General features: G+C 71.2%; 58 protein-coding genes and 5 pseudogenes (2 of these 63 only partly in view). 36 read left to right on the top strand and 27 right to left on the bottom strand.

Annotated elements, in window-relative coordinates; all coding sequences use genetic code 11:
* From F9C41_RS06235 to F9C41_RS06225, 3 genes are all read right to left on the bottom strand, one after another.
* Nucleotides 1-243, bottom strand: the start of a protein-coding gene (locus F9C41_RS06235) for a S8 family serine peptidase (protein WP_155385700.1). Its footprint begins 3114 nt before the window's first position; the window shows 243 of its 3357 coding nt (coding positions 1-243); the start codon lies at nt 241-243; its stop codon lies off the left edge, out of view.
* 126 nt (nt 244-369) lie between these two features.
* Nucleotides 370-1443 carry a CU044_5270 family protein gene (locus F9C41_RS06230; protein ID WP_155385699.1) on the bottom strand — a complete coding sequence of 358 codons (1074 nt, stop codon included), beginning with the start codon at nt 1441-1443 and terminating at the stop codon, nt 370-372.
* Nucleotides 1406-1969: an RNA polymerase sigma factor gene (locus F9C41_RS06225; protein WP_155385698.1), complete on the bottom strand. Its 564-nt coding sequence runs from the start codon at nt 1967-1969 to the stop codon at nt 1406-1408. The genes F9C41_RS06230 and F9C41_RS06225 overlap by 38 nt, the downstream gene beginning before the upstream one ends.
* Before the next feature lie 158 nt (nt 1970-2127).
* Between F9C41_RS06225 and F9C41_RS06220 the strand changes: the two genes are divergently transcribed.
* Nucleotides 2128-2643, top strand: coding sequence for a SigE family RNA polymerase sigma factor (locus F9C41_RS06220; protein ID WP_155385697.1), 516 nt, complete (start codon nt 2128-2130; stop codon nt 2641-2643).
* Nucleotides 2640-3479 carry a hypothetical protein gene (locus F9C41_RS06215; RefSeq protein WP_155385696.1) on the top strand — a complete coding sequence of 280 codons (840 nt, stop codon included), beginning with the start codon at nt 2640-2642 and terminating at the stop codon, nt 3477-3479. Before F9C41_RS06220 ends, F9C41_RS06215 begins: the two co-directional genes overlap by 4 nt.
* A gap of 107 nt (nt 3480-3586) precedes the next feature.
* On the opposite strand, the gene F9C41_RS06210 is transcribed toward F9C41_RS06215, so the two are convergent.
* Together F9C41_RS06210 and F9C41_RS06205 are read right to left on the bottom strand one after the other, a co-directional pair.
* The gene (locus tag F9C41_RS06210; protein WP_155385695.1) at nt 3587-4966 is read right to left on the bottom strand and encodes a WD40 repeat domain-containing protein; all 1380 of its coding nucleotides are present in this window, start codon (nt 4964-4966) and stop codon (nt 3587-3589) included.
* The gene (locus tag F9C41_RS06205; RefSeq protein WP_230689352.1) at nt 4963-5469 is read right to left on the bottom strand and encodes a SigE family RNA polymerase sigma factor; all 507 of its coding nucleotides are present in this window, start codon (nt 5467-5469) and stop codon (nt 4963-4965) included. The genes F9C41_RS06210 and F9C41_RS06205 overlap by 4 nt, the downstream gene beginning before the upstream one ends.
* Before the next feature lie 216 nt (nt 5470-5685).
* Between F9C41_RS06205 and F9C41_RS06200 the strand changes: the two genes are divergently transcribed.
* Complete coding sequence (locus tag F9C41_RS06200) at nt 5686-6057, top strand: TraR/DksA family transcriptional regulator (RefSeq protein WP_196279640.1); 372 nt, start codon at nt 5686-5688, stop codon at nt 6055-6057.
* A gap of 19 nt (nt 6058-6076) precedes the next feature.
* Here the strand turns inward: F9C41_RS06200 and F9C41_RS06195 are convergent, their stop codons facing one another.
* A complete protein-coding gene (locus tag F9C41_RS06195) occupies nt 6077-6265 on the bottom strand; it encodes a hypothetical protein (protein ID WP_155385693.1) in 189 nt (62 codons plus the stop codon).
* Between the two features lie 176 nt (nt 6266-6441).
* Here F9C41_RS06195 and F9C41_RS06190 point away from each other — a divergent pair, with 176 nt between their 5' ends.
* Together F9C41_RS06190 and F9C41_RS06185 are read left to right on the top strand one after the other, a co-directional pair.
* Complete coding sequence (locus F9C41_RS06190) at nt 6442-7104, top strand: tetratricopeptide repeat protein (protein WP_155385692.1); 663 nt, start codon at nt 6442-6444, stop codon at nt 7102-7104.
* Nucleotides 7105-7173: 69 nt separating this feature from the next.
* Nucleotides 7174-8172, top strand: a complete 999-nt coding sequence (locus F9C41_RS06185; RefSeq protein WP_155385691.1) for a phosphotransferase — start codon at nt 7174-7176, stop codon at nt 8170-8172.
* A gap of 14 nt (nt 8173-8186) precedes the next feature.
* Here the strand turns inward: F9C41_RS06185 and F9C41_RS06180 are convergent, their stop codons facing one another.
* Nucleotides 8187-8789: a hypothetical protein gene (locus F9C41_RS06180; protein ID WP_155385690.1), complete on the bottom strand. Its 603-nt coding sequence runs from the start codon at nt 8787-8789 to the stop codon at nt 8187-8189.
* Nucleotides 8790-9163: 374 nt separating this feature from the next.
* On the opposite strand from F9C41_RS06180, the gene F9C41_RS06175 reads away from it, so the two are divergent.
* Both F9C41_RS06175 and F9C41_RS06170 read left to right on the top strand, forming a co-directional pair.
* Complete coding sequence (locus F9C41_RS06175) at nt 9164-10534, top strand: FAD-binding oxidoreductase (protein ID WP_155385689.1); 1371 nt, start codon at nt 9164-9166, stop codon at nt 10532-10534.
* A gap of 158 nt (nt 10535-10692) precedes the next feature.
* Entirely contained in the window at nt 10693-11538 is an 846-nt protein-coding gene (locus F9C41_RS06170; protein ID WP_155385688.1) for a hypothetical protein, read from the top strand.
* Between the two features lie 59 nt (nt 11539-11597).
* Here the strand turns inward: F9C41_RS06170 and F9C41_RS06165 are convergent, their stop codons facing one another.
* Nucleotides 11598-12836, bottom strand: coding sequence for an MFS transporter (locus tag F9C41_RS06165; protein ID WP_230689351.1), 1239 nt, complete (start codon nt 12834-12836; stop codon nt 11598-11600).
* 65 nt (nt 12837-12901) lie between these two features.
* Between F9C41_RS06165 and F9C41_RS06160 the strand changes: the two genes are divergently transcribed.
* The 7 genes and pseudogenes from F9C41_RS06160 to dhaK all read left to right on the top strand — a co-directional run bounded on the left by F9C41_RS06160 (nt 12902) and on the right by dhaK (nt 19575).
* Nucleotides 12902-13882 (top strand): ArsR/SmtB family transcription factor, encoded by a 981-nt coding sequence (locus F9C41_RS06160; protein WP_155385687.1) that lies wholly within the window; start codon nt 12902-12904, stop codon nt 13880-13882.
* A gap of 71 nt (nt 13883-13953) precedes the next feature.
* Nucleotides 13954-14787, top strand: a pseudogene (locus F9C41_RS41120) (MerR family transcriptional regulator); the annotation flags it as partial.
* A gap of 75 nt (nt 14788-14862) precedes the next feature.
* The gene (eno, locus tag F9C41_RS41115; RefSeq protein WP_230689451.1) at nt 14863-16146 is read left to right on the top strand and encodes a phosphopyruvate hydratase; all 1284 of its coding nucleotides are present in this window, start codon (nt 14863-14865) and stop codon (nt 16144-16146) included.
* A 141-nt stretch (nt 16147-16287) separates the two neighbouring features.
* Entirely contained in the window at nt 16288-17148 is an 861-nt protein-coding gene (locus F9C41_RS06150) for a class II fructose-bisphosphate aldolase (RefSeq protein ID WP_155385685.1), read from the top strand.
* Nucleotides 17142-17927: an HAD-IA family hydrolase gene (locus tag F9C41_RS06145; RefSeq protein WP_230689349.1), complete on the top strand. Its 786-nt coding sequence runs from the start codon at nt 17142-17144 to the stop codon at nt 17925-17927. The genes F9C41_RS06150 and F9C41_RS06145 overlap by 7 nt, the downstream gene beginning before the upstream one ends.
* On the top strand, nt 17924-18565 hold the full coding sequence (gene dhaL, locus F9C41_RS06140) for a dihydroxyacetone kinase subunit DhaL (RefSeq protein WP_155385684.1): 642 nt from the start codon (nt 17924-17926) through the stop codon (nt 18563-18565). Before F9C41_RS06145 ends, dhaL begins: the two co-directional genes overlap by 4 nt.
* 14 nt (nt 18566-18579) lie before the next feature.
* Nucleotides 18580-19575, top strand: coding sequence for a dihydroxyacetone kinase subunit DhaK (dhaK, locus tag F9C41_RS06135; RefSeq protein WP_155385683.1), 996 nt, complete (start codon nt 18580-18582; stop codon nt 19573-19575).
* Here dhaK and F9C41_RS42135 read toward each other — a convergent pair.
* The 4 genes from F9C41_RS42135 to F9C41_RS06115 are packed head-to-tail and all read right to left on the bottom strand — an operon-like array spanning nt 19529 to nt 23277.
* Complete coding sequence (locus F9C41_RS42135; protein WP_407924670.1) at nt 19529-20047, bottom strand: ATP-binding cassette domain-containing protein; 519 nt, start codon at nt 20045-20047, stop codon at nt 19529-19531. The genes dhaK and F9C41_RS42135 overlap by 47 nt on opposite strands.
* Nucleotides 20040-20828, bottom strand: coding sequence for an ABC transporter permease (locus F9C41_RS06125; RefSeq protein WP_155385682.1), 789 nt, complete (start codon nt 20826-20828; stop codon nt 20040-20042). The genes F9C41_RS42135 and F9C41_RS06125 overlap by 8 nt, the downstream gene beginning before the upstream one ends.
* A complete protein-coding gene (locus tag F9C41_RS06120; RefSeq protein WP_155385681.1) occupies nt 20825-22354 on the bottom strand; it encodes an ABC transporter permease subunit in 1530 nt (509 codons plus the stop codon). Before F9C41_RS06120 ends, F9C41_RS06125 begins: the two co-directional genes overlap by 4 nt.
* Nucleotides 22351-23277 carry an ABC transporter ATP-binding protein gene (locus F9C41_RS06115; RefSeq protein ID WP_155385680.1) on the bottom strand — a complete coding sequence of 309 codons (927 nt, stop codon included), beginning with the start codon at nt 23275-23277 and terminating at the stop codon, nt 22351-22353. Before F9C41_RS06115 ends, F9C41_RS06120 begins: the two co-directional genes overlap by 4 nt.
* A gap of 157 nt (nt 23278-23434) precedes the next feature.
* On the opposite strand from F9C41_RS06115, the gene F9C41_RS06110 reads away from it, so the two are divergent.
* On the top strand, nt 23435-24610 hold the full coding sequence (locus tag F9C41_RS06110; RefSeq protein WP_230689348.1) for a sensor histidine kinase: 1176 nt from the start codon (nt 23435-23437) through the stop codon (nt 24608-24610).
* A complete protein-coding gene (locus tag F9C41_RS06105; protein WP_155385679.1) occupies nt 24607-25308 on the top strand; it encodes a response regulator in 702 nt (233 codons plus the stop codon). The genes F9C41_RS06110 and F9C41_RS06105 overlap by 4 nt, the downstream gene beginning before the upstream one ends.
* 10 nt (nt 25309-25318) lie before the next feature.
* Here the strand turns inward: F9C41_RS06105 and F9C41_RS06100 are convergent, their stop codons facing one another.
* Together F9C41_RS06100 and F9C41_RS06095 are read right to left on the bottom strand one after the other, a co-directional pair.
* Nucleotides 25319-26665, bottom strand: a complete 1347-nt coding sequence (locus tag F9C41_RS06100) for a sensor histidine kinase (RefSeq protein WP_155385678.1) — start codon at nt 26663-26665, stop codon at nt 25319-25321.
* Nucleotides 26662-27306 (bottom strand): response regulator transcription factor, encoded by a 645-nt coding sequence (locus F9C41_RS06095; RefSeq protein WP_155385677.1) that lies wholly within the window; start codon nt 27304-27306, stop codon nt 26662-26664. The genes F9C41_RS06100 and F9C41_RS06095 overlap by 4 nt, the downstream gene beginning before the upstream one ends.
* 87 nt (nt 27307-27393) lie before the next feature.
* Here F9C41_RS06095 and F9C41_RS06090 point away from each other — a divergent pair, with 87 nt between their 5' ends.
* From F9C41_RS06090 to F9C41_RS06065, 6 genes are all read left to right on the top strand, one after another.
* Nucleotides 27394-27918 carry a hypothetical protein gene (locus tag F9C41_RS06090; protein WP_155385676.1) on the top strand — a complete coding sequence of 175 codons (525 nt, stop codon included), beginning with the start codon at nt 27394-27396 and terminating at the stop codon, nt 27916-27918.
* Complete coding sequence (locus F9C41_RS06085) at nt 27915-28964, top strand: peptidoglycan-binding protein (protein ID WP_196279639.1); 1050 nt, start codon at nt 27915-27917, stop codon at nt 28962-28964. The genes F9C41_RS06090 and F9C41_RS06085 overlap by 4 nt, the downstream gene beginning before the upstream one ends.
* On the top strand, nt 28961-29614 hold the full coding sequence (locus tag F9C41_RS06080; RefSeq protein WP_155385674.1) for an ABC transporter ATP-binding protein: 654 nt from the start codon (nt 28961-28963) through the stop codon (nt 29612-29614). Before F9C41_RS06085 ends, F9C41_RS06080 begins: the two co-directional genes overlap by 4 nt.
* Nucleotides 29611-30855 carry an ABC transporter permease gene (locus tag F9C41_RS06075; RefSeq protein WP_155385673.1) on the top strand — a complete coding sequence of 415 codons (1245 nt, stop codon included), beginning with the start codon at nt 29611-29613 and terminating at the stop codon, nt 30853-30855. The genes F9C41_RS06080 and F9C41_RS06075 overlap by 4 nt, the downstream gene beginning before the upstream one ends.
* A 149-nt stretch (nt 30856-31004) precedes the next feature.
* Entirely contained in the window at nt 31005-32336 is a 1332-nt protein-coding gene (locus F9C41_RS06070) for an MFS transporter (protein WP_196279638.1), read from the top strand.
* Nucleotides 32333-33277: a metallophosphoesterase family protein gene (locus F9C41_RS06065; RefSeq protein ID WP_155385671.1), complete on the top strand. Its 945-nt coding sequence runs from the start codon at nt 32333-32335 to the stop codon at nt 33275-33277. The genes F9C41_RS06070 and F9C41_RS06065 overlap by 4 nt, the downstream gene beginning before the upstream one ends.
* A gap of 13 nt (nt 33278-33290) precedes the next feature.
* Here F9C41_RS06065 and F9C41_RS06060 read toward each other — a convergent pair whose 3' ends face one another.
* On the bottom strand, nt 33291-34184 hold the full coding sequence (locus F9C41_RS06060) for a M56 family metallopeptidase (protein ID WP_155385670.1): 894 nt from the start codon (nt 34182-34184) through the stop codon (nt 33291-33293).
* A complete protein-coding gene (locus F9C41_RS06055; protein ID WP_155385669.1) occupies nt 34181-34561 on the bottom strand; it encodes a BlaI/MecI/CopY family transcriptional regulator in 381 nt (126 codons plus the stop codon). Before F9C41_RS06055 ends, F9C41_RS06060 begins: the two co-directional genes overlap by 4 nt.
* A gap of 250 nt (nt 34562-34811) precedes the next feature.
* Here F9C41_RS06055 and F9C41_RS06050 point away from each other — a divergent pair, with 250 nt between their 5' ends.
* The 3 genes from F9C41_RS06050 to F9C41_RS06040 all read left to right on the top strand — a co-directional run bounded on the left by F9C41_RS06050 (nt 34812) and on the right by F9C41_RS06040 (nt 36765).
* Nucleotides 34812-35690: a M56 family metallopeptidase gene (locus F9C41_RS06050; RefSeq protein WP_230689346.1), complete on the top strand. Its 879-nt coding sequence runs from the start codon at nt 34812-34814 to the stop codon at nt 35688-35690.
* A 57-nt stretch (nt 35691-35747) separates the two neighbouring features.
* Nucleotides 35748-36152 carry a BlaI/MecI/CopY family transcriptional regulator gene (locus F9C41_RS06045; protein ID WP_155385667.1) on the top strand — a complete coding sequence of 135 codons (405 nt, stop codon included), beginning with the start codon at nt 35748-35750 and terminating at the stop codon, nt 36150-36152.
* A gap of 85 nt (nt 36153-36237) precedes the next feature.
* Nucleotides 36238-36765, top strand: a complete 528-nt coding sequence (locus F9C41_RS06040) for a hypothetical protein (RefSeq protein ID WP_155385666.1) — start codon at nt 36238-36240, stop codon at nt 36763-36765.
* Between the two features lie 103 nt (nt 36766-36868).
* Here F9C41_RS06040 and F9C41_RS06035 read toward each other — a convergent pair whose 3' ends face one another.
* From F9C41_RS06035 to F9C41_RS06015, 5 genes are all read right to left on the bottom strand, one after another.
* Nucleotides 36869-37327, bottom strand: coding sequence for a hypothetical protein (locus tag F9C41_RS06035; protein ID WP_155385665.1), 459 nt, complete (start codon nt 37325-37327; stop codon nt 36869-36871).
* Nucleotides 37328-37383: 56 nt separating this feature from the next.
* Entirely contained in the window at nt 37384-38754 is a 1371-nt protein-coding gene (locus F9C41_RS06030) for a HAMP domain-containing sensor histidine kinase (RefSeq protein ID WP_155385664.1), read from the bottom strand.
* Nucleotides 38751-39440, bottom strand: a complete 690-nt coding sequence (locus F9C41_RS06025) for a response regulator transcription factor (RefSeq protein WP_155385663.1) — start codon at nt 39438-39440, stop codon at nt 38751-38753. The genes F9C41_RS06030 and F9C41_RS06025 overlap by 4 nt, the downstream gene beginning before the upstream one ends.
* Nucleotides 39441-39505: 65 nt before the next feature.
* Entirely contained in the window at nt 39506-40768 is a 1263-nt protein-coding gene (locus F9C41_RS06020) for an RNA polymerase sigma factor (protein ID WP_155386198.1), read from the bottom strand.
* Between the two features lie 59 nt (nt 40769-40827).
* A complete protein-coding gene (locus F9C41_RS06015; protein ID WP_155385662.1) occupies nt 40828-41184 on the bottom strand; it encodes a YciI family protein in 357 nt (118 codons plus the stop codon).
* A gap of 519 nt (nt 41185-41703) precedes the next feature.
* Between F9C41_RS06015 and F9C41_RS41110 the strand changes: the two are divergent.
* The 3 genes and pseudogenes from F9C41_RS41110 to F9C41_RS06005 all read left to right on the top strand — a co-directional run.
* Nucleotides 41704-42696 (top strand): annotated as a pseudogene (locus F9C41_RS41110) (glycoside hydrolase family 11 protein); the annotation flags it as partial.
* A gap of 78 nt (nt 42697-42774) precedes the next feature.
* Nucleotides 42775-43629, top strand: a pseudogene (locus F9C41_RS41105) (polysaccharide deacetylase family protein); the annotation flags it as partial.
* A gap of 266 nt (nt 43630-43895) precedes the next feature.
* Nucleotides 43896-45092 carry an epoxide hydrolase family protein gene (locus F9C41_RS06005; RefSeq protein ID WP_155385660.1) on the top strand — a complete coding sequence of 399 codons (1197 nt, stop codon included), beginning with the start codon at nt 43896-43898 and terminating at the stop codon, nt 45090-45092.
* Between the two features lie 127 nt (nt 45093-45219).
* Here F9C41_RS06005 and F9C41_RS06000 read toward each other — a convergent pair whose 3' ends face one another.
* Nucleotides 45220-45984, bottom strand: a complete 765-nt coding sequence (locus tag F9C41_RS06000) for an SDR family NAD(P)-dependent oxidoreductase (RefSeq protein WP_155385659.1) — start codon at nt 45982-45984, stop codon at nt 45220-45222.
* 25 nt (nt 45985-46009) lie between these two features.
* Nucleotides 46010-46569, bottom strand: a pseudogene (locus F9C41_RS05995) (NADPH-dependent FMN reductase).
* Between the two features lie 105 nt (nt 46570-46674).
* Here F9C41_RS05995 and F9C41_RS05990 point away from each other — a divergent pair.
* Complete coding sequence (locus tag F9C41_RS05990; protein WP_155385658.1) at nt 46675-47151, top strand: MarR family winged helix-turn-helix transcriptional regulator; 477 nt, start codon at nt 46675-46677, stop codon at nt 47149-47151.
* Between the two features lie 30 nt (nt 47152-47181).
* Here F9C41_RS05990 and F9C41_RS05985 read toward each other — a convergent pair whose 3' ends face one another.
* On the bottom strand, nt 47182-47679 hold the full coding sequence (locus F9C41_RS05985) for a hypothetical protein (protein WP_155385657.1): 498 nt from the start codon (nt 47677-47679) through the stop codon (nt 47182-47184).
* 192 nt (nt 47680-47871) lie between these two features.
* On the opposite strand from F9C41_RS05985, the gene F9C41_RS05980 reads away from it, so the two are divergent.
* Nucleotides 47872-48378 carry a DinB family protein gene (locus F9C41_RS05980; protein ID WP_155385656.1) on the top strand — a complete coding sequence of 169 codons (507 nt, stop codon included), beginning with the start codon at nt 47872-47874 and terminating at the stop codon, nt 48376-48378.
* A 23-nt stretch (nt 48379-48401) separates the two neighbouring features.
* On the opposite strand, the gene F9C41_RS05975 is transcribed toward F9C41_RS05980, so the two are convergent.
* Entirely contained in the window at nt 48402-48785 is a 384-nt protein-coding gene (locus tag F9C41_RS05975) for an antibiotic biosynthesis monooxygenase family protein (protein ID WP_407924669.1), read from the bottom strand.
* 66 nt (nt 48786-48851) lie between these two features.
* On the opposite strand from F9C41_RS05975, the gene F9C41_RS05970 reads away from it, so the two are divergent.
* From F9C41_RS05970 to F9C41_RS05955, 4 genes are all read left to right on the top strand, one after another.
* Nucleotides 48852-49472, top strand: coding sequence for a hypothetical protein (locus tag F9C41_RS05970; protein WP_155385655.1), 621 nt, complete (start codon nt 48852-48854; stop codon nt 49470-49472).
* Nucleotides 49473-49604: 132 nt separating this feature from the next.
* Nucleotides 49605-50459: a hypothetical protein gene (locus F9C41_RS05965; protein ID WP_155385654.1), complete on the top strand. Its 855-nt coding sequence runs from the start codon at nt 49605-49607 to the stop codon at nt 50457-50459.
* A gap of 29 nt (nt 50460-50488) precedes the next feature.
* On the top strand, nt 50489-50764 hold the full coding sequence (locus F9C41_RS05960; protein WP_196279692.1) for a hypothetical protein: 276 nt from the start codon (nt 50489-50491) through the stop codon (nt 50762-50764).
* A 288-nt stretch (nt 50765-51052) separates the two neighbouring features.
* Complete coding sequence (locus F9C41_RS05955; RefSeq protein WP_155385652.1) at nt 51053-52588, top strand: ankyrin repeat domain-containing protein; 1536 nt, start codon at nt 51053-51055, stop codon at nt 52586-52588.
* Between the two features lie 500 nt (nt 52589-53088).
* Here the strand turns inward: F9C41_RS05955 and F9C41_RS42130 are convergent.
* A pseudogene (locus F9C41_RS42130) lies at nt 53089-53178 on the bottom strand (TetR/AcrR family transcriptional regulator C-terminal domain-containing protein); the annotation flags it as partial.
* 186 nt (nt 53179-53364) lie between these two features.
* Between F9C41_RS42130 and F9C41_RS05945 the strand changes: the two are divergent.
* A complete protein-coding gene (locus F9C41_RS05945) occupies nt 53365-54033 on the top strand; it encodes an HAD family hydrolase (RefSeq protein WP_230689345.1) in 669 nt (222 codons plus the stop codon).
* Between the two features lie 358 nt (nt 54034-54391).
* Here F9C41_RS05945 and F9C41_RS05940 read toward each other — a convergent pair whose 3' ends face one another.
* A complete protein-coding gene (locus F9C41_RS05940; protein WP_155385651.1) occupies nt 54392-55090 on the bottom strand; it encodes a copper homeostasis protein CutC in 699 nt (232 codons plus the stop codon).
* A gap of 126 nt (nt 55091-55216) precedes the next feature.
* Here F9C41_RS05940 and F9C41_RS05935 point away from each other — a divergent pair, with 126 nt between their 5' ends.
* A protein-coding gene (locus F9C41_RS05935) for a M81 family metallopeptidase (RefSeq protein WP_155385650.1) crosses the window boundary here: on the top strand, nt 55217-55485 show its start. 1195 nt of this gene lie beyond the right edge of the window; 269 of the gene's 1464 nt are visible here — the first part of the coding sequence; the start codon lies at nt 55217-55219; the stop codon falls past the right edge of the window.

Here is a 55485-nt window from a genome sequence, read left to right as displayed (position 1 = left end):
GCTGGTCGCGAAGGTGACGTGGGCGCGGCCCTTCGCCGGCTGGATCGACACCGCTGTGCCGTCGCCGACGGTGACCTGGTCGCCTGTCACCAGGGTGACCGTCTGTCCGGCTCGGGCACGCGGCGTCGCCGCGCCGGCCGTCGCCTGTGTCGCCGCCGCGGGCTGCGCGGTGCCGGGCAGGGGCCCGGCCAGCAGGCCGGCCGGTAGCAGGAGCGCCGCGGTGAGTGTTCGCTTCCATCGCATGGGAGATGTTCCGTCCTATGAGGGGGATGTTTTCGGGCACGCTGAAGCCGGGTGCGGGCCGGATCAGGTCCGGCCCGCACCGGGGAGATGGGGATGTGCGCTGTCCGGCCGCGGGCGGCCGTGCGGTCAGGACCGCGGCGGCGACGTGTCCGTGAACCGGTCGTCGAGCAGCACGACGCTCGACGACGGTTCCTTCAGCGCCAGCAGGGCACCCGACTGCGGGTCGATGACCAGCGTCGACTCGTACGTGCTGCCGTCTTCGTTGCGGTACGCGTAGCCGATCCCCGCGCCCGTACGCCCGCGCTCGTCGCGCACGTTCTCGGTGAGCTTCAGGCCGGGCAGGCCGGCCAGCATCCGGTAGGTCGCCGCGCGCACCCGCGGACCCACCGGCAGCTCTGTGAGCAGGTTGCGGGCGCTGGAGAAGAGCATCTCCACCCGCCACCGCTCCAATTCGTCGGGCCGCAGGTCGCCGCGCGTCTCATCGTCGGCCTTGATGAGGTATGCCTTGAGCGCGTCCGGATCGGTCGGCAGCGCCTGGACCTGCGCGTAGGTGAGCTTCCGGCCGCCCAGTTCGAAGCCGGGGCTGGTCGTGGCGCCGACTTTGCGTGTGCCGGGTCCGGCCGGGATCTGCCTGCCCACCTTGCCGTCGGGCCCGGCGGACGTCCACTGCTTCGGCGATCCCGCCGCCGCCCACGCGGCCCGGTCGGCGTCGGTCGCCGGGGCCGCACCCAGCCACCGGGTCACGATGACGAGCTGTCCCCCGGCACGCATCGCATGCCAGGTCTCGACCTCGTTGCGGCCGAGGACGTGGTATCCGCCGACGTCGTACAGGTGGTACATCTCCTGTTCGGTCACCCAGTACCCGCCGGTCTCCGGGGCCAGTGCGGCGGTTTTGTCGGCCGCCGCGAGCAGGACGGCGCGCGCGGTCACCGGTTCGGCTGGCGGGGCGGACTGCTCCGGCCGGGCTTCGGGCACCTCGACGGGCGTGTGCGAGGTGGACACGACGAGCGCGACGGCGATCAGGCCTGCGGCCGCGGCGGGCAGCAGAGCGGCCAGGACCAGGCGGGGGCGCGAGCGCGGCACGGACCGTACGCCTGCCGGCAGTTCGGGAAAGTGCGGCGCAGGCCCGTCCGGGGCGTCGTCGAGCACCGCGGGACGCGCGTCAGCGATCAGCTGCAACGCGCGGCGATGGCGATTCATCTGCGGATCTCCTGTGTGCTGAAGGGATGCGGGCGGCCATGGCCGACTGTGCGGCGAGGGCGTTGTCGAACCGGTTCCGGGCGCGGTGCAGCCGTACGAAGAAGGTGGCTGTCGCGCAGCCGACCACCTTCGCGGCGTCGCGCGCCGACAGGCCGTGCCAGGCGACGAGGGTGAGCAGCTCGCGGTCGGCGGCGCCGAGGGCGTCGAGGGCCGCGAGGGTCGCCGACCGCTCGGCCACCACGTCGGCCACGTCGCCCTCGACCGCGGCTTCGGCCTGCGACAACAGGCTGAGCTGGCGGGCCTCGGCGCGGTGCTGCTCGTGCACGACGTTGCGGGCCACGCCGAGCAGCCACGGCAGGGGGTCGGCGGGGACGGCGTCGAGCCGCCGCCACGCCACGAGGAAGGTGTCGTTGACGATGTCGTCGGCGGCACCACGCCCGGCCCGGGTCACCGCGTACGCGTAGACCTGCCGGCGATGTCGGTCGAACAGCGCGGTGAACCGCGCCCGCTGTGCGGAATGTGTCACTGGCCCTGCTCCTTGGGGAAGGTTAGCCGTCGACCAGTAGTGGCGCTGCGCGACCGATTCTTACCGGCGATATCGGATTCCCCGGAAAACCTGTCCGCAAGTGACATAGCGACGCCCCTCCGATCGCGTGTGGACAGGTGACACGAGGGGAGAACCTGATGGACGAACTCGCCGAGCGGGAGTTCCGGGAGTATGTGGCGCTGCGACAAGGGGCCCTGTATCGCCTCGCCTACCTGCTCACCGGGCATCACCAGGACGCCGAGGACCTGATTCAGGTCGCGCTGACGAAACTGGCGTTGCACTGGCCGAGAGTGCACCGATCGGGATCGCCGGACGCGTACGTCCGCAAGATCCTGTATCGCCAGCACATCAGCATCTGGCGGGGCAGCCGGAACCGCCGCGAGCACGTGATGGGCCTGCTGCCCGAGATGACCGCGGTCGAGGATCCGTCCAGCGAGACGGTCCTCAAACTGGCGCTGTCACGGGTGCTCGGCGAGCTGACCCGCCGGCAGCGGGCGGTGGTGGTGCTGCGCTACTACGAGGACCTGCCAGAGGCAGAGGTGGCCGCGCTGATGGGCACCTCGGTCGGGACAGTTCGCAGTCAGGTCCATCGCACGCTGACCCGCCTTCGTGTGCTGTGTCCGGAGCTGAGATACATCGAGGAGCCAGTATGAACGCGCCACACGAACCTGATCTGAAAGCGGCCATGCAGCGGCTGTCGGACGTCGCCGGTCCGCCTGACCTCGCCGATGCCGCGCTGCGGGGGGCCAAGGGCATGCGGCGCATGCGTGGTGTCCTGGCGGCGCTGGCCGCGCTCGCCACCGTGGCCGGTCTGTCCGTCCCCTTCCTGGTCACAGGCGGTCCGCGTGCCGATTCACCCGGATTCACCCTGCCGGTCGGCGCTGCCGCGTCCGCGGCGGGTCTGGGCGGCTGCCAGGACGCGCCCATGGTCAACCCGACGACCAAGGAGGTCGCGGAGCAGCACTGGCCGAAGTATGTGCAGACGGTGCTGGGTCTGCTGCCCGACCGCGACGACTACGTCGTGCAGAACACTCATGACATCTGCAACTGGGGCGAGCCGGGGGCGTCGAACGCCTACACCGTGATCAACCTGGGTCACCTTCGTGAGCACGGCCACCTCACCGTGAACCTGTATGTGTACGACACCGTCCGGTGGGTGCCGGACTCCTGTGCCGACCTGGACGCCCTCGCCGCCGAGGGGCACCTGGACGTCCTGTTCTGCCAGGCGGGCGTGAACGCCGAGCCCCTGCTGTACGCGACGGCGTACGCCAGCACCAGCGTCACCGTCGGCGCCGTCTACGCCGATCACCGCGCGGTGGTCATGGAGCGCAACGATGCGGAGGCAGTCCCGGTGATCAGTGTCGACGAGCTCAAGGTCGTCGTCGCCGACCGGGCACTGCTGGACCTGATCCCGACAGCGGACGGTCCACTGCCGACTCCGTCGGCGGGTCGGCCGGTACCCGAAGCGAGCACATCTCCGACGCGGTGACGGGGTGGGCGCGGTGCGTCGTACCCGCCCACCCGCCGTGGTCAGGTAGGCAACCGAGTCGCCCCGGGCAGCAGTGCTGCCCGGGGCGACTCGCGTTGCAGCAGCCGCTAGACCGCCGCTCGCAGCCGACGTGCCGACCGGCGTATCCGCCGCCAGATCAGCAGCCCGGCACCTATGGCGACGACGGCGACGACGGCGCTCAGGGCCAGCGGCCACGGGCCGCGCTGCGGGCTGCCGGCCGTCCGGACGGTCAGCTCGGGCAGCATGCCGGTGGCCAGGTGCAGGTCGAACGTGCGGCAGGTCTGCATGCCCAGCTCGCAGGTGCTGCCGGTGTCGAAGCTCGACAGCGTCCGGCGGGTGCCGGTGCCCAGCTGCACCTCCGCGAGCGAAAGCCGGCCGGCGTCGTCGACGGTCGCGACGACCACCGTGCTCGCCGAGCGCCAGCCGAGCAGCTGCACGACATCGCCGACCGGCGGCGGAGCCGTCACCGGCGGGTCGGCCGCGATGGGCCAGAACGCGACGTCGCCGGCTTTCCACAGGAACGTGGCGTGGCCGGTGTCGCCGCCGGTGGTGCCGTTGAACGGCCCGTCCGACAGCCACGGCACGGTGGCCAGGAACTCGCCGTCCGGCGACCAGCCGACGTCGGCGGCCAGCTCGCGTCCGGCCGGCAGCTCGACGGTGCCGTACTCGCGGCCGTCGACGTCGAGCAGGTGCGCGTGCTGGCCGACCTGGACGGCGAGCCGGCGGCTGTCGGGCGCGAACGCCGCCGTCCACGCCGGTGCGATCGACGGCACCGCGGTGCTGCGCCCGGTGGACAGGTCGAGCAGTCTCAGCGTGCCGGTGCGGGCCACCTCGGCCGCGACGAAGTTCACGCTGCCGAAGTCACCGGACCCGGTCAGCGGCGCGGCGCTGTACGCGACGTGGCGGCCGTCGGCAGACCAGGCCAGCAGCCGTACGCCGACCGGGTCGCCGATCGGGATCGACCTGCGCGCACCGGTGGCCAGGTCGACCAGGACCAGGTCCGCGGTCGCGCCGCGGTCGTCGCCGAGCAGCACGCCGGTGCCGTCCGGCGCGAGCAGCGCGGAGGGACGCCCCCGTTCCTGCATGGCGTCGACCTGCCGGTAGGTGTCCCGGTCGGCCCCGACGACCAGCGGCTGGAACATGTTGAACAGCTCTCCGTTGCCGTAGCCGTAGAGGGCGATCGCGCGGCCGGGGGGAGCCTGGCCGACGGTGCTGGTGAGCATCGAGTATCCGGCGAGCCGGTCCGGCAGGCTCGGGCTGCTCGGCGGTGCGGCCGTCGGCGCGGGCAGCGGGAACCCGGGCACGACGAGGACGGCGAGCAGGAGCACGACGACCGCGCTTAGGCCTGCGGCGCCGATCCGCCGGTGCCGGACCTCGCGGCGGGCCCGGGCGAGCACGACGTCCAGGTGGCCGGGCGGCAGCGCGGGTGGCGGATCGTCCGGTACGGCGGCGAACAATTCTCTCATGGTGTGTCCGACCTTCCCGGCTCGTATTCGGGCAGCAGGCGGCGCAGCGCCGCGATGGCGTACGACGTCTGGCTCTTGACCGTCCCGGTCGAGCAGCCCAGCGCCGTCGCGGTCTGCGCCACATCGAGGTCCTCCCAGTAGCGCAGGACCAGGACCGCACGCTGCCCGGCGGACAGCTTCGCGAGCGCGGCCAGCAGGTCGACGCGGTGTTCGGCGCTCGCCATCGGCACCGTCGCGGGCCCGGTCACCTCGGCCACCGGCCAGACCCGGCGGGTCCACGACCGCTGCCGCTCGGCCAGGTAGGAGTGGACCAGGATCGCCCGCACGTAGGCGTCGACCGACTCCGCCGCCGACGCCTTGCGCCAGTGCCGGTACAGCGCCACTAGGCAGTCCTGCACCAGGTCGTCCGCGGCCGGCCACTGCCCGCACAGCCGGTACGCCAGCCGTCGCAACCACGGCATCCGTGCCTGCACGTACTCGACGTACTCTCGTTCGTTTCGCAACCCGGCCTCCCAACCACACAAGGAGTGATCCGGGACCCGTTTCGGTTGTGGCGGATCCTGATCGAATTTCACCTGCGCCGGGGAGTCGGCTCGGTCGTACGGTGTTTCATCGTCGACTACATCAATGCAGCCGGTATGGTCTCAGATCTCACATCGCCGCGGCGGGTGAGCCGGTCGGCAGAGGGCACGGCCGCCTGTGGCATGAGGAGGACCCGCATGACGTCTGTCGACGACGGAGTGGACCTGGAACAGGTCGCGGCGTTGCTGCGCCAGCGGCACGAACAGACCGTCGAACAGATCCGCGTGCAGACCGCCGAGTCGCACCACCTGCGGCAGGCCGCCCGGCACGAGCCCGGCGACGTGGCCGACGCGGGTTCGCTGATCAGCGACACCGCGCAGCGGGACATCGTCACGGCGGCGCTGACCGAGCAGGCCGAGCGCTTGTCGGCGGCGCTGGACCGGCTGCGCGACGGCTCGTTCGGCCGGTGCCGCACCTGCGGGCAGCAGATCCCGCTCGCCCGGATGGAGGTCATGCCGTGGGCCATCCACTGCATCTCCTGTCAGCAGCGCGCCGAACGGGGCCGCTGACCGGCTGGCTCCGTCGCGGTCACTGCTCGCCGAACCCGGCGGCAAGGTTCGCGGCGGACCGGATCTGCGTGGCGTTCGTGGCGACCGCGCACGGAGCCGGCTCACCGCAGCCGCCGCAGGACGGATCATCCGCCGAAGCGGGCTGATGCACCCGGAGGAGTTCGACAGCGGTGCTCACGACCACGCTGTCGGCATCGAACAGATACATGAGACTCCCTTTCGGCACGGGCAGGTAAAACGAACGTCTGATGACCGTGGATATCCGCACGGATGATCGCCCAAACATGTCCGGCGAGCCGATGATGATCGCCTTGACCTGGCAGGGGACCTGCCCGGCTAAACTGCTGGATTCAGCAGGTGGTGGCGATGGCAGCGGGGGCGGCGATGAGCATCGACGATCGGATCGAACGGGCCAGAGAGGTCTACGAACGGGCGGTGTTCGGCGGCGACACCAGCGCGTTGATGGACGCGGAACAGGGCTTGGACGCGGTCGAGGCCGATGCGGCGTTGGCTCGGGGGCTGATTCTGCATGCACGGTTTCAGAGCGCGTCCGCCGACACTGGTTCGCTGCCCGCGGAGGATCCCGCCGAACTGCCGTTGTTCGAGCGCGCGCTTGAGTTGTACCAGGCACTGGGCGACCCACGCGGTGAAGGCGAGGCGCTGTTCTGGATCGGTTGCCTTCACCAGTTCATCCGGCGTGACAACGAGACCGCGATTCCGTACTTGGAGCGGTCATGCCTGCTGGCGGCGCAGACCGGCGACAAGCCGACCCACTCCGAGGCGTTGCGGCACCTGGGGATCGCAGCGCACGCGGCCGGCCGGCTGGACGAGGCGCGCGAGCGACTGGAGGAGTCATCCCGGTTGCGTCGGGAGGTCGGCGCCCTGCCGGGCGTGGCCTCCAACATGATCGGGCTGGCGTACATCGCCGCCGCCCAGGACCGGCAGGCCGAGGCGCACGCAACGCTCGCCGAGGCGCACGCCATCGCGAGTGCGCACGGTGCTCACGCCATCGTGGGCCACATCGAGCAGGCGCGAACGCAGATCTGAACGTGCGGCCACGGCAGACGTTCCGCCGGCCTGGTGCGGGTGCGCTGCCGACCCGGTTATGGTGCCGCCGTGACAAGTGATCCGCCGCTGGCCGAGGTCTGCCGAGCGTTCGGCCTGCCCGCTCCGCGCTCCTCGATCCGGCTGGCGCACGGGATGATGAACCGCAACTGGCGGATCGCCACCGACGACGGCCGGGAGTACGCCGTCAAGGAGCTGCGCGACGCGCCGCCCGAGCAAGCCCGGACGCAGCATGCGCTGCTGCGGCGGCTGGCGGAGCACGGCATCCCGGTGGCGGTCCCGGTTGCCGACGCCGCCGGCGAGACGGTGGCACAGCTGGCCGGCGTCGGGTTCACGGTGACGCCCTGGGTCGACGGCGAGCACCTGCCCGGAGCGCGGCTGGACGTCGCCGCGTGCCATCGGCTGGGACGGCTGCTCGGGCGGGTGCACGCGGCGCTGGCCGCGGTCTGCCCGGACATCTCTGGCCCGGCGCCGACGGACCCGCCGAGCCACGCGGCGGCCGCGGGACGCATCGAGCACTACCTGGCCGCGATCGCCTCCCGGCCGGCTCCGGACCCGGTCGACCGGGTCGCCGCCGACCATCTGCGCTGGCGGCGGACGCTGCTGGCGACCGCCGTCCGGCCGGCCGGGCAGCAGCCGGAGCAGGGTTGGACCCACGGCGACTTCCACCACTTCAACCTCGTCTGGCGGGGCGGTGCGATCGTCGCCGTGCTCGACTGGGACCGCCTACGCCGCCAGCCGCCAGGCGCCGAGCTGATCCGCGCCTGCCTGCTGCACCTCGCCGGCGAGGACGGCGCGCTCGATCTGGATCGGATCGCGGCCGTCGTGCGGGGCTACCGTGCGGTCCGGCCGGTCGACGACGAGGTGCTGGCCGATCTCGTCCATCGGGCGTGGTGGCAGTGGTTCACCGACTTCTGGCCGCTGGACTGGCGTTACGACCGCGGCGACACCTCCTGCGATCACCAGTTCGCCGCCAACGAGCGGACGCTGCGCTGGTGGACCGCGCACCGTCGGCAAGTGTGCGCCGCCCTGGCAGCCCGGCCGGAGTGATGCCCGCGGCTATGTCAGCGCTGGTAACACCGCCAGGCGTAAGCGTCGTCCGGATCCGCGGTCTGCGCGTACGCATCCTTGCCGTAGGTGTCGGCGCAGGCGACGTTCAGGTCGACGATGCTCACGAACAGCAGCAGCCGGACGCAGTGCCAGCGGCCGTCCGCGCGTGGCCCCGCCATGGCGCCGCTCTCGTGACGATCGCAGTACTCCTCCGCCAGGTCCTGCACACCGGCTTTTCCGGACGGACCGAGCAGCACCGGACCGGAAGCCGGCGAGGCGCTCGCCGGACCCGTGGGCGCGGGCCGCGACGGGGCGGCGGAGGTCGGCGCGGGTGCCCCCGTGGTGGTGGCGGGGGCGGACGGCAGGATCGGGTCGACGGTCGGCTCCGCCACGCCGATCGTCCAGCTGCCGTCCGGCACCGCGTCGGGTTGCCAGGACGACGGCGAGCCGGCGTCGTCACCACCGGAGAACAGCGGCTGGACGCAGAGCAGCAGACCCAACGCCGTGGCGGTGAACAACCACCACCGTCGACGGCGCGTACGCCGCCGCCCGCGATCCGGTTCCAGCGCGTGCTCGGCCAGGTGCCCTCCGTCGGCTGCGGCCACCTGATCTGCCACGTGCTCCGTCCTCCTCGCAACGCTGCGACACCCGGCTCCACGACCCCATGACGCCCACCGAGGTCCATGTGAAGTCTCGGATCAGCAGCGCGGAGGAGTCATTTTCCTTCATCCCGTTCGTGATCAACGCATATAATGGCCAACGGCCGAAGACTGCGCAACCCGGGTAACACACCGATTCCCAGCCGTATCGACCAAACCCGGTGCAGCCATCGTCAGCGTGGCCTCGGATAGGTGGCGTCGGGACTGTCCCAGCGACGGAATCAGACCGTGAACTGTTCGCCGCGCCCGTATAAGATCATAGATATTGGTCGTGGTCCGGCCGCAGCTGCACCACCGACGGCCGTGACGATCAGGGAGGTGCCGACACCGCCATGACCGGCTCCGTCGACCTGACGCCCCTGGTGGCCGCGCTACCCGCCACCTGCGTCATCGTCGACCCGGACCAGATGGACGCCTACCGGTGGGACCGCGCCAACGATCCGCACGCGGGCATGCCCCTCGCGGTCGTCCGCGCTTCCTGCACGCAGGACGTGCAGGAAGCGGTCCGGTTCGCGGCCGCGCACCGCATCGCCGTGGTGCCACGCGGTGCCGGATCGGGCCTGTCCGGCGGATCCTCGGCCGTGGACGGATGCCTGGTCGTCTCGACCGAGCGCATGCGTGCGATCACCGTCGACCCGACGTCGCGGACCGCCGTCGTGGAGCCGGGCCTGTTCAACGCCGAGGTCAAGGCCGCGGCCGCCGAGCACGGGCTGTGGTATCCACCCGACCCGTCCTCGTACGAGTTCTGCTCGATCGGCGGCAACGTCGCCACCAACGCCGGTGGCCTGTGCTGCGTCAAGTACGGCGTGACCAGCGACTACGTCCTGGGACTCACCGTCGTGCTCGCCGACGGCACCGCCGTCGAACTGGGCGGCCCCCGGCTCAAGGACGTCGCCGGGCTGTCGCTGACCAAGCTGTTCGTCGGCAGCGAGGGGACTCTCGGCATCATCACCCGCATCGTGCTGCGGCTCATCCCGGCGCAGCGGCCGCGGGCCACCCTGGTCGCCACGTTCGCCTCCCTCGACGACGCGACCCGCACCGTGCTGGACGTCACCCGCCGAATGCGCCCGTCCATGCTCGAGTTCATGGACCGGACGTCGATCAACGCCGTGGAAGACCTCACCAGGATGGGCCTGGATCGCAGCGCCCAGGCCATGCTCGTCATCCAGTCCGACGAGCCCGCACCCCACGCAGCCGCGGAGATCGGCCAGATCAGCGCCATCTGTCAGGCCAACCACGCCGTCGAGGTGTTCTCCACCGACGACCAGGAGACCGGCGAGTCGTTCACCGTCGCCCGGCGCATGGCGATTCCGGCGGTCGAGAAGAAGGGCACGCTGCTGCTGGAGGACGTCGGCGTGCCGGTGCCCGCACTCGGCGCGCTGGTGCGCGGCATAGCAGCGATCTCCCGCACCCGCGATGTCACGATCGCCGTCATCGCCCACGCCGGTGACGGCAACACGCATCCGCTGATCGTGTTCGACCCCATGGACGCGGACCAGTCGGCGCGCGCCCACCGCGCCTACGCGGAGGTGATGGAGCTCGCCATCGCCCTGGGCGGCACGATCACCGGCGAACACGGCGTCGGCCGCCTCAAGAAGGCCTGGCTGCCCGACTACCTCGGGCAGGACGCGCTCGAACTCAACCAACGGATCAAGAACGCACTCGATCCCCTGGGCATCCTCAACCCCGGTGCGATCTTCTGACCACCAGGCCGCCGGCCGAGCAGGCGACCGGCGACCGGGGCCTCATCGTCCGTCGCGTCCATTGCCGACACACCGCTTGCGGTAGTCGGGTGAACGCGCTCATTGACATGCCCCAGGCTCACCTCGATACTACGTCCAACGTAGTAAAGGGGTGGCTCGTGACCGGATCCGGAACACGACGCGTGCTCGCTCGCGCCATGCTGCGCCTCTACCCCGCACCGATGCGCGCAAGGTACGGCGACGAGATGACCGACCTGCTGGCGCGCTCGGTCACACCACTACGCGACCTGGCGGACCTGCTGTGGTGCGCGCTGATCGAGCGGACGGAGCACCTTTTCATGATCGCGCTACGCCGTCGCCGCTGGTGGCTGCTGCTGCCCGCGCTCACGGTCGGGGGCCTCGCCCTCGTCCGGCCGCACTGGTATCCAGCGCTCATCCCGGTGCTGCTGCTCGCCGTCGCGGTGCCAGCCGGGATGTGGCTCGGCCACCGGGCCGGCACGGACTGGTGGCAGCATCCGGTGGCCGCGACCGCCCTCATCGGCCTGGCCTGGCTGGTGCCCTTCGAGCACGTCTGGTGGCGGGCGCTGTGCTACCTGCTCTGGGTCGCCTGCGCGGTCGGGCTCATCCACGCCGTGCACGCCCTACGCCGGCGGGGGCATCGCCTCTGGGCGGTGGCCGCGGGCGCGGTCGCCGGGACAGGGCTGCTCCAGGTGTTCACCGTGGGCCTGGTGGCACTGCTCACGGGGCTCACGGGCCTGGAGCCGGCGAACCCCGCGTGGCAGTGGGGGTGGGAGGCGCTGCGCACCGGGATCGTGCACGCGTACGACCCGGCAGCCGGCGCCGAGGCGGCATTCTACCCGGCGGACTTCTTCATGCCGGTGCTGTTGCTGATGCCGTGCCTGGCGTTCGCCCTGACCCACGCATACACGGCGGCCGCCGCGCGGGGCGCGGTCGACGGCGCGCCGGGATGGCCGCTGGCAGCGGTGACGGGGTCCCATTCATAGGAGCGGCCGCCCTGCCGGCTCGCCTGCATCGCCACGACCTGCGGCGTCGCAGCCCTACCTCAGTGCGTCGCGACGACCACGCCTTCGGCAGCTCCTCGTGCCGGGTGCGGGTCGCGGTTGCACCACCACCACCAGCAGCCGACGGCCACCGCCCCGGCTCCGGCGACGGCCATCGCCGGGCCGGTCGAGGCCCGTTCGGCCATGAGGCCGAGCAGCACCGGCCCGACGCCCTGCAACGTCATCAGCCCGGTGAACTGCAGCGCGAACGCCTGCCCGCGCACCTGCGGCGCCAGCGCCTCCAGGAAGCGGCGCTGCACGCCCAACGAGTAGCAGAACGCCGCCCCGGCTCCGAACATGACGATCATGGCAACGGCCGCGGGCACCGGGGCGGCCAGCAGCGCCAGCGGGCCGCCGAGCCCGGCGATCATCACGGCGACCAGCCGTTCCCGCATCACCGGCGGTAGCAGGCGGCTGTAGACGAGGTTGCCGACGACCATGCCGAGCGGCGCGCACGCCAGGATCACCCCCGCCGCGGCGGAGCCGTGGCCACGCTCGCCCGAGTACGGCACCACCAGCGCCTCTGCTCCGACGATGAACGCGGGTGGCAGCCACTGCACCAGCAGCAACCGGCGCACCGGACGATCCCGCCACAGCGAGGCGGTGACCTGCCAGCTCCGGCCGACCGCGGATCCGGTCTCGGCGGGCGGCGCCGCGAAGTCGGGCAGCCGCAGCTGCACCCAGCTCGCGCAGACCAGCCCACCGGCCGCCGCCGCCAGCAGCGCCCATCCGGGCGACAGCGCGGCGACGACCGCGCCGCCGAACGCGAGCCCGAGCAGCTGTGCGCCGCCCGAGGCCATACTGGACAGAGCCCGGCCGAGCACGTAGGCATCGCCGGTGAGCAGCTCGGCGATCAGCCGGTTGGACGCCCCGTTGAACACCGGCCCGAACACCGCCACCCCGGCGAGCAGGGCCAGGCTGGCGCCGACCGGCAGTGGCAGCAGTGCCAGCGTCGCCGCGGCGGCGGCGTCCAGCAGGAACCCGGTCACGATCAACGGCCGGGGCCGCACCCGGTCGGCCAGCGCCGCGAGCAGCGTCCCGCCGACGACCTGCGGCACGAACCCGATCGCGAACGTGAGCGCGGTCAGCACGGGCGACCCGGTGCGGTCGAAGACGAGCACGGACAGCGCCAGGATCCGCAGCGACCCGGCCGCGATCGACAGCGTCCGGGTCAGCAACAGCGTGCGGAACACCGGCTCGGACAGCACATCCCGGTACGTCACCTGCTTGGGCTCGATCACAGGGCGAGCCTCACGGACCGACGGTCGACCGGCGAATGTTTCGTCCAGCGACGTAAGGTCGGGGCATGCTCCGGTTCGAGGTCACCGCGGACGACCTGCTGCACAGCCGCTTCGCGATCTCCCCACTGTTCGAGCTGGACAGCCTCATCCGCATCCTGGCGGGCCTGTCCCGTGAGCAGCGGCTCCCGCCCGGCTGGGCGGCGCGGCTGCGGCCCGCGTACGAGAAGCTGTCCGCCAACCCGGCGATGCGGGCGGTGGTGGCGCTGCACTCGCCCCGCCGCGGCCCGGGGTTCCTGGCCCCGCCGCCGGCGGGCCTGACCCAGACCATCGGCGACGACCTCGCCGCCGTGCGGGCCACCCCGCTCGCCCTGGCCCGCCGCGACATCCGGGACTGCCTCGCCCGGCGGGCCTGCCACGATCCCGGCGCGCTGGCGGTCCTGCACGCCCCGGACGTCACCGCGGTGCTCGCCGCCGTGCTGGAACAGGCCTGGCACTCGCTGCTGGCCGCCGACTGGCTCCGGTTGCGGGTCATCTGCGAACGCGACGTCCTGCACCGGTCCACCGACCTGGGCCGATCCGGCTGGGCGGCCGCGTTCGACGGGCTGCCGCGCGTGCGCTGGCGCGACGGCGGCATCGAGATCCCGCAACTGCTGACCGCACACGTCGACGTGGCGGGCCGGGGCCTGCTGCTGGTGCCGTCGGTGTTCGTCTGGCCGGGCGTGGCCGCGCACAGCGAGCAGCCATGGCACCCCGCGATCATCTACGCCGCGCGCGGCGTGGCGGCGCTGTGGGAGCCGGACCCACCACCGGCGGAAGCCCTGTCCGCGCTGGTCGGCAAGGCGCGGGCGCGCCTGCTGGAAGCGCTCGCCGAGCCGGCCAGCACCACCCAGCTCGCCCGCGCGCTCCGCCTCGCGCCCGGCGCGGTCGGCGACCACCTGGCCGTGCTGCTGCGCGCGGGCCTGCTCGACCGCGCCCGCGCCGGACGGTCCGTGCTGTACCGGCGCACCCCGCTCGGCGACGCCCTGGCCGCCACCGCGTCCCTCTGAGCTGGCCGGCCGGGGCGTGACCGTGGTCGCCGCTTGACCTGTACCCGTGGGTACAGGTTTACGGTCGTGGCGTGCGAGTGGGTGAACTGGCGCATCGGACGGGAACCACGGTCCGGGCGCTGCGATATTACGAGGCGGCCGGTCTGGTCGTCCCCCGACGGCTGGGCAACGGCTACCGGGAGTACGCCCCGGTGGCGGTGCGCCTGGTCGAGCAGATCCGGACGCTGACGGCGCTGGGGTTCAGCGTCGAGGAGACCAGGCCGTTCGTCGAGGCCATGGCCGACGGCGACGGTCCCGAGGCGTATCCGGCAGCCCTGGGCACCTACCGGCAGGCGATCGCCGGACTGGAGCAGCGGATCGAGCGGCTGATCGGCCAGCGCGACACCCTGCTGGCGCTGGTCGACGCGAACGCCGGTCCCGCCGCCGGGCAGGTGGACGGCCGGGTTTTTGCCGGTGGTGACCCGGCCGGTCTCGTCGGTGCGCTGATGCCCGGGCTGACCTTCCGGGCCACCGACAGCACCGCGGTGGGACCGGCGGCGTTCGACGGGCGCCGGGCGGTGGTGTTCGTGTATCCGATGACCAGCCGGCCCGGCGTCGCGATGCCCGACGGCTGGGACGACGTCACCGGTGCCCGGGGCTGCACGGTGCAGGCGTGCGGTTTCCGGGACCTGCACACCGAATTGCTGGCCGCAGGCTGCGACCAGGTCTACGGCCTGTCCGCGCAGACCACCGGCTACCAGCGAGAACTCGCCCACCGGCTGCGGCTGCCGTTCCCGCTGCTGGCCGATCCCCGGCTGAGCCTGGCGACCGCGCTGCGGCTGCCGGTCTTCCACGCCGACGGGTCGACCTACTACCGGCGGCTGACGCTCATCGTGAACGACGGCGTGGTCGAGCACGTGTTCCACCCGGTGACCGAGCCTGCCCTGCACGCCGAGCAGGTGCTGCGCTGGCTCGCCGACCACCCGAACCGAAGGAGCCAGATGACCGCCATCGACACCGTGCACGCCCGGGAGATCCTGGACAGCCGCGGCAACCCGACCGTCGAGGTCGACGTGCTGCTCGACGACGGCTCGCTCGGGCGGGCCGCCGTCCCGTCGGGGGCCTCCACCGGCACCGCCGAAGCCGTCGAGCTGCGCGACGGCGACACCCGCCGCTACCACGGCAAAGGCGTACGCCGTGCGGTCGAGGCCGTACTCGGTGAGATCGCCGACGCGGTCGCCGGTCTGGACGGCGCCGACCAGGCCGGCGTGGACCGGGTGCTGATCGAGCTGGACGGCACCGCCAACAAGTCGCGGCTCGGCGCCAACGCCACCCTCGGCGTCTCCCTCGCGGTGGTGAAGGCCGCCGCCGTCGCCGCAGGCCAGCCGCTGTACCGGTACCTGGGCGGCCCGGACGCGGTCACCCTGCCGCTGCCGCTCATGAACATCGTCAACGGCGGCGCTCACGCCGACAATCCGCTCGACTTCCAGGAATTCATGATCGCCCCGGTCGGCGCGACGAGCTTCACCGAAGCGGTCCGGATGGGTTCGGAGGTGTTCCACACCCTGCGGGCCGCCCTGCAGGCCGCCGGCCAGCACACCGCCGTCGGCGACGAGGGCGGCTTCGCGCCGGTGCTGCACAACGCGCACGAAGCCCTGGCCTTCATCAGCACCGCGATCAGCGACAGCGGCTACACCCCGGGCGTCGACATCGCCATCGCCCTGGACCCGGCCGCATCCGAGTTCTACCGCGACGGCGCCTACCACTACCACGGCGAGCAGCGGGTCCGCACGGTCGCCGAGCACGTCGACTACCTGGTGGAGCTGGCCGAGCAGTACCCGATCGTGTCGATCGAGGACGGCGTCGCCCAGGACGACTTCGAAGGCTGGAAGGCGCTCACCGATCGGCTCGGGAGCCGGGTGCAGCTGGTCGGCGACGACGTGTTCTGCACCAATGTCGACCTGCTGCGCGACGGCATCGCCCGAGGCATCGCCAACTCGATCCTCGTCAAGGTCAACCAGGTCGGCACCCTGACCGAGATGCTCACCACCATGCAGGCCGCGCGGGAGGCGGGCTACAGCGCGGTGATGTCGCACCGCTCCGGCGAGACCGAGGACACCACCATCGCCGACCTGGCCGTGGCCACCGGCTGTGGACAGATCAAGACCGGCTCGCTGTCACGCAGCGACCGCACCGCCAAGTACAACCAACTCCTTCGTATCGAGGAGGAGCTGGGCGAGCGTGCCGTCTACGCAGGCCGGGCAGCCCTGACCGGTCAACGGTGAGGATCGAACTGCTCGCCGCGGACCAGGGGTGAGTGGGCAGAATCGGGTGTTGAGCGCAGGTGCGGTGCGAAGTACCCAAACCGACGGTCGGTATTTCGCATCCGCCGATCCGGAGTCCGTTCGGGTTCTAACCTTCGCCATATGGGTGTCGTGCCGCTCAAGGAGATCGTCGACCGGGCGATGCGCGAGCACTACGGCGTCCCCGCGATCAACATCGTCAACGACCTGACGATGGAGAGCGTGCTGGCCGCCGCGGTCGAGCGCCGATCTCCCGTCATCGTCCAGACCTCGGTCAAGACGGTGCGTTCCATCCGATCCGACGTGCTCATCGCGATGTGGCGGGCGATGACGGCCGGCATCGAGGTGCCGGTCAGCCTCCATCTCGACCACTGCCCGGACCGGGCGGTGATCACCGAGTGCCTGGCCAAGGGCTGGAACTCGGTGCTGTTCGACGCGTCCACCCTGCCCGTCGAGGAGAACCTGCGCCAGACCATCGAGGTGGTCGCCGAGGCCCGCGCCTACGGCGCCCACGTCGAGGGTGAGATCGAGGCGATCACCGGTGTCGAGGACGGCGTCGGCAGCGACGAGGCGTCCCACCGGCAGTCGCTGGACATCTCGGTGCACTTCGTCGAGACGTCCGGGGTCGACGTGTTCGCGCCGTCGATCGGCAACGCGCACGGGGTCTATTCGGCCGAACCGCACCTCGACGGCCAGCGGGTCAGCGACCTCGTCGCGGCGACCGGCGTGCCGATCGCGCTGCACGGCGGCACCGGCCTGACCGACGCCCAGTTCACCGACCTGATCGCCCGGGGCTGCGCGAAGGTCAACGTGTCCACCGCACTCAAGATCACCTACATGACGTCGAACCTGGCCTTCCTGCGCGACGCCGAGGCGCAGGGCAAGTGGGACCCGCCCTCGCTGTTCAAGCACGTCGCGGCGGACGTCACCGCGATGGCCGCCGGCTACGCCGACCGCTTCGGCAGCACGGGGCGGGCATGGTGAAAGCCCTGATCTTCGACTGTGACGGCGTCCTGGCCGACACCGAACGCTACGGGCACCTGCCCGCGTTCAATCAGACGTTCGCCGAGTTCGGGCTGCCGGTGCGGTGGGACGAGCAGGAGTACGGCCGCAAGCTCGCGATCGGCGGCGGCAAGGAGCGCATGGCGAGCCTGCTGACACCGCAGTTCGTCGCCGCCGCCGGGCTGCCGCCCGACCCGGCCGGACAGGCCGAAGCCGTCGCCGCCTGGCACCGCCGCAAGACCGAGATCTACACCGCCATGGTCGCGGCGGGCGACCTGCCGGCCCGCCCAGGCATCGCCCGCATCACCGAACAGGCCCGCGCCGCCGGCTGGCTGCTCGCCGTCGCCTCGACCTCGGCCGAACCATCCGTGCGCGCGGTGCTGGAGCACGCCGTCGGCCCGGACCGGGCCGGCGACTTCACCGTGCTCGCCGGCGACATCGTGCCGCGCAAGAAACCGGCGCCCGACATCTACCTGCTCGCACTCGACCGGCTCGGGCTGGCACCGCACGACGCGGTGGTCGTCGAGGACTCCCACAACGGCCTGGCCGCCGCTGTCGCCGCCGGGATCGCCTGTGTCGTCACGGTCAACGACTACACCGCCGACGAGGACTTCACCGGCGCCGCGTTCGTCGTCGACTCGCTCGGCGAGCCGGACGCCGACCCGGTCACGGTGCTCGCCAACGACAGCCAAGCCGCGCCCGGGGCGTACGTCACGCTGGCCGACCTCGAGGCCGTGCTCGCAGACAAGGACGGGCGATGACCGAGAACCCGCTGCCGCAGGTCGAGTTCGTGGTGCGCACGATCGCGCAGACCGCCGTCGCGAACGAGAAGTACTTCGGCGACCTCGACGCCGTCGTGGGCGACGGCGACTTCGGCTACTCCCTCGCCCGCGGCTTCGAGATCGTCCTGAGTGACTGGGACACCTTCGACCGCACCGACGTCGCCACGTTCCTGCGCAAGGTCGCGATCGTGATCACCAGCCGGATCGGCGGAACCTCCGGGCCGCTGTGGGGCACCGCCTTCCTGCGCGCCGCGACCGCCGCCACCGGCAAGACCGCCATCGACGGGGAGACCGTCGTGGCGATGCTGCGTGCGGCGATCGAGGGTATCCAGGCCCGCGGCAGCGCCAGCCTCGGCGACAAGACCCTGCTCGACGCGTTGGCACCGGCCACCGACGAGATCGCCCGGCAGGTCGGCCTCGGCAGCGACGGACCGGCGACGGTCCGGGCCGCCGCGACCGTGGCCCGCGCCAGTGCGGACGAGACCGCCAAACTCGAGGCCCGCCGCGGCCGCGCGAGCTACACCGGCGAGCGCAGCATCGGCAGCGTCGACCCGGGCGCGGTGGCCGTCGCCGTCATCTTCGAAGCCCTCGCCGACGCCTGGCCCGCCGCATCCTGAAGGGACGACCTGCCATGAAGAAGTTCGTCAACGATCCCCGCCAGTTCGTCACCGAGATGCTCAAGGGCGTGGCCCTGGCGAATCCGGACACGCTGCGCTACGTCCCCGAGTACAACCTCATCATGCGGGCCGACGCCCCGCGCGCGGACAAGGTCTCCGTCATCCAGGGCTCGGGCTCCGGCCACGAACCGGCCCACGTGATGATCGTCGGCAAGGGCATGCTCGACGCGGCCTGCCCCGGCGACGTGTTCGCCGCACCGCCCATGGACTACGTGCTGGAGACCAGCAAACTGCTCGCCTCGCCCAAGGGCGTGCTGCATCTGATCAACAACTACACCGGTGACCGGATGGCCTTCGACATGGGCAAGGAGATGGCCGAAGCCGAGGGCGTCCAGATCAAGACGGTGCTCGTCGACGACGACGTCGCGGTGTCGGACTCCACGTTCACGATCGGCCGGCGCGGTGTCGCCGGGAACTTCTTCGTCATCAAGGTGGTCGGCGCGGCCGCCGAGGCGGGCGCCGACATCGACGAGCTCGTGCGGCTCGGCAACAAGGTCAACTCCGTCACCCGGACCATGGGTATGGCGCTCACCTCGTGCACGCCGCCGGCGAAGGGTTCGCCGCTGTTCGAACTCGGCGACGACGAGATGGAGATCGGGGTCGGGATCCACGGCGAGCCCGGGCGTCGCCGGGAGAAGCTCGCCAACGCCGACACGATCATCGACGAGCTGCTGGAAGCCGTGGTGACGGACCTGCCCTACGAGCGCGGCGACGACGTCGCCCTGATGATCAACGGCTTGGGTGGCACCCCGATCGGCGAGCTGTACCTGCTCTACGGTCGCGCCCACGAGCAACTCGAGGCCCGCGGGATCCATGTCCGGCGCAACTACGTCGGCGAGTACTGCACCTCGCTCGACATGGCCGGCGCCTCCCTGACCCTCGTCAAGCTCGACGACGAGATCGTCAACGGTCTGGCCGCACCGGCCGAGATCGCGATCCGGACGTTCTAGCCGCCTGAGGCACCTCGTCGAGGCAACCGAACGCGCCTACCGCCGGACCGTCCGGTGGTCGCACCTTCACGCACGACGCCGAGTCCCCGCCTCGTTGCCGCCGCGAGGACCGCGCTGTATCCGCGCTCCAGTGGGGCGGGGTAGAAGCCCAGGCTCTGTGGCACGTAGCCGAGCTGGCGGCTGATCTGCCGCCGCTGCCGCTGATCCCGGGGTCGTTGCCGAACAGTTCCATTCGGCCCGAGGACGGTGTGCTCACCGTCGCCAGCATCCGCAGGAGCGAGGTCTTGCCCGCGCCGTTCGGGCCGAGCAGTCCGTACACGCCCGTGTCGGCGTCCAGGGTCACGCCGGCCACGGCCGTGGTCCGGCCGAACCGGCGGGCCAGGTCGGTGGTCGAGACGTTCACGAGGTTCCTCTCCAGTTCTCGGTCAGGTCGAGCACGTCCGCCGTGCGGCGGACGGCGACCGTCAGGCATCGCGGAACCGGAAGACGAGCGCTCCAGCGACCAGCGCGGCAGCGGCGTACGCCGCCAGCACGCCCATCCCGGCCCACGCACCGATGTGGGTGGTGGCGGCGATGTCGCGAGTCGTCTGGATGGTCAGCCCCGCGTCCATCGGCGCGAACCGGTGGATGCGGTGCTGCCACCGCGGGTCCGTCACCAGCATGGCGAGCACCGGCGCGGCGAACAGCAGCGTGAGCACGGTGGTCACCGCGGCGGCCGTGTCCCGCACCAGTGCCCCGATGCCGACCCCGAGCACCGCGATCAGTCCCAGGTAGAGCACGCTGCCGACCGCGGCCCGCCGGGTCAGCTCGTCGCTCAGCGACAGCGGCGGGTAGCCGTTGGCGCTGGTGAACCCGTTGCCGGGCAGCACTGCCCGGGCCGCCAGGAACGATCCGAGCACGCCGAGTACGGCGGCGAGCAGGGTGATCCCGGTGACGACGGCCAGCTTGCTCGCGAGCACGGTCAGCCGGCCGGGGGTGGCCGCCAGCGTTGTCTTGATCATCTTGGTGCCGTATTCGGGGGTGACCGCGAGCACGGCGAGGATCACGATCGCGGCCTGGCCCAGGCGTACGCCGAGCAGGCTGAGCTTGGTCGTGTCCTCGTAGCACCACGGCGCCCGGCAGTGCTCGATGTCCAGGGTGCCCGTCGCGGCGTACCCGACCAGCACGGTGCCCGCGACAGCGGCCACCAGCAGCCATCCGGTGCTGGGCAGGGTGCGCAGCTTGGTCCACTCGGCGTGCAGGGAGCGTCTCATGCGTCCCGCCGTCGCAGCTGCCACCAGGCCAGCGCGAGCGCGCCGAGGGCGTACGCACCCGCCACGGTGATCCCGGCCCAGGGGCCGATCATCGACCAGGGCTCGACGAGGGTGTCGTTCGGCGGCTTGGCCCGCTGGGTGGCGAACCCGCCGGCCAGCGTCACTCGCATCAGCCACTGGGCCGCGCTCGGCGGCAGCATCGAACCGACGATCACCGGCAGGATGACCAGGACGACCGTGGTGGTGATCGCGGCGGCGCTGCGCCGCATGATCATGCCCGCGGCCAGGCTGAACACCGCGACGGCCGCCATGAACGCCGGTGTCAGCAGCAGCGCCCGGATCACCGCAGGGTCGGTCAGCGACACCTTCACGAACGCCGGCGGGGCGAACCCGTGGGCGCGCAGCATCGGCTGCGTGATCAGGAACGCCGCGACGACCGACACCAGCCCGATCACGTACACGGCAGTGCCCAGCACCACGGCCTTGGCCCCCAGCACCCGGCCGCGGCGCGGGCTCGCCAGGAACGACGTGCGGATCATGCCGCGGCGGAACTCCGACGTCGCGAACAGCACGCCGACCGCGATCAGCGCCATCAGCCCGGCCAGCACCCCGAACAGCGAGATCTGCACCATGTCGTCCGGCGGGTCCTCCGGGCCGATCTTGCCCGAGCCGGTCACGGTGTACGTGCCGCCGGTCTCGCGTACCCCGCCGCTGGGCAGCTTGCCCTTGTCCGGATCCCGGGCCGGTTCGTCCTCGGGGCCCGGCGCCACCGGCATGGACACCTCGTCGCCACGCCACGCACCGGTCGGCGTCGCGGCGGCCAGGGTCAGGTTGTCGAACGTCGCCATGGCCTTGACCGGGAGAATGCCGACCGAGGTGCTGCCGGCCGAGCGACTGAGCATCAGCACGGGCTCCGCCGACACGAACAGGCCGATCTCGGCGCTGGTCGGCAGGCCGGGCACGGTCACGTCCCCGATCTGCTGCCACGTCGCCCCGTCAGCCGACTCGTAGCCGGTGATGCGGTCGCCGGCCCGGGTCAGCCGCAGCCAGCGCGTCCCGGCGCTCGCGCTGCCGGGCAGGTCGGTCCGGTAGTCGGCCTGCATACGCACCCCGTGCGTCGGCGTCAGCAGCACCGACGCGTACGACGAACCGGCCCGGGTGCCGTCCTTGACGATCACACCAGCGCCGCCCCACGGGCCCACCGGCAGCTTCTGCGCCCCCGGCGGCCCGCCGGAGGCCTCCCGCTCGACGGGCGGTTCGCCCAGCGACACGACCCGGACCGTGATCGTGCCGTCGCCGGTCATCGGCTGGTGCACGAAGTGCATGCCGTCCGTGACGGGGCTGCCATCCGGCCCGACGACGAAGTTGGGGCGCTCGTTGACGTTGGTGCCGCCGGTCGCGGCGACCATGCTGAGCCCCAGGGTCAGCACTGCCGCGCCGAGCAGGGTGATCACCCAGCGGCGCACCGAGCGCAGCTTGGTCCACTCGGCCAGCAGCAGCCGCCCGAATTCCCGCAGCGCGCTCATCGGGTGCCCTCCCCGTTGCCGCCGAACTCGACCGCGTCGCGGGTGAGCTCCATGTACGCCTCCTCCAGTGATGCGCGGTGCGAGCGCAGCTCGGAGAACGCGAGCCCCGCTTCGGTGAGCAGGGCGGCGACCTGCTCACCGGTCAGGCCGTCGACGGTGAGCGTCTCGGCGTCGATCGCGGCGACGGTGGCGCCGGCGTTGGCCAGCAGCGTCATCGCCTCGGTACGCCGCAGCGTGCGGACCTCGACCCGGCCCTTGGACGCGGCCGCCAGCAGCTTGGTGACGCTGGTGTCGGCGATCAGCCGGCCCCGCCCGATGACGATCAGGTGGTCGGCGGTGTCCTGCAGCTCGCTCATCAGGTGGCTGGACACGAACACGACCCGGCCCTCGGCGGCCAGCGACTTCATCAGCCCGCGGATCCAGACGATGCCGTCGGGGTCCAGCCCGTTGACGGGTTCGTCGAACATGAGCACCGGCGGGTCGCCCAGCAGCGCGGCGGCGATGCCCAGCCGCTGCTGCATGCCCAGCGAGAAGCCGCCGGCCCGGCGGCGTGCCGCCGAGGCGAGCCCGACCTGGTCGATGACCTCGTCGACGCGCCGCCGCGCGATGCCGTTGCTGTGCGCGAGCCACAGCAGGTGGTCGCGTGCCTTACGGCCCGGGTGCACGGCGGACGCGTCCAGCAGCGCGCCGACCTGCGTCAGCGGGGTCCGCAGCGAACGGTAGGGCCGCCCGCCGACGAGCGCGTCGCCCTCGTCGGGCGCGTCTAGGCCGAGGATGATCCGCATGGTGGTGGACTTGCCGGCCCCGTTGGGTCCGACGAAGCCGGTGACCTCCCCCGGACGTACGGTGAAGGTCAGGCCGTCGACGGCGACGGTGCTGCGGTAGTGCTTGCGCACGCCGCGGACCTCGATGGTGGGTGACATGGCCAGCACGCTACGGCCGAGCACGGCCCGAGGTCGTCACGCCGCGGAGCGGTCCTCGGCCTCCCCGCTGCGAGCCACCCCTCCCCCGCACGGGGGACCCGTCCGCCCCCGCAGCCGGTGACGACGCCGCCCGGACCGGCCCGGCACAATGGCTGACGTGCAGCTGAACCCGGACGAACGACCGGCGGGCCGTCGCCGGATGCTCGCGCCGGCGTACCAGCCCTACCTGGCCGCGGCCGTGCTCGGCTGCGCCGCGCTCGCCGAGATCGCCGTACGCGAGACCGGGCAGCCGCTCACCCGGCCCCTCGGCGCGCTGCTGGCGGTGGCGGTGACCGCACCGGTGGCCCTGGTGCGGACCCTGCCGGTGGCGGCCGCCGCCCTGGTGAGTGCGGTGTGCCTGCTCGGGCCGCTGACCGGCTACCCGCCGCCGGTAGCGGGCCTGGTGGCCCTGGCCGTCACCTGCCATGTGGTGGGCCGCGACCGTCCGGCCAGGACCGCCGCACTGCTGGTGCTGCCGTTCGCCGCGTACGCGGTGCTGCCGCAGACCGCCGCCGCGTCCGGCGGCCGCTCGCTGGCCGTCGTGCTGCTGGCCGTCGCCGCGGTCGCGGTGGCCACCGGCGCGGCGCGGCGGGCCCGCGCCGACGCGGTGCGCCGCGAGGTCGCCGACCGGGCCATCGCCGACACCCTCACCGAGCACGTGGCCCGGGGCGAGCGGGCCCGGATCGCCCGCGAGCTGCACGACGTCGTCGCCCACCACATCTCCATGATCGCTGTGCAGGCCGAGTCGGCCCGGCTGACCACGCCGGGTCTGCCCGACGAGGGCGCACGCCGGCTCACCGCCATCGGCGACACCGCCCGCACGGCGCTGACCGAGATGCGCCGGCTGCTCGGTGTGCTGCGCGAGGACGCCGATCCCGAGCCCACCCGCCGGCCGCAGCCCGGCCTCCACCAGCTCAACGACCTGCTCGACGAGGCGCGGGAGCTGCATCCCGGCAGCACCCGGCTCATCGTGCGCGGTGCGGTCACCGCGCTGGATCCCGGGATCGAGCTGGTCGCGTACCGGATCGTGCAGGAGGCGCTGACCAACGTGCGCCGCCACGCCCGGGGCGCGGCCGTCGACGTGGAACTGCACTACCGCCACGACACCCTGCTGCTGCGCATACGCGACAACGGGCCGGGGCCGCCGCCGCCCGCCGCAGACGCCGGCGGGCACGGGCTGACCGGCATGCGCGAACGCGCCGCCACGGTCGGCGGCCGGTTGACCGCAGGACCGGCGCCGACCGGCGGTTTCCTCATCGAGGCCGTCCTGCCGACCAGGGAGACCGAGGCATGAACCCCATCCGCATCGTCGTCGTCGACGACCACGAGGTGGTCCGCACCGCCTTCGCCGGCCTGCTCGCCACCCAGCCCGACTTCACCGTGGCCGCCGTGGCCGCCGACGGCGAGCAGGCCGTGCAGGCGTGCCGCGCCCATCACCCGGACGTCGTGCTGATGGACGTACGCATGCCCGTGCTCGACGGCATCGAGGCCACCCGGCGCATCGTCGCCGAATCCGGCCCGGACGGGCCCCGCATCCTGATCCTCACCACGTTCGACCTCGACGAGCACGTGTACGACGCGCTCGCCGCCGGAGCCGGCGGCTTCCTGCTCAAGGATGTCACCGCCGAGCGGCTGTTCGACGCCGTGCGCATCGTCGCCGCCGGCGAGGCACTGCTCGCGCCGACCGTCACCCGGCGGCTGGTCGCCGAGTTCGCGCGGCTGCGCCAGCAGCGCCGACCCCCGACCGCGGCGCTGAATGCGCTGACGCCGCGGGAGACCGAGGTGCTGTGCCTGATCGCCGAAGGGCTGTCCAACCCGGAGATCGCAGCCCGGCTCGTGGTCGGCGAGGAGACGGTCAAGACCCACGTCAGCCGCGTCCTGGGCAAGCTGGGACTGCGCGACCGCACCCAGGCGGTGGTGGTGGCGTACGAGTCGGGCCTGGTCGTGCCCGGCCGCTCGCCGGCGACCGGCTCCCCTCGGCCCGACCGGTAGCGAGCACACCCTACGTGAGGCGTTCGCCCAGGGACTGTCCGTTTCGCACAGCCGGTCCCGGCATGGTCACCGTGACGGTGAGGCCGCCACCTGGTCGGGGTTGTGCGGTCACGGTGCCACGGTGTGCGGTGGTGATCGAGGCGACGATCGCGAGGCCGAGGCCGAAGCCTTCACTGGTGACGCGTTCCTGTAGTCGCTGGAAGGGCTCGAAGAGCGTGTCGAGGGCGTGCTCGGGGATGATGGGGCCGGTGTTGGCGACGGCCAGGATCGCCTTGCCGTCCACGGTTGTCGTCGTGACCCAGACGTCGCCGTCGGGAACGTTGTAGCTGATCGCGTTGTCGATCAGATTGGCAACGAGGCGTTCCAGCAGGACCGGGTCGCCGGATGTGATCGCGGGCTCCAGCGTGACGTGCAGTCGCCGGTCGCCCCGGTCGGTGGCGTCCAGGACGTCCTCGACGACGGTGGCCAGGTCGACCGCTTCGTGGGGGGTGAGTCCGCGTTCGCTGCGGGCCAGGGTGAGCAGCGAGTTGATCAGCCGGTCCGCGTGGTCGACCGCCCCACGCACGTCCTGGCCCATGGTCCGTAGCTCACCGTTGGTCGCGGCGGGCTTGGCGAGCACGACGTCGAGGGTGGTGCGCATGACGGTCAGCGGGGTGCGCAGCTCGTGCCCGGCGTTGGCGATGAACCGCCGCTGGCTCTCGAACGCGGTCTGCAGGCGGCCGAGCATGGTGTCGAACGTGTCCGCGAGTTCGCGTAGTTCGTCACGTGGGCCGCGTAGCGCCACCCGGGCGGACAGGTTGTGCTCGGAAGCGGTCCGGGCGGCCGCGGCGATCTGGTGGACCGGTCGCAGGACCCGGCCGGCGACGATCCACCCGGCGAGCGCGGCCAGGAGGGTGGCCGCGGCGAGCGTGATCAGGGAGTACCGCAGCAGGTGGGCCAGGGTCGCGTCGCGCTGGTATCTGGCGCCCAGCTCGGCCGCGTCCTTGCACTGGGCGCGCAGCTGTTCATCCTCCATGGGGCAGGGATTCAGGCTGGGCTCTTTGTCCCTGCAGGCCCCCAGCGCGGCCACGTAGGCGGGGTCGGCCTCCAGCTGGGCTCTGGTGACGTCTCGCAGCCGGCCGCCGATCACCAGGTTGCCGTCGGGAGTGGGATCGGACATGTCGATGTCGTGTGCGCGCATGCACGCGGCGAACACGCGCAGCTGCTGCAGATCCTTCGCAGTGGGTGCCGGGCCTCCCGCCGGCAGGCCGGCCACCAGGGTGTAGGTGATCCCGATGATGGTCGCGCCGCAGGCGATGAAGAGCGCGGTGTAGAGCAGGGTCAGCCGTACCCGGATGGTCAGACGTGGCGCGCTCACATCCGGTATCCCCTGCCGACGACCGTTTCGATCAGCGGGGGTTCGCCGATCTTGCGCCGCAGGCGGGCCATCGTCACCGACACGACGTTGCTGAACGGGTCCGCGCTGGCGTCCCAGACGTGCTCGAGCAGTTCCTCGGCGCTGACGACGTTGCCGTCGGCCGCCAGCAGCATCTCCAGGATCCCGAACTCCTTGCGGGTCAGGGACAGGCTGTGGACGCCGCGGCTGGCGCGGTGGCGGGCCCGGTCGACGGTGAGGTCCCCGCGGTGTACGACCGGCGGCGCGGACGGTGCGCGCCGGCCCAGCGCGCGGACCCGGGCGAGCAGTTCGGTGAACGCGAACGGCTTGCCGAGGTAGTCGTCGGCGCCGATTTCGAGGCCGTCGACCCGGTCATCGACGCCGGCGGCCGCGGTGAGCATCAGGATCCGGGCATCGCGGCCGGCGAGGCTGCGGCAGACCTGATCGCCGTGCACCGCGGGCAGATCCCGGTCGAGGACGATCACGTCATATGCGGTGAGCTGCGCCTCGGCGAGTGCGGCCGAGCCGTCGTTGACGACGTCCACGGCCAGGCCGGCGTCGCGCAGCCCTTCGGCGATCCGGTCGGCCAGCAGGACGTGGTCTTCTGCCACCAGCACTCGCATGGCGCCATTGTGCCTGGCCGGACATGACATCAGTCCTACATCGGCTGTAGCGCTGATGTCACCGCCCGGGGCGTAGACCTGTCCGCCATGAGACGAATGTGCGCGCTACCCCTCCTGATCGCCGGGCTGACAGTGGTCGCCGCCTGCACCCCGGCTTCTGACACCGGCATCCCGACCGCGAACAGCAGCACCGCCGCCAGCCCGAGCGCAGGCTCCGGTGACCTGACCGCCTACGTCACGTGCGTCCGTGAGCATGGCGTGAACGTCACCGATCCCGCCCCGGGCGTATCACCCGGGGCCTGGGTCCGTCAGCAGGCCGAGGCCAACCCCGCGTTCGACGCCGCCGACAACGCCTGCCACCACCTGCTGCCCGCCGGGGCCGAGCGGCAGGGCCCCGCGCCCGCCGCGCAGGAGTTGGAGCAGTTGCGCGCGTTCGCCGTGTGCATGCGCGCTCACGAAATCGAGATGTCTGATCCCACCCCGGACGGCAACATGCGGGTCGGCGGCCGGCTGGAGCACGTGACCAAGGCCCAGCTGTTGGCCGATCCCGCGTTCAAGGCCGCCAACGACGCCTGCAAGGACAAGCTGCCCGCCGAGAGCGGGAAGAAGTGAACCGGCCCGTCCGCGCCACGCTCCTGACCGGCGCCGCGGTCGCCGTGGCGGCGGCGGTGACCGCCACCGCCGTCGGGTTCGGCGGCGACTCGCCGACGACGACAGGCGACGCCGCACCGGTGCCGGCGACCGCCGCGGTGACCCGCGCGACGCTGACGCAGACGCAGCAGGTCAACGGCACGCTCGACTACGGGGAGCCGGTCACGGTCAACGGGCGCGGCAGCGGTGTGATCACCTGGCTGCCGGCCGCCGGTGCCGTGATCGGCCGGGGCAAGCCGGTGTACAAGGCTGACAACCGGCCGGTGTCGCTGTTCTACGGCGGCCTGCCGCTGTACCGGCGACTGCACACCGGTGACACCGGCGACGACGTCCACGAGGTCGAGAGCAACCTCGCCGCCCTCGGCTACACCGGGTTCACCGTGGACAGCTCATACACCGCCTCGACCGCGACGGCGGTGCGCAGGTGGCAGAAAGCCACCGGCCACCCCCAGAACGGCGTGTTCGACCCGGCCGACGTCGTGCGCGCCCCGGCGCAGCTGCGGGTCACCGCCCTGCCCGGGCACCTCGGCGACCCGGCGAACGGCCCGATCCTCACCTACACCGGCACCACCCGGATGGTGCGCATCGCCCTCGACGTGGGCCTGCAGGGCCTGGTCACCAAGGGCATGACCGCGACCGTGACGCTGCCAGACGGCAAGACCGTCGACGGCACGGTCGCGATGGTCGGCTCCGTGGCCACCGCGGGGCAGACCCCCAGCGACCCCGCAACGATCGCGGTGACGGTCGTCCTCGCCGACCAGTCCGGGCTCGGCACCCTCGATCAGGCTCCGGTCGGGGTCAAGCTGATCTCGGCGAGCGTGCAGGATGCGCTGACCGTCCCGGTCGCCGCGCTCGTCGCCCTGGCGGAGGGCGGCTACGGCGTGCAGGTGGTCATCGGCTCAGCCAGCCACTACGTGCCGGTCAAGCTGGGCATGTTCGCCAACGGGCGGGTCCAGATCACCAGCGAGGGCATCACCGAAGGCACCCTCGTAGGAGTGCCGTCATGATCACGCTTGACCGGGTGGGCAAGACCTACCCCGGCGGCGTGCACGCGCTGCGCGACGTGTCGCTGACCATCGAACCCGGCGAGATGGTCGGCATCGTCGGGCCGTCCGGATCCGGCAAGTCCACGATGCTGCACCTGAGCGGCGCCCTGGACCTGCCCACCACAGGCTCGGTGACCATCGCCGGGCAGAACCTGTCGCGGCTGTCGGACCGCGAACTGTCCGCGTTGCGCGGGCGCGCCGTCGGCTTCGTCTTCCAGCAGTTCCATCTCGCCGCGGGCGTATCCGCCCTCGACAACGTCGCCGACGGCCTGCTGTATGCCGGAGTCCCACTGCACGAGCGGCGACGGCGCGCTGAGCAAGCCCTGACGCGGGTCGGATTGGGCCACCGCCTGACCCACCGACCGCATCAACTGTCCGGCGGCGAGAAACAGCGCGTCGCCATCGCCCGTGCCGTCATCGGCGACCCGCCGCTGCTGCTCGCCGACGAACCCACCGGAAACCTCGACTCCGTGTCCGGCGCCGAGGTCATCCACCTGCTGCGGGACCTGCACGCCGCCGGCACCACGATCGTCGTCATCACCCATGACCGCGATGTCGCCGCCGGCCTGCCCCGCCGCATCGACCTACGCGATGGACAGGTGATCGCATGAACGCGCCCAGTGCCTCCGGAACAAGACCTCTGCTGAAGGAAGCCGCCGTCAACACACCGTCGCGTCTGCTGCCCCGCGACCTGATCCGGGTCGGCACGGCCGGCCTGCGCACCAGGCCGCTGCGGGTGTTCCTGTCCGCCCTGGGCATCGCCATCGGCATCGCCGCCATGGTCTGCGTCGTCGGTATCGCCAGCTCCAGCCGCGAAAGCCTCAACCGGCAACTCGCCGCCCTGGGAACCAACCTGCTGCGGGTCTCACCTGGCCAGACCATCAACGGCGAGCAGTCGCACCTGCCCGCCGACTCGGTGGCGATGATCGGCCGGATCCCTCCGGTCACCTCGGCCACCGCCACCGCCTCACTGGCGGACGTGCACGTCTACCGCAACGACCGCATCCCCGCCATCGAGACCGGCAACGTCCAGGTCGCGGCCGCGCGCACCAATCTGCTCGACACCGTCGGCGCGCAGCTGGCCAGCGGCGCCTTCCTCAACGACGCCACCGCCCAGTACCCGGCTGTCGTCCTCGGCGCGAACGCCGCCGGACGGCTCGGCGTCACCGACGCCTCCCCGGACACCCGGGTCTGGCTCGGCGGCCAGTGGTTCACCGTCGTCGGCGTGCTGCGCCCCGTCCCCCTCGCGCCGGAGCTGGACTTCGCCGCCCTCGTCGGCTGGCCGGAAGCCGTCGCCCACCTGCAGTTCGACGGATACCCCACCACCGTGTACACCCGCACCCGCGATGAGGCGGTCGTCGCGGTGCAGGCGATCCTCGCCGCGACGGCCAACCCCGAACACCCCAATGAGGTACGCGTATCCCGGCCGTCGGACGCCCTCACCGCGAAGCAGGCCACCGACACCACCCTCACCGCGCTACTGCTCGGACTCGGCGGCGTCGCACTGCTGGTCGGCGGCGTCGGCGTGGCCAACACGATGGTGATCTCCGTGCTCGAACGGCGCCCCGAGGTCGGCCTGCGCCGCTCCCTGGGCGCTACCCGCGGGCACATCCGCGCCCAGTTCCTGGCGGAATCACTGCTGCTGTCCGCACTCGGCGGCCTGGGCGGCGCCCTCATGGGCATCATCGTCACCACCGGGTACGCCGCCTACCAGGACTGGCCGGCAGTGGTGCCGCTGTGGGCCACCGCCGGCGCCATCGCGGCCACGCTGCTCATCGGCGGCTGTGCCGGCGTGTATCCGGCCTGGCAGGCCGCCCGGCTCTCCCCCACCGAGGCATTGACCGCACCATGACCGACCCGGGAAACGATCAGGGCAGGCGGAGCCCTGACGACCATGGTGCGGGCCACCCGGCACCACAAACGAGCTCGCAAGAATAGCTTTGCCCATCACCTACGGCGTGTCGGAGTTGGGACTGTTTAGGTCTGTTTCATTATCACTTAGTGGGATTTCTGGTCAACGATGAACCCGCTGCTGACCGGTGGTGGCTGCACCCCGACAGCAGACGGGTCGTTGTCTCGCGTGCGCTGCGCACGTTCGGGTTCGGGTGTGCCAGCGTGCTGCTGGCCACCAGGCTCAGCTCAGCAGGCTGCTCCGCCGCCGAGATCGGGGTGCTGATCGCGGTCGCCTGCGCGGGCAGCGTCGCCGGCACCGTGGTCATGGCCCTGTTCGCCGACCGCATGGGACGGCGCCTGGCGCTGGTGGTCTCGGCACTGTTGATGGCCGCCGCCGGAGGCGTGTTCGCCATCACCGACAGCTACCCGCTGCTGCTGGCCGCGGCGTTCCTCGGGACGATCTCGCCCTCGACCAACGACAACACCCCGTTCAGCGGAGTGGAGCAGGCGATCCTGGCCCAGCACAGCCCCGCCGCCGCACGCACCCGCGTGTTCACGATCTACAACGTCACGGCGCAGGTCGCCGGCGCACTGGGCGCACTGGCCGCGGCAGGACTGGCCGCCGCCGATGGCGCGCAGGCCGGCCGCCACGGCTTCGTCCTCTATGCATTGGCGGCCCTGCTGGCGGGCAAGATCGTCGCAGGAATGTCCCCGCACGCCGAAGCGCGCGGTCGGGCCGGAACAGCCGGCGCTCACGGCGCCGTTCGTATGCCGCCGCAGGGCAGGACGCTGGCCGCGCTGTCGGGACTGGACGCGTTCGCCGGCGGGCTGGTGGTGCAGGCGCTGCTGGCCTGGTGGCTCCACGAACGGTTCGACATGCCGATCAGCACCCTGGGCACGCTGTTCTTCGCCATGAGCCTGTTGGCCGCCGCCGCACAGCTGGCCGCACCCGCGCTGACCGCCCGCAGCGGGCTGCTGGTGGCGATGCTGTGGCCGCACGCGGTGTCCAACGTCCTGCTGCTGGGTGTGGCCTTCGCGCCGACGTTCCCGCTCGCGGCCGGGCTGCTGCTGGTCCGCCATGCGCTTTCGAAGATCGACGTCCCGGCCCGCCAGGCGTTCACCGCGGCGATCGTCGCACCACCCCAGCGCACCACCGTCGCCGGCATGACCGCCGCGGCTCGCGGCATAGCCGTCAGCACCAGCCCGCTGGCGGCCACGGCGCTGTCGATCCCACCGCTGGCCGAGTTCGGCACGCCGCTGATCGCCGCGGCACTGCTGGCGCTGCTGTACGACGCGCTGATGCTGCGTACGTTCGGTCCCGCGCCCTGGGGACGCCGCCACGGCGGGGCCGTCCCGTCCCACCTGCTCCCCGTCGATCGCGCTGCCACGCTGCACGGACGTGAACCGGCCCCGGTGTCTCCCGAAGGATCACGTCGATGAGCCCCACGGCACCCGCGCCGTTCGACCCGCCGGCCCACCGCTTCCGGCGTTTCCTCGGCGGCGTGGCCGGACGAGCGTCGCTGATCGCCGCAGTGCTGCTGGCGGGAACCGTCGTCGCGTTCGGCGGCGATCGGGAGACCGGGCCGCCGGTGCTGGTCGGCGCCGGCGACATCGCCAGTTGCACCAGCGGCGGGGACGAGATCACCGCAGAGCTGCTCGACGACATCCCGGGGACCGTCTTCACGCTGGGCGACAACGCCTACATGGACGGTTCGGCCAAGCAGTTCCGTCGCTGCTACGACCCCCACTGGGGGCGGCACCGCGACCGCACCCGGCCCGTCCTCGGCAACCATGACCTGCGCAAAGCCGACGGCAAGGCCTACTACGACTACTTCGGCGCCGACGTCGGCAAGCACGGCGAAGGCTGGTACAGCTACCGCATCGCGGGCTGGCTGGTGCTCGTCCTCAACAGCCAGTGCGACCAGGTCGACTGCGGCCCGGACTCCGCGCAGGCCAGATGGCTCAGAACAACCCTCGACAACCAGCCGGCGGCCTGCACCGTCGCGATGTGGCACCATCCGCTGTTCACCTCCGGCGGCAAACACACCGCAGAGCCGCGGATGCGTCCGCTCTACCAGATCCTCTTCGACCACGGCGCCGAGCTCGTGCTCACCGCCCACAATCACCACTACGAGCGCTTCGCACCGCAGGACCCCGCCGGCACACGCGACGACCACCGGGGCATCCGCCAGTTCGTGGTCGGCACCGGCGGCGCGAGCCTCTACCGGTTCGGCGACGAGGTGGCCGCGAACTCCGAGACCCGCGACGACAGGACGTACGGCGTCCTCAAACTGACCCTGGGCGCGGGCTCCTACCAGTGGCAGTTCGTCGGCCAGCCTGACGCCGCATACGCCGACTCCGGTTCGGGCGACTGCCACTGACCCGCCGCGGCGATCACGCCACCATGCTGATCCACGCGCGGGCGACATCGGCGAACTCGACCGCGGCCACCGCCGTGGCCACCAGCACCATCAGGCACAGCGCAGCCACGCCGACCAGCGCCTGCCAGCGGCTGGCCTGGCGCGGACGCTGCATCGCCAGCACCCGCTCGACCGCACCGGAACCGCTCATGCCCATGGCCGGAGCGACCTGCCGCCGCCGACCCGCCAACGACGCCCTCGCCACCGCCTGCGCCACCAGACGCCGGTCACCGACCACGACCGCGGCATCCTCGTCGGCCCACCGCTCCACCAGACGGCCCACCAGCACCGCCATCGGGCTCACCAGAGGATTCAACGCCGCCGCCCAGCTCGAGACCGTCACCCACCGGTGATGGCGGCGGCGCAGGTGCGCGTTCTCGTGCGCGAACAGCACCCGCTGCTCCTGCGGGCTCAGCACCCGCAACATGCCCGAGGTGACCAGCACATGCCCGGGCCGGCCCGGCACCGCCACCGCGAACGGCTCCGCCCAGTCCGCCACCACCAACCCTGCGTTCGGCGTACCCGCTGCGCGCAGCTCACGCAGCACACGTCGGCGGGAGCGCACGTCGCGAACCAGCCGAACGGCGCCGAACAGCAACAACAGCGCGGCACCAAGAGCGATCATGCCCGGCACCGGCTTCGGCAGCCCCAGCTCCGGACGATCGTCGAACTCCCAGAGCGGCGGCAGGTCGTCGAACAGCGTCAACGCCAGCAGTGCCAGGCAGCACACGAATCCGCTGGCCGCCGCCGCTGCCGCCGCGGCGACGGTGCGCACGGCGACCGACGGCGCCACCCGGCCCGCCGTGACCCTGGCCGCGTACGGCAGCAGCGCCGACAGCGCCAGGGGCAGATACACCCAGAGCCTCACCTGTCCACCCGGCGGGCCTCGGCCAGCAGCTGCCGCAGCACCTGCGCCTCGGCGTCGTCGAGGGTCTCGGCGAAACGCTGCAGGGTCAGCCCTCGGTCACCGACGCCGCTGAGCGTGGCGCGCAGCTGCGCGGCGGCCGCGTCGGCTTCGCTGCGCACCGGCTCGTACGCATGCGCCCTGCCGACCCGGCTGCGACGCACGAGCTGCTTGTCCACGAGCCGGATCAGGATCGTCTGCACCGTGTTGTAGGCCGGCGCCGGATCCAGCTCCGCCTGCACCTCAGCCGGGATCATGGACCGGCCCGCCGCCCACAGGACGCTCATCACCTGGCCTTCCAGTTCGCCTGCGGCACGTCTACGACTGTCGATGTCACTCATCTCGAACCAAATCTGGGCGTCGTCGTCAGCTGGTCACGTGGTGAAGCGGCCGCAGCGGCAGCCCCCGCACGGGTCAACGACGACCGAGCCGAAGTGTTCTGACGGGCCGGTCCGCCCGACGCCCAGCCGGGTGGCCCAGCCGGCCGATGCCCAACCGACTCGCCGCGTTACTGGCCACCAGCTCCGACGTGGCAGACTCGACCCGGCATGCGGCGGGAGGTGAGTTGTGTTCGATCATTTCGTCTGGTCCGTGATCGTCGCTCCCGTGCTGGTCAGCATCGCCATCCGGCTGACAGCCGACCGGCTTGCGCCTGGCCGGGCCGCGCACGCTGTGGCGTGGTCGGCTGGCGCGACGGCGGCCGCGAGCATCGCCAATCTCCTGGTGTTCACGGTCAAGGCCGTCGCGCAGCTGCCCGCCGTCGGCGCCCTGTTCGGGTGGTCGGCGCACACGGTCTACGCGGACACGGAGCATGTGGCCTGGGTGCCGATCCTCAGTGTGGTGCTCTTGACCGCCTCGGTCGTGGCGGTGTCCGTCAAAGCGTGCCGACACCGGCTTGTCCTGGCGCAGGCGCGCCGCTTCACCGATGGCACGGCCACGGTGCTCATGCTGCCCGACGATCGCCCGGAGGCGTTCGCCGTGCCCGGTCGGCCCGGCCGCATCGTCGTCACGACCGGCATGCGCGAGCGCCTCAGCGCCACGCAACTCGACGCGGTGATCGCGCATGAGCAGGCCCATCTCGCCGCTGGCCACCACCGCCTGGTCGCGATCGCCGACATGGCCCGCGTCGCCCACCCCGCGTTGTGGTGGGTGGCCCGACACGTCGGCTTCCTGGTCGAACGCGCCGCCGATGAGCAGGCCGCGCAAGCTGTCGGAAGCCGCCGAACCGTCGCTCACGCGATCGGTCGGGCAGCACTGGCGGCAACCCCGGCGATCAGGCTCGGTCTGCACGCGGCCGGCCGTGGCGGCACCGTCCCACAGCGCGTCGCGAGCCTGCTCGATCCACCACGGCTCGGCACCTCGCACTGGCGACTCATCCCCCTCCTGCTGGCCGCGTCGTCGCTGGTCTGGACGATCGAGGCGACCGTGGACCTGGTCGAACTGATCGCCAAAGCCGGCACCGGGCACTGACACTCCCCGCCCGCCGCACCGCGGCCACGATCCTTGGCAGCGATAGAGTCGGTGCTGATGAGCGCGACCAGACCAGACACCGGCCATGATGCCGCCGACCCCGGTCGTCGTCGGTCCGGGCAGCTGGAGTCCCAGATCATCACCGTCCTGACCGATGCCGGCCTGGCGCTGACCCCGGGCGAGGTCCGTGACCGACTGGCTCCGCGCGCGGACGTGTCGTACAGCACCGTGGTGACTATCTTGACGCGCCTGCACACCAAGGGCGCGGTGATCCGCCGACGTGACGGGCGCGCCTACCGCTACGCCGCGGTGCGGGACGCCGCCGGGCTGGTCGCCGACCGCATGACCAGGCTGCTTGACGCGGAATCCGACCGCAGTTCGGTGCTGCGGCGCTTCGTCGGCGGCCTCGACGCCGAAGACGAGCAGATCCTGCGAGAACTGCTGCGCGACAAGCTCGACTAGGTCTGCCAGCAGCACATACTCCACCTGCACGTTAAGGCGGCCTCTGTTAACTTCTACACGCCGTAGAAGTTGAAGGGGGCTGGTCATGGCGCTTGCACTGGAAGACATACTTCTCGTCCTACTGCACCAGCGTCCCGCCACCGCATTCGACCTGCACGCCCGCCACCAGCGCACCTTCGGCGGCCAGCACACGGTCGACCTGGGCCGCGTGCTCGCGGCGGTCAATCGACTGCGCCGCACCGGCCACCTCGTCGAGGACCGATCCGCGCCCGCGTCCACCCGCACCGCCAACCGTACGCTGCTCACCCTGACCGAAGCCGGCCGCCAACGGCAGAAGGCCAGGTTGATCAACGTCGAAGCCGGCTCGACCCCGGAGGACATCCTCGCCCAGGGGCTGCTCGCCCTCGACGCCGCCGAGCAGGCAGACTTCGACGAATTCGTCTTTCGCGCACTGGCGCTGATGCGTCTGCGGCAAGGTCGACGGGCAGCCGAACGCCCCTCCCCCGCAGAGGCCGCCCGCGTGGCATTCGACCAGGAGGTCACCCGCGCAATGGTGGTCTGGCTTCATCAGCTGCCCGCCCAGCGAACAGCTCTGCACCGACCCGCGACCTGACTTCTACAGCGCTGAGACGCACCAGCGGGCAACCCCGAAGTGAGTGACCGGGGCCGGGTCGGCCGTGCCGACCCGGCCTTGGGTTGCTGCACGCGCTTACCAGTCAGGACGTCGCAGACGGCGCCGGTGACGGAGGCTTCTGCTCGGGTGCGGGGACCGCCGGCAGGCCCGGCTTGCCACCAGGCAGCGGCCAGACGCCTTGGTCCGGAGCCCCCGGCCACTCCAGCTTCTCCCGGGTCCGTCCGTCACCGGGCCGGACCTCACCGCCCTTCCAGCCGCCGCGGTCCGGGAACATCCGCTCGATCTTCGGATGATCGCCCTCGAACCCGCGGTGGTCGTGACCGTGTCCCACCACGAACGCGGCCGCGATACCCACACATCCGGTGCAGACCGCACCGGCGAGAAACGCCCCGGTCAACGCCAGGACGAACTTGCCGGACGGCCGCCGCCGAGCCGGGGTGGCCGGAGCAGTTGCAGCGGGTGCGGCCGCGGGCGCCGAAGGTTCGGCAGACGGCTCGGTGGAAGGCTCCGCGGCCGGTGCCTTGTCAGGCTCAGTTGTCATGCAGCACACGATGACGCAGGCAACTAAGTAGGGCTGATCAGTTGGTTAAGAACTTCCTATGAATTCGACGGCAGCAGCACGCGCAACAGAGCACCGCCCGCCGGCGCCCGCTCGGCCGTCACCGCGCCCCCGTGCTGCGCCACGGTCTGCGCGACGATGGCCAGCCCCAGCCCGGAGCCAGGCATCGCCCTGGCCGCGGCCGACCGGTAGAACCGCTCGAACACCCGCGGCCGATCCGCGTCGTCGATGCCCGGTCCCTCGTCCACGACGGTCAGTTCGATCTGCGCACCACGCTCACGTAGGCGCACACCCACCCGGCCGCCTACCGGGCTCCACTTCGCAGCGTTGTCGAGCAGGTTCAGGACCATCCGTTCCAACGCGCCCGGACGACCCGTCAGCTCGGCCGTCACCAGGTCCGCATCGATCGGGACCGCGGTGCGGCTGCGCGCCCTGTCGATCGCGGCGGCGACCACGTCTGCCAGGTCGACCAGCTCGGCCTGTTCCGGGCTCGTCTCCTCCCGCGCCAGATCCACCAGTTCATTGGTGAGCTGTGTCAGCTCTACCACCTGCGTCTCCAGGTCCTGCATCAGCCGGACCCGGTCCTGCGCCGGCAGCACCCGCTCGGTATCCGCTTCTGCCCGCACCAGCAGCTCGATGTTGGTACGCAGGCTCGTCAGCGGGGTCCGCAGCTCGTGCCCGGCATCCTCGACCAGCGCCCGCTGCGCGGCGCGGGAAGCCGTGAGCGCGGCGAGCATCCCGTTGAACGCCCCTGCCAGGCGGGCGACTTCGTCCCTGCCGTGCACCGGGATCGCGGTCTGCAGGTCCCGGGTCGCGGCCACCTTCTCCACCGCCCCGGTCAGCTGGTGGATGGGCGCCAGGCCCGCGCGGGCGACACTGCGCCCGAGCAGCGCTGCCAGCGCAGCGCCACCGAGGCAGCCCAACGCCAGGAGCAGCGCCAACCTGCGCAGCGTGTTGTTGAGCGGGTCGAGTGGCTGGGCCACCTGGATGGTGCCACGCTCGTCCAGGCGCAGGGTCACCATCCGCAGCTGCGCGCCGTCGACGGGGACCGTTTCCCGGCTGCGTACCGCGCGGCCGTTGAGCACGGCGAGGGTGGCCTCGGTGATCGGCAGGGCAGAGGTGTTGGCGACGCCTTTGATCGAGATGATCTGCCACTGCGGGCCGATGTCGCCTTTGTCGAAGCCGCGCCGGTCACCTGGGAACACGCCGGGGAATGCCGGTTTCACGGGCGCTTTCGCCATCCACTGTTCCGGCTGCGCTGCGATCGTGCGGGCGTCGGCGTCGAGTTGGGCGTCCAGCTGCCGGTACAGCTCCTCGCGGACGAGCAGGAACGCCAGCCCGCTGACCGCCACGACCGCGACCGCGACCGCGAGGGCGGCGATGACGCTGAGCCGGTTGGTGAGGCTCACAGCGGTGTCTCGCGCAGCACGTAGCCGACGCCGCGCACCGTGTGCAGCAGCCGGTCCTGGCCTGCGGCTTCAAGTTTGCGGCGCAGGTAGCCCACGTACACGTGCAGGCTGTTGGAGTTCTCGCCTAGGTCGCATCCCCACACCTGCTCGAAGAGCGTCGACCTGCTCAGCACCTGGCGTGGGTGGCGCAGGAACACCTCCAGGATGCTGAATTCCGTGCGGGTCAGCCGGACGGCCCGGCCGTCGGCGGTCACCTCCCGGGTGACGGGGTCGAGGGTGATCCCGGCGAAGCGCAGCGGCCCGTCGTTGCTGGGCACGCCGGTGAGCACCGCGCGGCGCAGCAGCGCCCGCAGCCGGGCGAGCAACTCCTGCAACGCGAACGGTTTCACCAGGTAGTCGTCGGCTCCGGCGTCGAGGCCGGCGACCCGGTCACCGACGCTGTCGCGGGCGGTCAGCATCAGCACGGGGACGACGATGCCCTGCTCGCGCAGTGACCGGCAGACGTCGAGTCCGTCGACCTCGGGCATCATCACGTCGAGCACGAGCGCGTCAGGTTCGGCGGCGAGCACGGAAGCCAGTGCTTGCGCTCCGTCCCAGGCGACGTCGACGGCATAGCCTTCGAATCGGAGACTGCGCGCGAGCGAGTCACGGACTGCCGTGTCGTCCTCGGCGACCAGGATCCGCATGGGTTCCCCCTAAACCTCAGCCTGTCCTCGCGGGCATGCCTGGAAGTGCGGCGCCATGGTACGCGTCAGACGTGTGCGCTGTCGTGATGGCGCCCGGTCACCGCCTCACCGACATCCGCGGCGGTCGGCTCGGACAGCCGCTCGGACAGGAACGCCCGCTCGGCTTCGTTCGCGGTGAGGGCCAAAGCCTGGGCGTATGCCTCGCGGGCCTGCCCGAGCTGCCCCGACCGCCGCAGCAGATCCGCTTTGACGGCGTACAGGTACTGGTACCCAGCCAGGTTCCCCTGCTGCTCCAATGCGTCGACCTCCGCGAGCGCGGCACGTGGTCCGGCGACCATCGCCAGGGGCACCGTCCGGTTCAGTGCCACCACGGGTGAGGGCCACACCTCCAGCAGCCTGTCGTACAGCGCCACGACCTGTGCCCAATCGGTCGCGTCGTACGAGGGCGCCTCGGCGTACAGCGAGGCGATCGCCGCCTGCAGCACATACCGCCCGGGCCGACCGCCGCGCAGCCCGGCCACGATCAGGTCGCGTGCCTCGGCCATCGCCCGGCGGTCCCAGCGGGTGCGGTCCTGCTCCTGAAGGCGCAGCAACCGGCCCGCGGAGTCCACGCGGGTGGCCCGCCGCGCGTCGGTGACCAGCAGCAGGGCGAGCAGTCCGCGTGCCTCGGGCTCGTCGGGCATCAGATCGTGCAGCATCCGGGCCAGGTGCAGGGCGCGTTCCACCAGGTCGGCGCGGACCAGGTCCACACCCGACGGGGCGGTGTGCCCGGTGGTGAACAGCAGATGGATCACGCCGAGGACCGGCCGCAGGCGGTCGGGCAGTTCGGCCGGCCGCGGCACCCGATAGGGGATGCGGGCACCGGAGATCTTCTTCTTCGCCCTGGTGAGGCGTGCTGCCATGGTCGGCTCCGAGACCAGGAACGCCCTGGCGACGTCGGCGGTGGCCACCCCGCATACCAGCCGGAGGGTCAGTGCGACCTGGGCCTCCTGCGCCAGGGCCGGATGGCAGCAGGTGAAGATCAGGCGCAGCCGCTCGTCGGGCACGCTGTCGTCGGGTCCGTCCAGGTCTTCGTCGAGCGGCCGGTTCATGGCGGTGTCCTCGACAGTCTCCTCGGGTTCGAGCAGCAGCGGGAGTTTCGAGCGCAGCGTCTGCTCGCGCCGGATCGCGTCCACGGCGCGCCGCCGGGCCGCCGTGGTCAGCCACGCCGCCGGGCTGGCCGGCACCCCGTCACGGGTCCAGCTCTGCATCGCCGCGGCGTACGCCTCCTGGACGCACTCCTCGGCCAGGTCCAGGTCACCGGCCACGCGCACCGTCGCGGCGAGCACCAGTGCCCACTCGCGACGGTGCGCGTCGGCGATCGCCGCCGTGACGGCCGTCGGCTCGCTCATCCGGCGGGGCGCTGCACGAAGCCGCCGCCGGCGACGGGCCGGACCTCGACTCCGCCGCCGGCCTGGCAGGCGGGGTTGAGCCGGGCGATCGCGAGCGCGGCGTCGAGGTCGGGCGCCTCGAGGATGTAGAAGCCAGCCACGATCTCCTTGGTGTCGACGAACGGGCCGTCGGTGATGACGTCGCCGCGGACCGAGGTGGCCAGGTCTCTGGGCGTCAGGGCGTATGCGGCCACCAGCGCGCCGGACCGCTCCAGTTCCTCGGCGTGCCGGTCGTGCGGCGCGGTGTCGGCGGCGGTGGCGTCGGGGTGGTGGGCGGAGTCGCCGGCGTAGATCAGAACTGCGTACTGGGCCATGACGGGCTGCCTTCCTGCTGTGCGTTCTTGGTCGGTACGCCTTCACGTCGAACGCGCCGCGCGAATTCGACAGTATGCGCGGCAGGATTTTCGAGAATTTCTGCCACGCCCACCGGACGAGCACGGCGGCGCAGGAACTGATCCGCTCAATGGCGCGCGCCGTCCGCGGACCGCCGAGAAGCGGACCTGAAAGTTCCGATACTTTCGGCCATCACCAGTGCCTGATGCTTTACAGCCAGGCAAAACGATCAGCCGCTCATGAGCACGATCAGCACTTTAGCGGTTAAGCAACTACCGAAACTTCCCGGAAGTCGTTGACTTCCCGATCGGTCCTGGTCACGATGCGTCTATCGACGAACGTGAGCGCCCCGCCCGGATCGCCCGCCCGTCGACCCGCAACGACCGCCCCGTCCCTCACCAGGTCCGAGGCCAGGTCGCGACGGCCGCCGGCGGCCTCGCGGCAGCGGCCCGCACCCACACCCGCCCTGGCTTGCCAGGCTTCACGAGTAGGTGGATCACATGCCCGGCTCCCCCACCCTCCCGAACGGCCGCAGACGCGGCCGGCTCAGGCTGCTGCTCGGCGCTGCCTGCGCCGCGGCGCTGGCCGTCACCGCGCTGGCGCCGATCGGCAGCGCGTACGCCGACACGACCGTCACCACGAACCAGACCGGCACCGACAACGGCTTCTTCTACTCCTTCTGGAAGGACAGCGGAAACGTCTCCATGACCATGGGCGCCGGCGGGCAGTACAGCACCCAGTGGAGCGGCATCAACAACTTCGTCGCGGGCAAGGGCTGGAAGCCCGGCACCCGCCGGACCGTGACCTACTCCGGCAGCTTCAACCCGTCCGGCAACGCCTATCTGACGCTCTACGGGTGGACCCGCAACCCGTTGATCGAGTACTACATCGTGGACAACTGGGGCACCTACCGGCCCACGGGCACGCTGATGGGCACCGTCACCAGCGACGGCGGCACCTACGACATCTACCGCACGCAGCGCGTCAATCAGCCCTCCATCGACGGCACCGCGACGTTCTACCAGTACTGGAGCGTCCGGCAGGCCAAGCGGACCGGCGGCACCATCACCGCCGCCAACCACTTCGACGCCTGGGCGAGCAGGGGCATGAACCTCGGCACGCACGACTACCAGATCATGGCGACCGAGGGCTACCAGAGCAGCGGCAACTCGAACATCACCGTCAGCGAGGGCACCGGCGGCGGAGGTGGCGGAGGTGGTGGCGGCGGCAGCGGTGGCTGCACCGTGACGACCACGCGCGCTGACGAGTGGTCGGACCGCTTCAACGTGACCTACGCGGTCAGCGGCAGCAGCGACTGGACCGTCAGCATCAACCTCAACAGCGGGCAGAGCCTGCAGAGCAGCTGGAACGCGACCGTCACCGGCAGCACCGGCACGCTGACCGCCCGGCCGAACGGATCGGGCAACAACTTCGGCACCACCATCTACAAGAACGGCAACAACACCACCCCGACCGCGAGCTGCTCCGCCTCGGGAGGCGGCGGCGGAAACCCCACGCCCACACCCACTCCGACGGGCGGCGGCACCAACAGCTGCTCGGCCGGGTACGTCGGGCTGACGTTCGACGACGGCCCCAACACCGGCACGACCAACCAGCTGGTCAACACGCTGCGCCAGTACAACGCGACCGCGACCGTGTTCCCGACCGGCTCGAACGCGCAGGCGAACGGCTCGCTCGTGCAGGCCTACCGCAGCGCCGGGTTGCAGATCGGCAACCACAGCTGGGACCACCCACACCTGATCAACATGAGCTCCGCCGACATCCAGTCCCAACTCAGCCGGACCCAGCAGGCGATCCAGCAGACGGCCGGGGTGACCCCGAACCTGTTCCGCCCGCCCTACGGCGAGACGAACGCCACCCTCAAGCAGATCGAGGCCTCACTCGGCCTGCGCGAGATCATCTGGGACGTCGACTCGCAGGACTGGAACAACGCCAGCGCCAGCGCGATCCGGCAGGCTGCCGCGCGCCTGACCAACGGGCAGATCATCCTCATGCACGACTGGCCGCAGAACACCATCTCGGCGCTGCCCGGCATCCTGCAGGACCTGCAGGCCCGCAACCTGTGCCCAGGCCACATCTCGGCCAGCACCGGCCGCGCCGTCGCCCCGTCCGGCGGTGGCGGTGGCGGTGGCGGAGGTGGCGGCAGCTGCACCGTCAGCGTCTCGCGCGCCGACGAGTGGAGCGACCGGTTCAACGTGACCTTCGCGGTCAGCGGCAGCAGCAACTGGACCGTCAGCATCAACCTCAACAGCGGGCAGAGCCTGCAGAGCAGCTGGAACGCGACCGTCACCGGCAGCACCGGCACGCTGACCGCCCGCCCCAGCGGCGCCGGCAACAACTTCGGCGTCACCCTCTACAAGAACGGCAACAGCACCACCCCGACCGCGAGCTGCGCAGCAGCCTGATCGGACGTGGCGGGGATGCCGGCCACGGCCGCATCCCCGCCACCGTCGCCGCGGTCGCTCGGGCCGACCGCATTGCGGCACCGGCACCCGTGAACCCGTACTACCATAAGGCAGTCAAGCGGGAATAGAGCCTGAATCGGTTGAATCCGGGCACCAGACATCATTCCCGCTGCCCGAGCGAGACGACGGCCGGGCAGGCCGTTCGTCGCACCCAGGGCGCGAAGACCCTGCGGTCTCACCGGAACTGCCATCGGTAAGGGGACACCATGCCCGCCAAGACCAAGAAATCAGCGATCCGGCCGTTCACGGTCGAGATACCGCAATCCCAGCTGGACGACCTGCGTGCGCGCATCGAACACATGCGCTGGCCCGAGAAGGAGACCGTCGACGACCTGACACAGGGCGTGCAGCTCGCGACGATGCAGTCGCTCGCGAGCCACTGGGCGAAGGAGTACGACTGGCGCAAGTGCGAGGCGCGACTGAACTCGTACCCGAACTTCATCACCGAGATCGACGGGCTCGACATCCACTTCATCCACGTCCGCTCCCAGCACGAGAACGCCCTGCCGCTCATCATCACGCACGGCTGGCCCGGATCGGTCGTCGAGCAGCTGAAGATCATCGAACCGCTGACCGACCCCACCAAGCACGGCGGCAAGGCCGAGGACGCCTTCCACCTGGTGATCCCGTCCATGCCCGGCTACGGCTTCTCGGGCACGCCGAAGACCACCGGCTGGGATCCCGACCACATCGGACGCGCCTGGGTGGAGCTGATGAAACGGCTCGGCTACACCGAGTTCGTGGCGCAGGGCGGCGACTGGGGCGCCCTGATCGTCGACATGATGGGCGTGCAGGCGGCCCCGGAGCTGCTCGGCATCCACACCAACATGGCCGGCGCGGTGCCACCCGAGATCGACAAAGCGGCGCTGGCCGGATCGAAGGCGCCGAGCGGCCTCTCCGAGGAGGAGCGCCACGCCTTCGACCAGCTCGCCTTCTTCTACAGCAAGGGCCTGGCCTACGCGCAGGAGATGGGCAACCGCCCGCAGACGCTGTACGGCATCGCGGACTCGCCCGTCGGCCTGGCCGCCTGGATCCTCGACCACGACGCCCGCAGCACCGAGCTGATCGCGCGTGTCTTCCAGGGCAAGAAGGAGGGCCTGACCCGCGACGACGTGCTGGACAACATCACGCTCTACTGGCTGACCAACACGGCGATCTCCGCCTCCCGCCTGTACTGGGAGAACAAGTTCGCCTTCTTCGCGCCGAAGGGGGTCAACGTGCCCGTGGCCGTGAGCGCCTACCCGGATGAGATCTACTCGGCGCCACGCAGCTGGGTCGAGCGGGCATACCCCCATCTCGTCCACTACAACAAACTCGACAAGGGCGGGCACTTCGCAGCCTGGGAGCAGCCGAAGTCGTTCACCGAGGAACTGCGCGTAGGCCTGCGCGCGCTGCGCCACTGAGGATCGGACGCAGACTGCGTTCAAGCGTCGTCCCGGCGGGTTGGCCCGCCGGGACGACGTCGCCTCGGAGATCTCCTTCGGCGACGCCGCCCCGTCCTGCCCACGGACCCCATCCGGCGCAGGCGGGTCACCAGGCAGTCGAGCCGCCGTCGACCGGGTAGTTGGCGCCGGTGATGAACGCCGCCCGGTCGGACGCGAGGAACACCGCCAGTTCGACGACCTCCTCGGGCTGGGCGAATCGCTTGAGCAGCGTCTTGCCGGTGATCGCGGCCCGGGCGGCATGATCGTCGCCGAGGTCGCGGTCGCTGAGCGGCGTCAGCGTCGGCCCGGGGCTGATCGCCACCACCCGGATCCCGTGGCGCGCGCCTTCGAGTGCGAGCTGCCGCGTCATACCGATGGCGCCCGCGTTGGCCGCGCTGTGGGCGACCATCGGCGGGACCTCGCCGGCGATCATGCCCGCGATGGACGCGACGTTGATGATGACGCCGCCGCCGCGCCGGACCAGGTGCGGCCACGCGAACTTCGACACGAAGAAGGGGATGTCGAGTTCGCCGGTGATCGTGGTCCGCCAGTCCTCGACCGAGAAGTCGGGCATCGGCCCGAAGCGGACCATCGCGGCGTTGTTGTGCACGACGTCGAGTCCGCCATAGGCGGCCGCGGCGTCGTCCACGGCGCGCCGCACCTGCTCGGGGTCGGTGAGATCGACCGGCGCGAGGCCGGTCATCTCACCGCCGCCGCGGCGCACGAGTGCGACCGTCTCGTCGTTGGCCTCGGTCATGATGTCGAGCCCGACGATCCTCGCGCCCTCTCGCGCGAAGGCCAGCGCCGCCGCGCGGCCCAGACCCCGGCCGCTGCCGGTGACCAGCACGACCTTGTCGTCGATCATTCCCATGGGGCTTCTCCCTTCCGCTGCCCGGTCAGCTGGTCCGCAGCGGCGCGAGGGCCCGGCTCCAGGCCACCACCTGGTCGAGGGTCGTATCGAGCGCGTCCCGCTGGAACTGGCCGGGCTTGAACACGCTGAAGTTCTCGAAGTCGGTGAACAGCGACAGCGCCACCTGCGAGCGCACATCGGCCAGCTGCAACTCGCCGGCGATGAGCCGCAGGTGCTCCACCGCGCGGGCGCCGCCGAGCGAGCCGTAGCTGACGAAGCCGACGGCCTTGTTGTTCCACTCGGCGTACAGGAAGTCGATCGCGTTCTTCAACGCGCCGGACGTCGAGTGGTTGTACTCCGGTGTCACCATGACGAACCCGTCGAAGACGCGATCCTGCTCGCCCACGCCAGGGTGTGCGGCTGGGTGTACTGGCCCATCGACGGCGGGTATGCCTCGTCCAGGTGCGGCAGCCGGTAGTCGACGAGGTCGACGAGCTCGAACTCGGCGTCTGTACGCTGCTGCGCGATCTCGTGCACCCACTGCCCCACGGCCGCCCCGTTACGCCCCGGCCGGGTGCTGCCGATGATGATCCCGATTCTGGTCATCTGCTGTTCCTCCGTAGCTGGCACGACACCCCGAACGGGATGTACTTGCTTCGTCAAGCAAATATACGCACGGTATTTCCTTCGTCAAGCAAGTAAGCTGGGGATATGTCTGCCGTCACAGCGCACCCGACACCGGCCACGGGCGGGCCGCAGCCCCTCACCCCGGACGAGGACGCCCTCGTCCGGTCCCTCAGCCGCCTGATCTACGCCCTGCCCCGCGCCATCGACGCCGACATGGTCCGCGAGCAGCGGCTCCCCTTCATCGAGTTCCTGGTCATGAAGCACCTGTCCGAAGCGCCGGACCTGCGACTACGGATGAGCGAGCTGGCCACCGCGAACGAGCTGTCCATCAGCGGCATGAGCAGGATCGTGGGCCGGCTGGAAAGCGAAGGGCTGGTCCAGCGGGTCAGGAGCGAGCACGACGCCCGCGGCTGGAACGCCGTTCTCACCGACGCCGGCCGGGCCCGCCTGGCCGAGGCCTGGCCCACCAACCTCGCCTCGGTGCGCCGCCACTTCCTCGACCACCTGACCGGGCTCGACCTCAAGGCCCTCGCCGCAGCGCTGCAGGACGTCGCCACCTGAGCAGCGCGGTCCCCCGCCGCGCCGGACCGATCAGACCAGGTTGACCATGTTGTACCCGGCGTCGCGGCACCGGCGGATCAGGACCAGCTCACCGGACACGGTCAGCTGCTGCATCGAGCCGAACTCACTGAACTTCGTGAACGTCGACCCCGCCACGGCCGCATCGGAAAGGTCGCGCAGCGCCACCTTCACCTCGGCGTCGGCGACCCGGTCGGAGGCCTCGGCGAACTTCGCCGCCACCGCCAGGAACATCGGCTCCAACGCCGCCAGCTCCTCGGCCACCGTCGCCTTGTCACCGCGCTTCTCCGCCTCGAAGCCGCGCTGGATGTGGCCCTGCGTCTGCTCGTTCAAGGTGGCGTACAGGCCGTCGGCGGCCTCGCAGGCCGCCGGGACGCTCCCGATCACGTCCGACGCGGCGCTACTCGCCGGGACGGCGGAGGGGCCGGCCTGTGGCGCGGCCTCGTCACTGCAGGCGGCGACACCGGCCATGACGACGGTCAGCAGCACGGAGGCGGCGGTTCGGCGCATGCGGAAAGCTCCTCGACGGTTCACGCGGGGCGGCACCGTCCGCACAATGTGGAGGGCGCCCGCCGCACCCTAGTTGACCGTGGGGATCGGCGGCAACTGATCAACGCCGCCGTCGGTGAAAGATCCTGTCCGGCCAGGCTCGGCAGCATTGGCACCCCTGGCGGTAGCCGAGTCGCTGCTAGCATCCCCCGCATGTCCGACCCCAATGCAGCGAGATTTGCGTACACCTCCGAGCGCCAGGCCCTGGAAGGCTTTCTCGACTACCAGCGCGAGGGCCTGCTCCTGACGCTCAAAGGTCTCGACGACGCCGCGGCGCGAACGGCGCCGAGCGCGAGTTCGCTGTCACTGCTCGGGCTGATCAAGCACGCCGCCACCTGGGAGCGCCGCTGGTTCCAGGTCATCGTGGCCGGACGCGAGCTGTCTGAGAACTGGCCCGCCGTCAAGGCCGAGCCCCGTGACGCCGACATGATGGTCGACGAGAACGACACGGTGGACCACTGGGTCGCGTACTACCGGGAGCAGATCGCGGAGTCCCGCGCCATCGTGGCTTCGATGGACCTCGACAGTCCCTGCGCGCGCGAGGACATCATCGAGTGCAACGTGCGCTACGTCCTGTTCCACATGATCGAAGAGACAGCGCGCCACGGGGGCCACGCGGACATCATCCGCGAGACCCTCGACGGCACCCGCCAAAGCTGAGGGTTACAGCTGCGTCGGCCCGGTCATCGTCGTGCCGGGTCCGACCCGCCGGCGGGAACATACGACCAGACCTCACTGTGTACGCCGACCGGCGGCGGCGCCGACTCGCCCGCGCGCTCGGACGCCGAGCGATGGCCGTGCGCGAACGCCGGCGAACTGACCCACGCCTGGAACGCCTCCTCGTCGCGCCAGCGGGTGATGACCAGCCACGTGGTCCGGTCGTCGTTCGGGCGGAGCAACTCGAAGCCTTCGAATCCGTCCTGGTCGTCGACGGCGCCGGCCCGCGCGGCGAAGCGGCGCGCCAGCTCGTCACCGCTGTCGGCCGGCACGGTGATGGCATTGATCTTGACAATGGTCATGTTGCCATTCTGTCCGACCCGGGCAGGAATGATCGTGGATTGGATCATTCAAGAAATCACCGCTGTAACCCGTCCGAGCGCAACCTGCCGCCCGGCCAGCGCGTCCTCAGGGCTATGAGGACACCTCGCGCCACCCGTCGTGGGGCCGCGGCGCTGACGCTCACCGCGGCGCTGGGACTGGCCACCGTGCTGTCCGGCTCTGCCGGGCCACGGAATGGCAGCCCATCCGGGGTCGACGGGCAGGCCACCACGGGCTGCGCCTCCCCGGCGGCCGCGCCGAGCCCGATCGAGACGGCCGGCACCACCATGTACGGCAGCATCGGCGCCCTCGATCAGGCCCTGGCCGAGATCCAGCACGCGGCGGAGGGCCGCTTCGCGGACGTGTTCGCGGGCGTGTTGGTCGTGTCGGAGAAGGGCCACGCCATCGTCTACCGGGTGCGCTCGGCCGAGTTCGACGCGTACGCGGAGTCGGTCTCCGGCGGGCAATGCCTGTACCTGCGCGACGCCGACCACAGCCAGGCCACCCTGCTGGCGCTGACCATGAGGATCAGCGGCGACACGGCATACTGGCGCGAGCAGGGCATAGTCGTGCACATGGTCGGTCCCCGCCATGACGGCTCCGGGGTGACGGTCGGCGTCGAGCAGGTCGAGCGGGCCCGGGTCGAGCTGCCGAAGCGGTACGGCACCCAGATCCCGATCGAGGTCGAGGAGTCGGCAGGCAGAGTACTGCTGTGAGTCGGGTGGCCAGCGAGGATCAGGTGACCCGGCTGCACTGAATCGGCCAGACCCTTACGATCAGCGAGTGGCCAGGTCAAGTGCTCGTTAAAGAGTTGCCATCGCCATAGGGCGCCTGCATACTCCGTCGCGATGCAGTTTTCCGATCTCTTCGCGGCCGTGGTGCGTCGCGATGTCACCGCCGTCGAGGCGGCCCTGAACGATCCCGTCGTCGGCGACCGGGCCCTGGCCGCGGCGATCCATCTGCCGGTCTCCGACGAGGCACTGACAACACTGATCCGCACGGCACCTGAGATGACCCGGCGCCGATGCTATGGCGTGTTGCGCAGGTCTCGGCGGCGGGCACTGGCCGACAGCCTGCTGCCCGAGGTGGTCGCCACGTTCGGCGAACGTGAGGGCATCATTCTGCTGGCGGCCTGCTCATCGTCGATCGTGGACAGTTGGCTGCCCCGGCTCGCCGTCACCGAGGCCGGCCTGCGTTCCCTGGTAGACGTGGCACCGGTGGCCGTCGCGAATATCATCAGCGACAGGCGATGGGGTTATCACCTGCAGCGGCTGGTCGTGCGGGACAGCCCGGCGGCAGCGCTGCGGCTCATCGAGCTGTCGGGCCACGCAGACCAGAGGTTTTCGTCTCGGCGCTGCGCGAACCCCGGGCGCTCCTCGAACTTGTGCGTCGTCGGCATTGCCGATTCTGGCTCTACAGCCGACCGCTGCCGCGGGCAGTGCTGCGGGCGCTGCGCCAACTCACGGTCGCCGAGCTTGCCGCACTGGCCGACGCCGTCGAGCACGCCAACAGATATCGGCCGGACGACGGCGACTCCGACACTGGTGCGGTCGATCCCCTGCTGTCGCTGCTGCCGCCCGCTGAGCGGGCGCGACTGGTGGCAGCCCAAAACGGTGACGTCTCGCCCTCGCGGTTGGCCGCGCTCGCCCCGGCCGATCGGACGGCGGGCCTCTTGCCACTTCCGGCGGCCGAGGCTCGGTTGAACGAAGCCACCCACTCCCACCATCACAAGGTGCGCCAGGAAGCCTGGCCCGCGCTCCTGTTCGCCGCGCAACTGCACGGCGATCCGGCCGAACTGGCACGGGTCTTCGGCGGCGCGGTGCGTGCCTGGCATGACCGGCATCCCGTGCGATTCGCATCGATCGCCGACTGGGACGAGTCCGCGCCGGACACCAGGCGCTACGGCTGGGTGCCCAAACCCACCCGCCCACGGCCGGAACTCACGGCGACGCGCTGGGGCGGCCGAGGCGTGAAATCGGATCTGTATCGGGACGATCCGCCAGCTTGACCGCCCTGAACGGGACACTCCGTCATGCGGCCCATGCGAACGGCGCGTGGACGACGCCGCGGGAGGCGCGACGGCCCCGGCGTGACGAACCAAGAGCCGGTCTGCACTCCGACCTGGTGCCACGAACCGGGGCTCGCGACCCGCGATCTGGCTATAATTGCGGCGGCTGCCAGGAAGCCACCGGTCCGCGGGAATGGGCACAGCCCACCTGGCGTGTGCATCATGTGTCACGAGCGCTCTCCTTTCGACCTGACTAAGCGGACATCAGGCAGACGAGAGGAGGCCATTGTGCCGATCCTGGGCATGCCCGACCATCCGCACCTCGAAAGCTTCCGCCGGCAGGCCCGTGCCCTGCAGCGGGCCGTTCGTGCCGGCGACCCCGACGCCGTCGCGCGGCTGGCCCGCCACCATCCGGGTGCAGTGCCCGACGACGCCGGCGGTTTGCAGCTCAGCGCCGCGCAGTTCGTCGTCGCCCGCGAATACGGGTTCTCCAGCTGGCCTCGGCTTACGCGATACCTGCAAACCGTGGCCGATCACGGCTGGGACACTGCGCTCGGTGCGGCGCCGGTGAACGACCCGGTGGAGGAGTTCTGCCGCCTCGCCTGCCTGACGTACAGCCGCGAGGACGGGCCGGCGCGCTGGGCGCAGGCCCGGCAACTTCTGGTTCAGCATCCCGACCTGACCACGGGAAACATCTGGGCCGCCGCCGCGGCTGCCCGCCCGGACGACGTCGCCCGGCTGCTCGCCGAGCAGCCGCGGCGGGTGGCCGAGCGGGGTGGCCCGTTCCGGTGGCGGCCGCTGTACTACCTCGTCTACTCGCGATTCGACCCGGCCGTGCCGGCCGAGCGTGTGCTCGCAGTCGCCCGACAGCTGCTCGACGCCGGCGCCGACCCCAACGACGGCTACCTCTTTGACGCCCTACCGTCACCGTTCACGTTGCTGACCGGGGTGTTCGGCCACGGCGAGCTGGGCCAGCGGCGCCAGCCCCGCCACCCGCACTGGCAGACGTTGGGCCGGCTGCTGCTTGACGCGGGCGCCGACCCCAACGATGCCCAGACCCTGTACAACCGGATGTTCGAGCCCGACAACTCGCACCTGGAGCTGCTGTACGAATACGGGCTCGGCACCGGCGACGGCGGCCCATGGAAGATCCGGATCCCGGACCTGGACACGCCCGCGCAGATGGTGCGCATCCAGCTGCGCTGGGCGGTCGAGCACCACCAGCTCGCCCGGGTGCGGCTGCTGGTCGAGCACGGCGTCGACTTCCGCTCGCCGTTCGAGGGGGACGGTCCCTCGTGGAGTCCAGGTGACGGCCGGACGCCGGTCGAGCTGGCCCAGGTCTACGGCGACACCGAGATCGCCGACTACCTCCTCGCGCAGGGCGCCGCGCCGCTCGGCCCCGACCCGGTACGCGAGCTGATCGCCGCGGCGTTCCGCGCCGACCGGTCCACCTTGGGCCGGGTCCGCGCCGCGCATCCCGACGCCGTGGCCCAAGCCCGCCGCAGCCGCCCCGGGCTCATCGTCTGGGCCGCGAACCAGGCGCCCATCGATACGGTCACGTTGCTCGCTGAGCTCGGCTTCGACGTGAACGCCTACGGGCGCGGCGATGCCCCGGTCGAAGACGCTTGGGAGACGGCACTGCACCACAGCGCGGTGAACGGGAACGTGGAGCTCACCCGCCGGCTGCTGGACCTGGGTGCTGACCCCGACCTCCGCGACCGGCGCTTCGACGCGACTCCGCTCGACTGGGCCAGGCACTTCCACCGACAGTCGACCGCCGCACTGCTCGAACCTGTCACAGCGCCCCCACCGAACCGCGCATGAGCGCGGCCGCGATGACGGGCAGTCCTCAGCCGCCCAGCACCTCCTTGTGCAGGCCACTGACATCGGCGAACCGACCGGCCCAGGCCCGGTCGTCGAAGCTCGCCCCCGCAGACGTGCATGTCGTCGGGGTGCACGTCGGCGACGTCGACGCCACCAGCGGTGCCGCGCGTCCATAGGTGCCTACGGTGAACAGGCCGCGATCTGGCTGACGGTGGGGCACGTCTGCCTACGTCTGGACAGCGTTTGCACCCGCGTTTCGCCGAGGGGAAACCTGACGAACCATCCGCTCTTCGGCAAGCTCGTGTGCCGGGTGTGCCCGACGGGTACTGCCGGCTTGCGGCAGCCGCGACCCCGTTGCCCTGCGACCTGTCATCCCGAGCGCGTCGCTCAGCGATCCGGAGATCTTGCCCGAATGGTGAGTACGCCGGCGAGGTCGATGTCGCTTGACCGGCCGCCGAACCCGACTCGGAGATCAGCCGCGCCCCGAAGACGGTGCTCCAGAACGTGCGGGTCTCCACGTCGGCCGGCCGGTAGATGACCCAGTCGTGGCGTTCGAGGATCGTCGTGAGGTACCGCTGCCTTGACCTCATGCCCACCGACCGGAACGCGATGAAGAGGTCGAGCGGGTGGTGGGCATCGGTGCGATCGCCGACCATCGCAAGACCGACTGCCCCTGCGCATCGCGCGCTTGCGGCAGCCCCGCGTACCGTCCCGGTCGAGTGCAGTCAGGAGCATCATGGCCCCACGGAAGTCGTCCGCTGATCTAGGTTGACCTGGTGGCTTCGAAACCCGTGACAACCGTCCTGTTCGACTTCGCTTGGACCCTGTTCGCCAGAGACCCTAACCGCTGGGTCGGCAGCGCCGCGGCATTGATCGGCCGGGAGGTGGCCCCCGGTGACGCTCAGCGCATCGCCGCGGATTTCGCTGAGTTGTTGCGGACAACGGCCACGCACCCTGCTCATATTGCCCGCGACTTGGACCCGCAGGTATGGGACCGGGCGATTCTGGCTGTCCTGCAGCAGATCAGTGGGGTGGACCTGCCGTTTGCGCGAGCCCTGCACGAAACGCACGCCGAAGCGCTCGAGCCGTACGCGGACACGTCATCCACTCTCGCCGCCCTGAGCGCCCGCGATATTCGCCTTGGCGTGGTGAGCAACATTGGCTGGGATATTCGCAAATGCTTTGCCCGGCACGGGCTTGACCGCTACATCAATGCATTCATACTTTCCTACGAGGTCGGCTTCGTCAAACCCGATGTACAGATCTGGCGCACCGCACTCGATGCCCTGGAGGCACAGCCAGATCGGACGCTGATGGTCGGCGACCATCCCAGCGGCGACGGCGGTTCCGTGGCCGCCGGCATACCGGCCCTGGTACTACCGATGACGAGTTCGCCGGCCCAGCTTCGCGGATTCGATCACGTGCTGACGTTGGCCGGAATTTGAAGCTGGTTCGGTTCTTGGTTTGTCAAGGTTGCCCTATGCACTTCGCAAAACATGTCTGATTCTTCCTGTATGACCCCGAGGGCAATTGCGGCAGGAACCGGCTGCGCCTGGACCTCTACCCGCCGGCCGCGACGACAGCTGGACCCGGCCCAGCAAATCGAGATCGTCAAGGTCGAGATGGCCGAACTGGTCACAGTGAGGGCGGAGTTGAGGGCGGGGACGGAGAGCGAAGGCGCAAGAAGCCATTCGAAGGATGAGAAGGAAGCGCGTCCAGGAGCCGCCCCCGCCGCCGAGCGATCTAGGCGTACGCCATCGGGGGCGACAACCCGAATACGGTGTATCGCCGTGCCCGAGCGGGTCAGCCTGCGCGGGTGGCGTCCACGACCCGGCGTACCTCGTCGCCGTCGGTGGCCTCACGGCCGTCACGGAGCACCGGTGCGCGCAGGTGCAGCTCCCGTGCCCCGGTCCGGTCGAGCACCTGCCGGACGTTGTGCGAGCGGATGCCGCCCGCGGCGATGACACGCAGCCGGTCGCCGGCGCGCTCCCGCAGCGCGGCGATACGCGCCGCGCCGTCCAGTGCGGTAGGGGCCGCGCCGGAGGTGAGGACCGCGTCCGCGCCGAGGTCGATGATCTCCTCAAGTGCCCTGAGCTGGTCGTGCACCTCGTCGAAGGCTTTGTGCACGGTCACCGGCAGCGGTCCGGCCGCCTCGATCAGGCGGCGCAGGACGGCCAGGTCGAGGCCGCCGTCGCCGGTCACGGCGCCGACGACCACGCCGAGCGCGATCCCGTGCGGGTTGGGCACGGCGCGGATGGCGGCGATGTCGGCGAGCATGACCTGTTCCTCGACCTCGGTGACCCGGAAGTCACCGCCGCGGGGACGGACCATGACCCGTACCCCCGCGCTGCGCAGGCAGCGGAGGGCGACCTCGACGGCGCCCAGGCTGGGAGTGGTGCCGCCCTGGCCGAGATCGGCGCACAGTTCCAGCCGGTCGGCTCCGGCCGCCTCGGCCACCAGCGCGGTCGGCACGTCGCTCACGCAGATCTCCACCGTCGTCACGGCGCAGAATGTATCCCCGACGCGTGGTGGCAGCGAAGGCCACCCTCCGTCAATCGGTCAGTTTCAGCAGGATACGGTCTAAGTCCGGACGATCGCGAAACGCCTTCGCCGAGCTAGGAGCCGACCATGTCCCGCCCGCTTCGTATCGCCATCGGCGGCATCCACATCGAGTCCAGCACGTTCTCACCCCACCTGAGCACGGCCGCGGACTTCGAGGTCACCCGGGGCGACGCCCTGCTGGCACGCTACGACTGGCTCGGCCGGCCGTGGGCCGCCGACGTCGAGTGGATCCCGCTCGTGCACGCCCGTGCCCTGCCCGGTGGAGCGGTCGAGCCTGCGGCGTACGAGGCGTGGGCGGCCGAGATCGTGCACGGGCTCACCGCGGCAGGGCCGCT

It is taken from the genome of Catellatospora paridis, assembly GCF_009720365.1.
Taxonomy (GTDB): domain Bacteria; phylum Actinomycetota; class Actinomycetes; order Mycobacteriales; family Micromonosporaceae; genus Catellatospora; species Catellatospora paridis.
This window is presented reverse-complemented; position numbering and strand designations above follow the sequence as displayed.

Bases quoted from the DNA above. Each gene is read 5' to 3' on its own strand.
- F9C41_RS06230 (WP_155385699.1), bottom strand. From the start codon at position 1,443: ATGAATCGCCATCGCCGCGCGTTGCAGCTGATCGCTGACGCGCGTCCC.
- F9C41_RS06220 (WP_155385697.1), top strand. From the start codon at position 2,128: ATGGACGAACTCGCCGAGCGGGAGTTCCGGGAGTATGTGGCGCTGCGA.
- F9C41_RS06215 (WP_155385696.1), top strand. From the start codon at position 2,640: ATGAACGCGCCACACGAACCTGATCTGAAAGCGGCCATGCAGCGGCTG.
- F9C41_RS06210 (WP_155385695.1), bottom strand. From the start codon at position 4,966: ATGAGAGAATTGTTCGCCGCCGTACCGGACGATCCGCCACCCGCGCTG.
- F9C41_RS06200 (WP_196279640.1), top strand. From the start codon at position 5,686: ATGACGTCTGTCGACGACGGAGTGGACCTGGAACAGGTCGCGGCGTTG.
- F9C41_RS06195 (WP_155385693.1), bottom strand. From the start codon at position 6,265: ATGTATCTGTTCGATGCCGACAGCGTGGTCGTGAGCACCGCTGTCGAA.
- F9C41_RS06190 (WP_155385692.1), top strand. From the start codon at position 6,442: ATGAGCATCGACGATCGGATCGAACGGGCCAGAGAGGTCTACGAACGG.
- F9C41_RS06175 (WP_155385689.1), top strand. From the start codon at position 9,164: ATGACCGGCTCCGTCGACCTGACGCCCCTGGTGGCCGCGCTACCCGCC.
- F9C41_RS06160 (WP_155385687.1), top strand. From the start codon at position 12,902: ATGCTCCGGTTCGAGGTCACCGCGGACGACCTGCTGCACAGCCGCTTC.
- eno (WP_230689451.1), top strand. From the start codon at position 14,863: ATGACCGCCATCGACACCGTGCACGCCCGGGAGATCCTGGACAGCCGC.
- F9C41_RS06150 (WP_155385685.1), top strand. From the start codon at position 16,288: ATGGGTGTCGTGCCGCTCAAGGAGATCGTCGACCGGGCGATGCGCGAG.
- F9C41_RS06145 (WP_230689349.1), top strand. From the start codon at position 17,142: ATGGTGAAAGCCCTGATCTTCGACTGTGACGGCGTCCTGGCCGACACC.
- dhaL (WP_155385684.1), top strand. From the start codon at position 17,924: ATGACCGAGAACCCGCTGCCGCAGGTCGAGTTCGTGGTGCGCACGATC.
- dhaK (WP_155385683.1), top strand. From the start codon at position 18,580: ATGAAGAAGTTCGTCAACGATCCCCGCCAGTTCGTCACCGAGATGCTC.
- F9C41_RS42135 (WP_407924670.1), bottom strand. From the start codon at position 20,047: ATGCCTGACGGTCGCCGTCCGCCGCACGGCGGACGTGCTCGACCTGAC.
- F9C41_RS06125 (WP_155385682.1), bottom strand. From the start codon at position 20,828: ATGAGACGCTCCCTGCACGCCGAGTGGACCAAGCTGCGCACCCTGCCC.
- F9C41_RS06120 (WP_155385681.1), bottom strand. From the start codon at position 22,354: ATGAGCGCGCTGCGGGAATTCGGGCGGCTGCTGCTGGCCGAGTGGACC.
- F9C41_RS06115 (WP_155385680.1), bottom strand. From the start codon at position 23,277: ATGTCACCCACCATCGAGGTCCGCGGCGTGCGCAAGCACTACCGCAGC.
- F9C41_RS06105 (WP_155385679.1), top strand. From the start codon at position 24,607: ATGAACCCCATCCGCATCGTCGTCGTCGACGACCACGAGGTGGTCCGC.
- F9C41_RS06095 (WP_155385677.1), bottom strand. From the start codon at position 27,306: ATGCGAGTGCTGGTGGCAGAAGACCACGTCCTGCTGGCCGACCGGATC.
- F9C41_RS06090 (WP_155385676.1), top strand. From the start codon at position 27,394: ATGAGACGAATGTGCGCGCTACCCCTCCTGATCGCCGGGCTGACAGTG.
- F9C41_RS06080 (WP_155385674.1), top strand. From the start codon at position 28,961: ATGATCACGCTTGACCGGGTGGGCAAGACCTACCCCGGCGGCGTGCAC.
- F9C41_RS06075 (WP_155385673.1), top strand. From the start codon at position 29,611: ATGAACGCGCCCAGTGCCTCCGGAACAAGACCTCTGCTGAAGGAAGCC.
- F9C41_RS06065 (WP_155385671.1), top strand. From the start codon at position 32,333: ATGAGCCCCACGGCACCCGCGCCGTTCGACCCGCCGGCCCACCGCTTC.
- F9C41_RS06055 (WP_155385669.1), bottom strand. From the start codon at position 34,561: ATGAGTGACATCGACAGTCGTAGACGTGCCGCAGGCGAACTGGAAGGC.
- F9C41_RS06045 (WP_155385667.1), top strand. From the start codon at position 35,748: ATGAGCGCGACCAGACCAGACACCGGCCATGATGCCGCCGACCCCGGT.
- F9C41_RS06040 (WP_155385666.1), top strand. From the start codon at position 36,238: ATGGCGCTTGCACTGGAAGACATACTTCTCGTCCTACTGCACCAGCGT.
- F9C41_RS06035 (WP_155385665.1), bottom strand. From the start codon at position 37,327: ATGACAACTGAGCCTGACAAGGCACCGGCCGCGGAGCCTTCCACCGAG.
- F9C41_RS06025 (WP_155385663.1), bottom strand. From the start codon at position 39,440: ATGCGGATCCTGGTCGCCGAGGACGACACGGCAGTCCGTGACTCGCTC.
- F9C41_RS06015 (WP_155385662.1), bottom strand. From the start codon at position 41,184: ATGGCCCAGTACGCAGTTCTGATCTACGCCGGCGACTCCGCCCACCAC.
- F9C41_RS06005 (WP_155385660.1), top strand. From the start codon at position 43,896: ATGCCCGCCAAGACCAAGAAATCAGCGATCCGGCCGTTCACGGTCGAG.
- F9C41_RS06000 (WP_155385659.1), bottom strand. From the start codon at position 45,984: ATGGGAATGATCGACGACAAGGTCGTGCTGGTCACCGGCAGCGGCCGG.
- F9C41_RS05990 (WP_155385658.1), top strand. From the start codon at position 46,675: ATGTCTGCCGTCACAGCGCACCCGACACCGGCCACGGGCGGGCCGCAG.
- F9C41_RS05985 (WP_155385657.1), bottom strand. From the start codon at position 47,679: ATGCGCCGAACCGCCGCCTCCGTGCTGCTGACCGTCGTCATGGCCGGT.
- F9C41_RS05980 (WP_155385656.1), top strand. From the start codon at position 47,872: ATGTCCGACCCCAATGCAGCGAGATTTGCGTACACCTCCGAGCGCCAG.
- F9C41_RS05975 (WP_407924669.1), bottom strand. From the start codon at position 48,785: ATGATCCAATCCACGATCATTCCTGCCCGGGTCGGACAGAATGGCAAC.
- F9C41_RS05970 (WP_155385655.1), top strand. From the start codon at position 48,852: ATGAGGACACCTCGCGCCACCCGTCGTGGGGCCGCGGCGCTGACGCTC.
- F9C41_RS05965 (WP_155385654.1), top strand. From the start codon at position 49,605: ATGCAGTTTTCCGATCTCTTCGCGGCCGTGGTGCGTCGCGATGTCACC.